The 57,671-nt window shown below is 44.9% G+C and carries 45 protein-coding genes, 2 pseudogenes and 1 riboswitch (1 of these 48 running past the window's edge); of the genes and pseudogenes, 21 read left to right on the plus strand and 26 right to left on the minus strand.

All coding sequences use genetic code 11. The features are described 5' to 3' along the window. The 3 genes from KKZ03_RS05865 to KKZ03_RS05875 form a co-directional block, all read left to right on the plus strand. Positions 1-964: the 3' portion of a hypothetical protein gene (locus tag KKZ03_RS05865; RefSeq protein WP_243220590.1), read on the plus strand. The gene continues 713 nt to the left of window position 1, outside the view; only the last 964 of its 1,677 coding nucleotides appear in the window; its start codon lies beyond the left edge, outside the window; it ends in the stop codon at positions 962-964. Between the two features lie 107 nt (positions 965-1,071). After that, positions 1,072-1,650 carry a DOMON-like domain-containing protein gene (locus KKZ03_RS05870; protein WP_243220591.1) on the plus strand — a complete coding sequence of 193 codons (579 nt, stop codon included), beginning with the start codon at positions 1,072-1,074 and terminating at the stop codon, positions 1,648-1,650. Continuing rightward, complete coding sequence (locus KKZ03_RS05875) at positions 1,647-2,855, plus strand: exo-beta-N-acetylmuramidase NamZ domain-containing protein (RefSeq protein WP_243220592.1); 1,209 nt, start codon at positions 1,647-1,649, stop codon at positions 2,853-2,855. The genes KKZ03_RS05870 and KKZ03_RS05875 overlap by 4 nt, the downstream gene beginning before the upstream one ends. Positions 2,856-3,138: 283 nt before the next feature. Here the strand turns inward: KKZ03_RS05875 and KKZ03_RS05880 are convergent, their stop codons facing one another. The 4 genes and pseudogenes from KKZ03_RS05880 to KKZ03_RS05895 form a co-directional block, all read right to left on the minus strand. Further along, a complete protein-coding gene (locus KKZ03_RS05880) occupies positions 3,139-3,630 on the minus strand; it encodes a spore coat U domain-containing protein (protein ID WP_243220593.1) in 492 nt (163 codons plus the stop codon). 65 nt (positions 3,631-3,695) lie between these two features. Next, the gene (locus KKZ03_RS05885) at positions 3,696-5,990 is read right to left on the minus strand and encodes a fimbria/pilus outer membrane usher protein (protein ID WP_243220594.1); all 2,295 of its coding nucleotides are present in this window, start codon (positions 5,988-5,990) and stop codon (positions 3,696-3,698) included. Positions 5,991-6,332: 342 nt separating this feature from the next. Beyond that, positions 6,333-6,776 (minus strand): annotated as a pseudogene (locus KKZ03_RS21980) (molecular chaperone); the annotation flags it as partial. Next, positions 6,776-7,276, minus strand: coding sequence for a spore coat U domain-containing protein (locus KKZ03_RS05895; RefSeq protein WP_243220596.1), 501 nt, complete (start codon positions 7,274-7,276; stop codon positions 6,776-6,778). The gene KKZ03_RS05895 and the pseudogene KKZ03_RS21980, both read right to left, overlap by 1 nt. A 1,431-nt stretch (positions 7,277-8,707) precedes the next feature. Here KKZ03_RS05895 and KKZ03_RS05900 point away from each other — a divergent pair. The 13 genes and pseudogenes from KKZ03_RS05900 (at position 8,708) to KKZ03_RS05965 (ending at position 25,380) form a co-directional block, all read left to right on the plus strand. Then, positions 8,708-10,183 (plus strand): methyl-accepting chemotaxis protein, encoded by a 1,476-nt coding sequence (locus KKZ03_RS05900; protein WP_243220597.1) that lies wholly within the window; start codon positions 8,708-8,710, stop codon positions 10,181-10,183. Positions 10,184-10,192: 9 nt separating this feature from the next. After that, positions 10,193-10,561: a response regulator gene (locus KKZ03_RS05905; RefSeq protein WP_243220598.1), complete on the plus strand. Its 369-nt coding sequence runs from the start codon at positions 10,193-10,195 to the stop codon at positions 10,559-10,561. 16 nt (positions 10,562-10,577) lie between these two features. Then, entirely contained in the window at positions 10,578-10,919 is a 342-nt protein-coding gene (locus tag KKZ03_RS05910; RefSeq protein WP_243220599.1) for a lipid asymmetry maintenance protein MlaB, read from the plus strand. Further along, the gene (locus KKZ03_RS05915) at positions 10,916-13,099 is read left to right on the plus strand and encodes a chemotaxis protein CheA (RefSeq protein WP_243220600.1); all 2,184 of its coding nucleotides are present in this window, start codon (positions 10,916-10,918) and stop codon (positions 13,097-13,099) included. The genes KKZ03_RS05910 and KKZ03_RS05915 overlap by 4 nt, the downstream gene beginning before the upstream one ends. 96 nt (positions 13,100-13,195) lie before the next feature. After that, complete coding sequence (locus KKZ03_RS21985; RefSeq protein WP_371744865.1) at positions 13,196-16,666, plus strand: methyl-accepting chemotaxis protein; 3,471 nt, start codon at positions 13,196-13,198, stop codon at positions 16,664-16,666. Between the two features lie 9 nt (positions 16,667-16,675). Beyond that, a complete protein-coding gene (locus KKZ03_RS05930) occupies positions 16,676-17,227 on the plus strand; it encodes a chemotaxis protein CheW (RefSeq protein ID WP_243220601.1) in 552 nt (183 codons plus the stop codon). A gap of 115 nt (positions 17,228-17,342) precedes the next feature. Then, on the plus strand, positions 17,343-20,036 hold the full coding sequence (locus KKZ03_RS05935; RefSeq protein WP_243220602.1) for a methyl-accepting chemotaxis protein: 2,694 nt from the start codon (positions 17,343-17,345) through the stop codon (positions 20,034-20,036). A gap of 9 nt (positions 20,037-20,045) precedes the next feature. Then, positions 20,046-20,603 (plus strand): chemotaxis protein CheW, encoded by a 558-nt coding sequence (locus tag KKZ03_RS05940; RefSeq protein WP_243220603.1) that lies wholly within the window; start codon positions 20,046-20,048, stop codon positions 20,601-20,603. Between the two features lie 211 nt (positions 20,604-20,814). Continuing rightward, positions 20,815-21,651 (plus strand): protein-glutamate O-methyltransferase CheR, encoded by an 837-nt coding sequence (locus KKZ03_RS05945; protein ID WP_243220604.1) that lies wholly within the window; start codon positions 20,815-20,817, stop codon positions 21,649-21,651. A gap of 223 nt (positions 21,652-21,874) precedes the next feature. Continuing rightward, positions 21,875-23,400 (plus strand): annotated as a pseudogene (locus KKZ03_RS05950) (IS3 family transposase). Between the two features lie 127 nt (positions 23,401-23,527). Next, positions 23,528-23,872 (plus strand): hypothetical protein, encoded by a 345-nt coding sequence (locus tag KKZ03_RS05955; protein ID WP_243220605.1) that lies wholly within the window; start codon positions 23,528-23,530, stop codon positions 23,870-23,872. Beyond that, positions 23,869-24,939 carry a chemotaxis response regulator protein-glutamate methylesterase gene (locus KKZ03_RS05960; protein ID WP_243220606.1) on the plus strand — a complete coding sequence of 357 codons (1,071 nt, stop codon included), beginning with the start codon at positions 23,869-23,871 and terminating at the stop codon, positions 24,937-24,939. The genes KKZ03_RS05955 and KKZ03_RS05960 overlap by 4 nt, the downstream gene beginning before the upstream one ends. 165 nt (positions 24,940-25,104) lie before the next feature. Then, positions 25,105-25,380 (plus strand): hypothetical protein, encoded by a 276-nt coding sequence (locus KKZ03_RS05965; protein WP_243220607.1) that lies wholly within the window; start codon positions 25,105-25,107, stop codon positions 25,378-25,380. A 133-nt stretch (positions 25,381-25,513) separates the two neighbouring features. Here KKZ03_RS05965 and KKZ03_RS05970 read toward each other — a convergent pair whose 3' ends face one another. The 6 genes from KKZ03_RS05970 to KKZ03_RS05990 all read right to left on the minus strand — a co-directional run bounded on the left by KKZ03_RS05970 (position 25,514) and on the right by KKZ03_RS05990 (position 29,929). Continuing rightward, positions 25,514-26,827: a YihY/virulence factor BrkB family protein gene (locus KKZ03_RS05970; RefSeq protein WP_243220608.1), complete on the minus strand. Its 1,314-nt coding sequence runs from the start codon at positions 26,825-26,827 to the stop codon at positions 25,514-25,516. A 242-nt stretch (positions 26,828-27,069) separates the two neighbouring features. Then, positions 27,070-27,702 (minus strand): PEP-CTERM sorting domain-containing protein, encoded by a 633-nt coding sequence (locus KKZ03_RS05975; protein WP_243220609.1) that lies wholly within the window; start codon positions 27,700-27,702, stop codon positions 27,070-27,072. 303 nt (positions 27,703-28,005) lie between these two features. Beyond that, entirely contained in the window at positions 28,006-28,386 is a 381-nt protein-coding gene (locus KKZ03_RS05980) for a transposase family protein (protein ID WP_243217090.1), read from the minus strand. Further along, positions 28,340-28,843 carry a transposase family protein gene (locus KKZ03_RS05985; protein WP_243217091.1) on the minus strand — a complete coding sequence of 168 codons (504 nt, stop codon included), beginning with the start codon at positions 28,841-28,843 and terminating at the stop codon, positions 28,340-28,342. Before KKZ03_RS05985 ends, KKZ03_RS05980 begins: the two co-directional genes overlap by 47 nt. Positions 28,844-29,044: 201 nt before the next feature. Beyond that, positions 29,045-29,398, minus strand: coding sequence for a transposase (locus KKZ03_RS21990; protein WP_371744886.1), 354 nt, complete (start codon positions 29,396-29,398; stop codon positions 29,045-29,047). 135 nt (positions 29,399-29,533) lie between these two features. Further along, positions 29,534-29,929 carry a winged helix-turn-helix domain-containing protein gene (locus tag KKZ03_RS05990; protein ID WP_243220610.1) on the minus strand — a complete coding sequence of 132 codons (396 nt, stop codon included), beginning with the start codon at positions 29,927-29,929 and terminating at the stop codon, positions 29,534-29,536. A gap of 450 nt (positions 29,930-30,379) precedes the next feature. Here KKZ03_RS05990 and KKZ03_RS05995 point away from each other — a divergent pair, with 450 nt between their 5' ends. Continuing rightward, positions 30,380-31,096 (plus strand): response regulator, encoded by a 717-nt coding sequence (locus KKZ03_RS05995; protein ID WP_243220611.1) that lies wholly within the window; start codon positions 30,380-30,382, stop codon positions 31,094-31,096. 101 nt (positions 31,097-31,197) lie between these two features. Here the strand turns inward: KKZ03_RS05995 and KKZ03_RS06000 are convergent, their stop codons facing one another. The 15 genes from KKZ03_RS06000 to KKZ03_RS06070 all read right to left on the minus strand — a co-directional run bounded on the left by KKZ03_RS06000 (position 31,198) and on the right by KKZ03_RS06070 (position 51,280). Next, a complete protein-coding gene (locus KKZ03_RS06000) occupies positions 31,198-32,787 on the minus strand; it encodes a glucose-6-phosphate isomerase (protein ID WP_243220612.1) in 1,590 nt (529 codons plus the stop codon). A 225-nt stretch (positions 32,788-33,012) separates the two neighbouring features. Continuing rightward, the gene (locus tag KKZ03_RS06005) at positions 33,013-34,215 is read right to left on the minus strand and encodes an acetate/propionate family kinase (protein WP_243220613.1); all 1,203 of its coding nucleotides are present in this window, start codon (positions 34,213-34,215) and stop codon (positions 33,013-33,015) included. Between the two features lie 75 nt (positions 34,216-34,290). Continuing rightward, on the minus strand, positions 34,291-34,929 hold the full coding sequence (locus tag KKZ03_RS06010; RefSeq protein ID WP_243220614.1) for a histidine phosphatase family protein: 639 nt from the start codon (positions 34,927-34,929) through the stop codon (positions 34,291-34,293). Further along, a complete protein-coding gene (locus tag KKZ03_RS06015; protein ID WP_243220615.1) occupies positions 34,926-37,469 on the minus strand; it encodes a glycogen/starch/alpha-glucan phosphorylase in 2,544 nt (847 codons plus the stop codon). The genes KKZ03_RS06010 and KKZ03_RS06015 overlap by 4 nt, the downstream gene beginning before the upstream one ends. A 264-nt stretch (positions 37,470-37,733) precedes the next feature. After that, positions 37,734-40,133 carry a phosphoketolase gene (locus KKZ03_RS06020; protein ID WP_243220616.1) on the minus strand — a complete coding sequence of 800 codons (2,400 nt, stop codon included), beginning with the start codon at positions 40,131-40,133 and terminating at the stop codon, positions 37,734-37,736. A gap of 218 nt (positions 40,134-40,351) precedes the next feature. Beyond that, positions 40,352-42,043, minus strand: a complete 1,692-nt coding sequence (locus tag KKZ03_RS06025; RefSeq protein ID WP_243220617.1) for a SulP family inorganic anion transporter — start codon at positions 42,041-42,043, stop codon at positions 40,352-40,354. A gap of 50 nt (positions 42,044-42,093) precedes the next feature. Then, positions 42,094-42,987 (minus strand): polyphosphate kinase 2 family protein, encoded by an 894-nt coding sequence (locus KKZ03_RS06030; RefSeq protein WP_243220618.1) that lies wholly within the window; start codon positions 42,985-42,987, stop codon positions 42,094-42,096. 105 nt (positions 42,988-43,092) lie between these two features. Next, positions 43,093-44,907, minus strand: coding sequence for a V-type ATP synthase subunit A (locus KKZ03_RS06035; RefSeq protein WP_243220619.1), 1,815 nt, complete (start codon positions 44,905-44,907; stop codon positions 43,093-43,095). Continuing rightward, positions 44,897-45,562 carry a DUF2764 family protein gene (locus tag KKZ03_RS06040; RefSeq protein WP_243220620.1) on the minus strand — a complete coding sequence of 222 codons (666 nt, stop codon included), beginning with the start codon at positions 45,560-45,562 and terminating at the stop codon, positions 44,897-44,899. The genes KKZ03_RS06035 and KKZ03_RS06040 overlap by 11 nt, the downstream gene beginning before the upstream one ends. Before the next feature lie 5 nt (positions 45,563-45,567). Continuing rightward, positions 45,568-46,233: a hypothetical protein gene (locus KKZ03_RS06045; protein ID WP_243220621.1), complete on the minus strand. Its 666-nt coding sequence runs from the start codon at positions 46,231-46,233 to the stop codon at positions 45,568-45,570. A gap of 19 nt (positions 46,234-46,252) precedes the next feature. Further along, positions 46,253-46,699, minus strand: a complete 447-nt coding sequence (locus KKZ03_RS06050) for an ATP synthase subunit C (RefSeq protein WP_243220622.1) — start codon at positions 46,697-46,699, stop codon at positions 46,253-46,255. Then, positions 46,687-48,471, minus strand: coding sequence for a V-type ATP synthase subunit I (locus KKZ03_RS06055; RefSeq protein ID WP_243220623.1), 1,785 nt, complete (start codon positions 48,469-48,471; stop codon positions 46,687-46,689). Before KKZ03_RS06055 ends, KKZ03_RS06050 begins: the two co-directional genes overlap by 13 nt. After that, entirely contained in the window at positions 48,468-49,097 is a 630-nt protein-coding gene (locus KKZ03_RS06060; RefSeq protein WP_243220624.1) for a V-type ATP synthase subunit D, read from the minus strand. Before KKZ03_RS06060 ends, KKZ03_RS06055 begins: the two co-directional genes overlap by 4 nt. A gap of 6 nt (positions 49,098-49,103) precedes the next feature. Further along, positions 49,104-50,471 (minus strand): V-type ATP synthase subunit B, encoded by a 1,368-nt coding sequence (locus KKZ03_RS06065; RefSeq protein ID WP_243220625.1) that lies wholly within the window; start codon positions 50,469-50,471, stop codon positions 49,104-49,106. A 668-nt stretch (positions 50,472-51,139) separates the two neighbouring features. Continuing rightward, the gene (locus KKZ03_RS06070; RefSeq protein WP_243220626.1) at positions 51,140-51,280 is read right to left on the minus strand and encodes a hypothetical protein; all 141 of its coding nucleotides are present in this window, start codon (positions 51,278-51,280) and stop codon (positions 51,140-51,142) included. A gap of 387 nt (positions 51,281-51,667) precedes the next feature. On the opposite strand from KKZ03_RS06070, the gene KKZ03_RS06075 reads away from it, so the two are divergent. From KKZ03_RS06075 to KKZ03_RS06090, 4 genes are all read left to right on the plus strand, one after another. Next, entirely contained in the window at positions 51,668-52,459 is a 792-nt protein-coding gene (locus KKZ03_RS06075; protein WP_243220627.1) for a transposase, read from the plus strand. Between the two features lie 96 nt (positions 52,460-52,555). Further along, a complete protein-coding gene (locus tag KKZ03_RS06080; protein ID WP_243220628.1) occupies positions 52,556-53,089 on the plus strand; it encodes a hypothetical protein in 534 nt (177 codons plus the stop codon). A gap of 260 nt (positions 53,090-53,349) precedes the next feature. Next, complete coding sequence (locus KKZ03_RS06085; RefSeq protein ID WP_243220629.1) at positions 53,350-53,856, plus strand: VPLPA-CTERM sorting domain-containing protein; 507 nt, start codon at positions 53,350-53,352, stop codon at positions 53,854-53,856. A gap of 600 nt (positions 53,857-54,456) precedes the next feature. Then, a complete protein-coding gene (locus KKZ03_RS06090) occupies positions 54,457-56,361 on the plus strand; it encodes a transketolase C-terminal domain-containing protein (protein ID WP_243220630.1) in 1,905 nt (634 codons plus the stop codon). A 230-nt stretch (positions 56,362-56,591) separates the two neighbouring features. Here KKZ03_RS06090 and KKZ03_RS06095 read toward each other — a convergent pair whose 3' ends face one another. Then, entirely contained in the window at positions 56,592-57,293 is a 702-nt protein-coding gene (locus tag KKZ03_RS06095; protein WP_243220631.1) for a DUF1566 domain-containing protein, read from the minus strand. Positions 57,294-57,324: 31 nt separating this feature from the next. Further along, positions 57,325-57,400: riboswitch (cyclic di-GMP riboswitch) on the minus strand. Positions 57,401-57,671: the final 271 nt, after the last annotated feature.

Below are 57,671 nucleotides of genomic sequence, written 5' to 3' on the forward strand. Positions count from 1 at the left end.
ATTTATTTCAGTTTTTGGGGTTTTTTTGTCTTCCTGGCAACGCTCTCAACAGGAATGGAAGCTTGCCGCTAAAGGCTATGAGTTTACAGACATTGAACGCATGTTGGGGCGGTCGTCAACGGAACTACCGGAGATTAATTGGTGGCTATTAGGCGGAGGGCTCGGTTTTACCTTGTTTGCGGCTGTTATGGGTCTGGCCGATGTGCAAAATAATGAGGAGATAGTGTTTGCCGGATCTTTGTCCATCGTCTTATTCTTGATGTGGCAGTTGACGAAAGAGCTTGGCGTCCGTGAAAGAAAGCAGTTGTTTGGTACGGCATTTGTCATTTTTGCCTTTCGTGCAGTACCAACTTCAGGGGCAGGCGAGACTTGGTGGATGATTGACGTGCTTGATTTTGATCAGCAGTTTTTGTCGCAATTATCCTTGATCAGCAGTGCGCTGACTCTGTTTGGGATGTTCCTGTTTCGGCGCTTTATGGCCGAGCGTTCGATAACCACTATTATTGCCGTTCTTACCGTTGCCTTGGCAGTACTTTATGTGCCAAATATTGCCCTGTTTTATGGTGTCCATGAATGGACGCAGGCACATACCGGCGGGGTTGTCGATGCCCGATTTATTGCTCTGATCGATACCGCACTGGAATCGCCTTTGGGGCAAATTGCCATGATTCCCATGCTGGCCTGGATTGCCAATTCAGCGCCAGAACGACTTAAAGCAACTTATTTTGCGGTGATGGCCGCGTTTGTCAATTTGGCTTTATCGCTTTCACAGCTATTAACGAAAGCGCTTAATCAATATTTTTTAATTACCAGAGAAGTGAAGGCAGCATCCGGCGAGGTAACGGTATCAGCAGATTACAGCCAATTAGGCGAACTATTTATCACGGTTATGTTGCTAAGTCTGGCTTTGCCAATGCTGGCTATCTTTATTGTCAAGCGGAGCTTTCTGGCCAAACAGTCGTAGACAAGTTTCAGCCTGGTAAGGACCTGCCATGCTTACCTTTTTTGCAGATCAGGATATAATTGATGCTGATACATTGAATCATTAACAGAGAAATTGACTGGTTTGCGATGCAATCGAAAAAAGTAACGGGTAACAATAAGCTTATTTGCCATGGTGGCGCAGTATCCAATGTCGTGCAGAGTCTGCATGTTAACGTTGAGCCAGAGCCCCAGGGCGCTTTACATTTACGCTTTCAATTGACCGGTGATTTGCCGCAAATAGACATTCCGGCACCGCGACTCTCTTTGGCGGTTGATGGCTTATGGGAACATACCTGTTTTGAGGTGTTTGTTGCCGTAGAGGGTGACGCAAACTATCATGAGTTTAATTTTTCACCATCCGGGCAGTGGGCAGCGTATGCCTTTAGCGGCTATCGGATACGTAGTGCATGGCTGATTAGTCAGGCACCGATTATTCATTTTATTAAGACGAGTGAGCAGTTGTTACTGGAAGCCGTTATCGCTGCGGTCGACTTGCCCGAAAATATTACCGGCAAGCCGTTTCAGCTAGGTTTGACCGCAGTGATCAAGGTGAGCGACGGTAGTCGTTCTTATTGGGCATTACGCCACCCGGAAACTCACCCTGATTTTCATCATCGCGCGGGATTTATTGCGTTATTTAACCAGAGTTTACCCACAAAAATATGAAATTTGGTATTGACCGTTTACTTGAAGATTCAGCATTGCGCAAACCTCTGGCGGGAAAACGCGTGGCGTTATTGGCGCATCCGGCCTCGGTTACGCAGGATTTGACGCATACACTGGATGCGCTGGCCGCTCTACCCGACATTAAACTGAGTGCGGCGTTCGGCCCTCAGCATGGACTGCGCGGTGACAAGCAAGATAATATGATGGAATCCCCTGATTTTATTGACCCGGTGCTGGGTATTCCGGTATTTAGTCTCTATGGCGAAGTTCGTCGTCCGACCGATGTAATGATGGATACCTTTGATGTGTTGTTGGTTGATTTACAAGATCTCGGTTGCCGCATTTATACTTTTATCACGACCTTGCGTTATGTCCTGGAAGCGGCTGCAGCGCACCAAAAAACGGTGTGGATACTGGATCGGCCTAATCCGGCCGGACGGCCTGTAGAAGGATTACTATTACGGAAAGGTTGGGAAAGCTTTGTCGGTGCAGGCCCGATGCCGATGCGCCATGGGTTGACGATGGGTGAGTTGGCACACTGGTTTATTGCTATCTTGGCGCTGGATGTCGATTGTCAGGTTATCAGAATGCAAGACTGGCAACCGGAATCAGGGCCTGGTTATGGCTGGCCGCTGGGTGAGCGTAGTTGGATCAACCCTAGCCCCAATGCACCGAATCTGTCGATGACTCGCTGTTACGCGGGAACTGTAATGCTTGAAGGTACAACGCTCTCCGAAGGTCGTGGCACGACTAGACCACTGGAATTATTTGGCGCACCGGACATCGATGCCAAAGCGCTTATTAAAATTATGCACGATATTGCTCCACAATGGTTGGCGGGTTGTCGTCTGCGTGAATGCTGGTTTGAACCGACTTTTCATAAGTACGCAGGTAAATTGTGTGCCGGTGTGCAAATCCATGTGGAAGATGGCGCTTACGATCATGCAGCTTTTCGTCCTTGGCGCTTGCAAGCCTTGGCGTTTAAAGCGCTACGTCGCCAGCAACCGGATTACCGGTTGTGGCGGGATTTTCCCTACGAGTATGAGCTTGATCGATTGGCCATCGACGTTATTAACGGTTCACCGCTGTTGCGCGAATGGGTCGATGATGCTGCTGCCATGCCGGAAGATTTGGAGATGATTACCAGAATGGATGAGCTGGCTTGGGAACAAGCACGCCTGCCGTTTTTGTTGTATCAAGAATAACTTAGGTGATTTCCCGAGAATAATATACCCAGCTTGCTGGTTTTTTTATTCATTTATTGCGTTGTCAAAATAGTTACGTAGCCAGCTACGCGCCTATTTTTTCGCCTCGGCAACTGCTTCTGCATCTTTGCGGTCGTTGTAAATAAACAAAAATCCTGTGCCACTTGGGCATATTAATTTTCGGATATTTGCTTAGGCATTTTGTTCCCTCCGGTTATAGTTTTTATAACATGAGTGACGGAGGTACAGCCTCAGTCACGCTTCAGGCCGTTTTATGATATGGCTATAGTCCTTCGTGAAATTCTACTGTTACTGTGATGGTATCCGAGTAATTGCCCGCTGCTACATACTGACCTGCAGGAATGCTGCCATAGATAGTGTGATTAATGTTGGTCCCCAATATTTGGATTAGTAAAGAATCCGTCCAGATACTCGTACCACCTGTTCCGTCTCCCCAAACTGTGGTGTGACTGACCTCTTTATATAAATTGTAATTGAGTCGATTGGCACCGTTGGACATTTTTCGAAGAGCGAAAGAACCGTTACCTCCAGTGTTGAGGCTGATATTGGTTGTAGATAAAATACTGATCAGAAGCGCTGTGCAGGCAACATGGACATTCCCTGTGACGTCAGTTGGTAAGCTGCTGGTAGGATTATAATTACCAAAGTTCACACCTGTTGCAGATACAGTGCAATTAAGTCCGAGTGCGATCGCTGCCATTGGCATCAATGACAAAGCAATGCCAAGCAGAATGGCTGTTAAATTGAATAACATGTTGAATCTTCTTGGTTGTGAATAATTCAAACGAATCCATTTAAACTGATAATAGCGACATTTTATCATTGTGTGACTCCATGACAGATAAAGCTACCAAGATCAGGCAGCGGTTCTTCCGTGTCAGCAAAATGAACCTCAATTTCGCAGCTTTTCTCATGCCAGAGTACGTGTAAATAATTATTAGGTGCAAGTCCTGTGATATAAACTTTTCCTTGTAAAGCCGTCGGAAATCTTTCTTGCTGTCCGATGATTTCCACTGTAGCTCCGGCCGGTAGAGGTTGACCATTGTCCATCACTATTGTTATGGTCGCCCCGCGCGAACGCCGAACCGGAAATTTTAGTAGAAAGCCGCTGCGAAAATAAGGCGAGGCATTGAGTGACAAGGTATCGATTTTTGCATCCAAAGGCAGGTCAGATTGTTCAATGCTAATGTGGTTTTCCTGATAGGGCCTAAGTGCAGGCACCATTGCATTCCCCCAAGCGTTGGTAGTTCCGACGAGTTGATTTTCTGCATAAACATCTACATTGGGATAATCAGGAACCTGTACGACAGCGAAACTGCTGTTGATACGGCGAGAAAAAAATGCATCGCCTGCCATGATAGCCAAACCTCCGCTGGCACCACCACGAACATTGTTTTGCCCCTGAAACCGGGAGGCGTCCAAATGGTAAGTCCCAATATCATTTTGCAGGCTAACCCCGGATTCGATACGTTCTGATTCGTTATATCCGGCTAACACTCGATAGCCAAGTCCACTGCCAGGCGGTAAATTTTGTTGTACCTGCATTAGCGTATTAGGCGTGTTATTTTGTAGTCCTGTCGTGAGGTTTGCGGTGGTGCGCTCTCCGAGGGTATGGCTAAGTACCAGTGTCATACCTTTATTATTATCATCATACAGGCTATTGAATATGGAAAGATTTAAAAACCATCCTTCACCGATAGTGGTATTGTAGCTTGCATTGATCAGGTTGATGTTGCCCTGATCACGATATTGCTGATAGATATGGTTTAGGTTAAAGCTTCCGTAACCGTGGGTTGAAACACCCATATATAGTGAGCCTAAAAGTTTTGGTGCCGGCCGATTCTGAGCGAAACCGAGTTGTGCAAATGGGCTGTCGGAAAATTGCGCATGGCCGCCAAAATTTAGCCATGAGGCTTGTCTTTGAAAGCCCATTGATAGCAAAGCCCCAAACCCTTTCTGACTATGACTGCCGGCTATGGCGACGTCAAAAACACCTATTATTGGTGATAAAAAAACGCTGCCTAGGCCAAGAGTTTGTTGGTTCTGCAACAGTTCGCTATGCAATTCACCGGTAAGTTGATCGCTAAGGCCGCGACGATGTGTACCTACAGCAAACCAGCGACCGTAATCGTTACTGCTTAGTCCAAAGTTTTCACGGATCGGGCCGATCTCGTACGAAAATTCCTGTAAATTTCGCTGTAGCAAGTTGGGACTTGCATAATAGGGTTGAGTAATTGTTTGTTCGCGGCCCAGTATGTCGCGTACAACCATTCGTATATCGCGCAAACCGGTAATCATTGGCACATTGTTAACGGTAAACGGTCCTGGCTGCACTTGGCGATTTAATAACAGGTTATTATCGACATAGACATCTACCGTGGAAGGCAGCGCCGCTTCGCCTGCCATGCTCGGTAGTGGAAATGTAATAAACCCGGGGCGAGTCTTAAAGTCGGTAGCCCACTGCAAGCCGCCGAAGCGAACAGGCCTCCCCCAAGCACCGGCGCTACTGATTGCGTCACCTATACGGACACTGGTTAATTGATCAGGCTTATCAATAGTCCATGTGCTATCGAGACGGATAAGTCGGGTTTTATCGCTAATATCCTGGCCTAAAAAATTACTCACACCTACGCCCCAGCCGTTGAAAGCCCCCAATTCCACCAAGCTATTAAGTTGAAATCGTTGCTGCATGTATTGCGTAAAAATATCGTAATTGATAAATCCGCCCATAGGAGAGGGATTCGGCTCTGATAATTGTAATGCAGAGCCGTTGAGCGAAGTAGATGATAAAGCTGCCGTTTTGACGTCGATCAACAGCGCTTGCCTGGCCTCATCTATATGGTAGGTAATACCTGTAAGTGCTGTTAACGAGTAGTAATGATGTTCCTGATAAGGAAACGCCGGTTCCGATGGCAGTGACAAACGCCATCGCTTTAAATCATTGGCGTCAGCTAATAAGTCACCATTTTTTTTTAGTAACAGTGCTGTTTCGTGCAAATCCTCTTGATTGACATAAATCGCCATTAACAACTCCTGTTCGCTTGGCTGATTGGGGATGACTGAAAATGGCAGCGGATTAACCGTTTCAGCAACGACCGGTTTTATCAAAAACAATAGGCAAAAAAAAACCGCCTCATTAGTTGATATCTAGGGTTTGTCCATAACGATATCAGCGTTGACTTCGCCCATCTCGGTAGTCGCCAAAATACGTAGGTGTTCGCCGGGATTAGGCATGCTATTGGTTGTAAACGACCAATAATGAGGTTTGTCGGATAGCAGGTAAGTGAAAAGTTGCTTTGTAATTATAGGGTTGGCGTTGCCTGTCCGATAAATCCTATAAGCTGAAAGATGATCATGGCTATCACCGGTATTGGTTACAGTGACTTTAAGTGTGTGCTCATCAAAACGTACAGCTTGCCAGCTTAAAACAGGTTTGACGGGATTAGGGGGGGTTACATATACCGGAATGCTAATACGTAGGGCAACTTGTAAACCTGCAGCGTCAGATTTTACAGGCGGAGGTACTTCTTGTAAAAACATCCGGTAGGCGAGCTCTCGTTGTACGTCTGGAAGGCGACGCAGGCCGACCCGAATAATTTGCGAGGCCCCGACCGGTAAAGTAAAGATAGGTGGAGTCGCCAATAACTCTCGTGTTGGCAAGTGACTATCCTGGCCATTTACTTGCGACCAAGCAGCTAATTCTACTTGTATCACAGTAGCTTCTGCTCCATCGTTACGTACCGTAATGATCTGCGTGGGAGTTTGTGCGGAAAGCATCAATTTGACCGGATTAACACCATAGGAACCAGCATAAACAAATTCTATGTTACTCAGGAATATCAGCAAAAAGTACGCCCAATTTTTTGGCGAACGGCTGGTGTGAATACTAGGCATTGTCATTAATAGGTAACGGTGACAGTAATGGTATCGGCATAAGATCCTGCGGTTACATACTGATTGGAAGCTATCCTGCCGTAAACGGTATAGAGTTCAGCTGCGCCGCTAGCACTGGCGACATGAACTGTGTCTGTACTGACTGTATTTCCCCAATTGGTAGTGTAACCGGCATTGCTGTAAAGGCTGTAATTGATCAGGTCAGTTAATGTCGCATGCTTCATCTGTCGGGACGTTACCGTTGCACCACTGGCTATTCCTGCGTTTAAACCTATGTCATAAGCGGTAGCCTTGGTACAGGTCATCGTAATCGTACTGGTATTATCATTAGCTGCCGCAGAAGCATTATAGATACCAAAGGCTAGATTCGTTGCTGAAACACTGCAGGCTGCGTTGACTGTTGCGGTAACTTGAAAAGTGCTGGTTGTAGTAGCTGCTTGTATAGCTTGTCCACTAAGCATCAATAAGACCACGGCAAGGTTAATTTCTTTTTGAAAAAAATTCATTGAACTCTTCTACTAAGTAGTTATGGGCAAGTTATATCAATACTTCGGACAGTTTTAAATTATTAAATTGATATGTTATTTGGCGAGTCATCTAAGAATTTAACAATTATGGTAACTGTTATTGATTACTCTGAAGTTTTGAAAAGTACTTTATTTTAAAGGCTTGTAAAAACAAGTGCGCAGGACGACAAGATCTTTTTTGTGTTCTATCAAATGGATGCCACTGATTAATTGTGCAGGTATTTGTGCAATTTATTTATTTTCAATTATACATTAAATGCACTACATATGTATTCTATTTTAAATATACATTTTTTGTGCTCACAATATTTGCAAATATAAAATATCCATTATTTTGTCTCATTAGGGTTCAGACTTTAATTTTAGCATCGCTCAAAAATCTAATTAAATCCTATTGGGACAAAAAAGTGTCTCATTATCACGGTTTATTTGGGTACACCAGCTTGGTATAAATTAGCCAATTTTGATTTGCATTTATTCAATACTTCGGACAATTTTTATCAAACGACAGTCCGTAGAAAGATAACTATTTGAAAAGTAGCAGCTTTAATTTTTTGAATGGCGTTTTTGAAATCTTTTAAAATCAGATAATTACAAAAACTGTCCGAAGTATTGGTTTTATAAACAATGTGTTAAGTGTGGTTCTGGCAACTTGAACACCGATTCTGGAAAAACCCAGAAAAGTGTTCAGATTGAGCCAGAATATGCACAACATCATTCGCGGGAATTTGGCACAGACGGCCAGTCTGCATGAGAAGATACCTCCCCAACTGAGTTTCATATCAGCAGTGCAGTTCATCATTTAAGCCTCCAAGCAGATTATAGGCTTGAATGGGAATCGACTGATAAGCGCCTTGCAGAAATTATTAAGGGCGATAGTATCAACGGCCATTGGAAAACAAAAACGAAAGAGCGAACCAAGAGCTGTCAAACATCGACCAAAACCCTTTCCTTTGCCGACCGTGCCAAGAAACAAGGCATGTTTAAAGCTCTGATATTTATTTTTTTATATTTTCGGTAGCAGTATTGGCCAATAGGCTGTTATTAAATTTTCAATAGCTTGATTTATCGCAACTTATTGTTTTACATCAAATAATTTATTACCATTGAAGCGCTAATCAGATTAATGATCGGCAAGTCGTTAAAAATAATTGAAATAAGTAAAAATATCATCTTTATTTGATGTAATGAAATAGTCTGCATCTGATAAGGTATCTTATAAAAATGTATTATTATTTTTTATTAAAAATAAAATAATATTATTATTCTTTTATTAAAAATAAAATAATTGCATTTTAGCTAGCAGCTATATTGATGGAAATTGAAATATATAAAAACCCTGGGTAGCCCGTTGTATTTTATATAGGGCCATGAATATTAATAATCAAGGATTACTTAGGAAGCTGTAATATGAAAGAAGCGATAAAAATGTATCAAAATGATTGTTGGCAAACACTTCCCTTGTTGTCAGTAAGCGGCTTTGGTTTATTAGGACTTATTGTATCCAACCGTTTTGTGATTAGTGAGTGGGCAATGTCTGCAGTATTAATCGGCCTGACTGCCGCCTTGTATTTCTGGAGTAAAAAATGCTATCGACTGTCGCTGCAAACTATCGAGCAGAATCTGTCTGTAAAATTGCAGAAAGAAAATGATGAAATAATCGACAGTTTGCGGAATTCACATAAGCAAGCAATTTTGCAAGCTGGCACCAATCGAGTCAAGGTAGAGCGACAGCATATAGAAAACCTGCTGGCTGGCTTAGCTGAAGGTTTTGACACATTATCAAAGCTTATTGGCGGCAAGTATGAAGAAAAAACAGAGATCTTACCGATTTCTGTTGAAACACAGATTGCTGGTTTGGCAGAGCGTTGTAAAGCTTTAACCATGCATCTTGATGAGTTGTCGACAGACACTGAAAATCAAGACTCAGGTATAGGTGGACTGGATTCATTATGTCAAAAAGTATTACCTATCTGGGCAAGTCAGGTTGATATGGCCAAGGTGCATAGTGAAGAATCCATAGCCGATTTGGCAGAACGCTTTGGTGTCCTGACAAATCGTTTGGATGCCTCTTCCCTGGCATCTCAAAATGCCGTCAGTGGTGATCACGATTTACAAGGTGGGATCGTTGATCTCTTACAGGATAGTCAATTGGAATTGGGAACTATAACCACGGCTTTGGGTGCTTCGTTGGAAGATAAGGGGAAACTGCTGCGTTCAATCGAGGAATTGTCAGGTTTTACTGAAAAATTAAGCAATATGGCATCGGAAATCAGCAGTATTGCCAGACATACCAACATACTGGCAATTAATGCTGCCATTCAGGCAGCACAGGCTGGTAATGCCGGTCGCGGCTTTTCAGTGGTTGCCTCTGAAGTACGAAAATTGTCACAGTCATCAGGTGATTATGGCAAGCAAATTATCGATACTATTGCCGCTGTCAATAAGGCGATTAATGGTACGTTAAAAATTTCCCGGAAATTTGCCAAACAAGACGAAGAGACGCTAGATAATGCCGAGCAAATTATTGCTGTGGTTTTGAAGCGCTTCAGACTGGCAGCTGTTGAGTTAACCGATTCTGAGAAACTGCTACGTGTTGAAAATAATGCGATTAATCATGAAATATCTGATGTTTGCGTGGCTTTGCAGTTTCAGGACCGAGTTAGCCAGATTCTAACGCATGTTGGTAATGATTTGAACAAACTCGAACAGCATTTGAATGTGCTGAATAATACAGAAACCAGTGCGGGGTTGCCTCGTTCGGTGAATGCCGAGCAATGGCTGCAAGAACTGGTCAAGACTTACACAATGGAAGAGCAGGTTGCGGTGCATGATGGGGCGAAGATTGAGATCAAGCCTTATGAAAACAATATTACTTTTTTTTGAGATACCAATATGGCAAAAACAATACTGTTTGTAGAAGATTCAGCATCGGTCAGGCAGGTGATGAATAGCACCCTTACCCGCGAAGGATATGATGTGATTTTAGCCTGTGATGGCCAGGATGCCTTAACCAAACTGGACGGTAGTAAAATCCATCTTATCATCAGTGACGTGAATATGCCCAATATGGATGGGCTCACCTTTGTTAAAGCAGCCAAGCAACTGCCTGCCTATAAATTTACGCCCATTATCATGCTAACCACTGAAACTCAAGCCGCGAAAATGAATGAAGGCAAGGCTGCAGGGGTAAAAGCCTGGATAGTTAAACCTTTTCAACCTGCACAATTATTGGCAGCAGTTGCGCAGCTTATTCAGGCATAAATCATTGGAGTAATTGATGGCGAACGTGAAAAATAAAAACCGGCAGAGTCAAGGCATTGTTATAGACGGTGAATTAACTATTTATACTGCGATGGAATTGAAAAATAAATTACTGGTGGATTTATCAGTGACTGAAGAACTGGAGCTTGATTTATCCGAAGTCGGTGAAATTGACGCTGCCGGATTACAGTTGCTGGTGATGATAAAGCAGGAAGCAACCGCGTTAGGCAAAGTAGTGAGCTTTACAGGCCATAGTCCGGTCGTATTGACGCTGCTTGAATTGTCCGGTTTAGCCGGTTTTTTTGGTGATCCTTTGCTGATAGTTTATCCATCGACAGTTGAAGGTAAATCGATATGATTCCAGACGAATATCTACAAACCTTTGTTATCGAATGCAGAGAATTGCTCGAAGAAATGGAAGAAGCCCTGCTGATTGTCGAGCAATCAGCAGATGATGCTGAAATCATTAATGCGATTTTTCGGGCAGCGCATACCATTAAAGGCTCGGCTGGCATGTTTGGCCTGGATCCTATTGTGTTATTTACCCATGCCTCGGAAAGTGTCTTGGATCGGGTACGTAGCGGTGATATCGCCATGAATTCTATATTGGCCTCATTATTTCTTGAAGCTCATGATCATTTGAGTGTATTAATCAATCATGTTGCTGAAGGCAGTTATCCAACGGATGATACCGACAGTCGTGGTAAACGTTTAATAATACAACTTGAGACTTATCTTGGCGATACGGTGTTGGATCAAGCCGTAGCTTTAACAGAAGTACCGATGGTTAGCGAGTCTGAGGTGGAGCGAGAAGAAAGTGATGCAGTCGGTACTGATCATTGGCATTTGTCCTTACGCTTTGGAACTGAAGTGTTCAGAAACGGCATGGATCCTTTTTCTTTTGTGCGCTGTCTGTCTTCTGTAGGCAACATTGTGCAACTGGTCACCATCATTGATGCCATTCCTGCTGCTGAGAATATGGATCCTGAATCGTGTTATTTGGGCTTTGAAATTAGTTTTGATAGTGATGCGGATAAGCTTGCCATTGAGAGCATTTTCAATTTTGTTCTTAGTGACTGTTCAATTCATATATTGCCGCCACGCAGTAAAGTCTCGGAATACAAACGCCTGATTATGGAATTGCCGGAACAGGAAATGCGTCTGGGCGAAATTCTGGTCAAATGCGGCACTTTAACCCCGCAAGAACTGAGCAACATCCTGCTTCTTCAATCAGGGCAGGGCAATGAGCCGCAACAGCCCATAGGCGAAGTGCTGGTTGAACAACAGTTGGTTAGTCCCCCGGTAGTCGTTGCTGCATTGGAAAAGCAAAGACAGGTTAAAGACAACAAAAAAAATGAAGCCAACCTGATTCGTGTCGATGCCGAAAAACTCGATGAACTAATCAATTTGGTAGGCGAGCTTATTATTGCTGGCGCGGGTACCAATTTAATCGCCAGGAGTGCCAAAATGACAGAACTTATCGAGTCTACTGAGACTTTGTCACGGTTGGTCGAAGAAGTTCGTGATTCAGCGTTGGCATTACGTATGGTACAAATCGGTGGTACATTCAATCGCTTCCAGCGTGTGGTACGTGATGTCAGTAAAGAACTGGGCAAAGACATTGATCTGGTTATCAGTGGCGCAGAGACGGAACTCGACAAAACTGTCGTGGATAAAATCGGAGACCCGCTCACTCATTTGGTACGTAACTCTATGGATCACGGTATAGAGTCTGCAGAACTGCGCATTGCTCGGGGGAAGCCGGCCAAAGGCACACTCAAGCTTAATGCCTATCATGATGCCGGCAGTATTGTTATCGAAGTTATCGATGATGGTGGTGGCTTGAATAAAGAAAAAATTCTTAAAAAAGCCATTGAACGTGGCCTGGTTACCGAGGGTATAAATCTGACTGATAAGGAAATCTACAACCTTATCTTTGAAGCCGGTTTCTCTACTGCCGATGTGGTCAGTAATCTCTCTGGTCGTGGTGTGGGTATGGATGTTGTAAGACGTAATATTCAGGCCTTACGGGGCACCGTTGATCTGGATAGTATAGAAGGTCAAGGTAGCACTGTGCGTATCCGACTGCCGCTCACCTTGGCTATTATTGATGGTTTCATGGTTGGCGTCGGCAATGCCGCTTACGTTATTCCACTGGATATGGTGGTTGAGTGTATAGAATTAAAGGCTTGGGCAAGCGACGAGGGTGATGGCAAATATCTCAACCTACGCGGTGAAGTGCTGCCGTATCGACGGTTGAGTGATCACTTTGCCATGAAAGGTGCCATGGTACAACGCGATTATGTCGTTGTGGTGCGCTACGGAGAGCATAAGGCTGGATTAGTTGTGGATAAATTGATGGGTGAGTTCCAGACCGTAATCAAACCGTTGGGCAAGCTGTTTAAAGGCGAAAAAAGTATTGGTGGCTTTACCATTTTAGGTAGCGGCGAGGTTGCCTTAATCATTGATGTGCCCGGACTGATGGGACAGATAAAACATGAAGCCGAGGTGAGTCAGACGTTGGTTTCGGCAGTATAAAAATAGTGAAGCAGGCAAGATAAGGGAGCATCCCGAAATAGTAAATGCCAGTTTTTAACACACCCTAATAAAATAACTTGTATCAGGAAACACGCCATGAAAGTCATTGATTATTTATTCAACCGCAATCAGCAACACGAGAACACCCAATTTCAATTGTTTTTTGAAAAAACCAGTAATGGACTCATATTCTTTAATGCCAATTTGGTGATTTCTAAAGTCAGTTTGTCGGCAGCCAAACTATTCCAACAACATCAACAGGTTTTTGAAAAATTGATGCCGGATTTTAATATTCAGCATCTTGTCGATACGCGTATTGACAGTTTTACAACTATTCCTGCCCAAGTCTTTTTGGAACTATATAAGGAACATAAAAGCTGGGCCAAGATGATGTCGTTGGGAGAGGAGACTTTTCATGTTTCGCTGTTACCGTTCGTTAATGAGTACGGTATTTTTAAAGGCGGAGTACTCGAATTTTGGTATGCAACGGAATATTTGAAGTTGGAAGTTGAGGCCGACAGATCAAAATCGGTACTCCACAATATGGTGACGCCGGTTATGACTTGCGATTTAGAACGACGAATTACCTCAACCAATCCGTCGCTAATAAAACTATTAAACCAATATAAAACAGAGCTGCAAAAAGTTTTTCCCGGTTTTGATCCTGAGCGGCTAATAGGCGTTTGTATAGATAGTTTTCATCGTAACCCGGAGATGCAAAAACGTATTTTTGCCGATCCAGGTAAAATGCCGCATAAAGCAACCATCCAGGTTTTGGATATGTCGTTTAATTTAACTGTTTTTCCCGTGCTGGATAAACAAAACAATATTAATGGCTATGCGGTGGAATGGGTTGACTGCACTACAGAAGCAAAAGCCAATGTTGAAATTAAACGTGTAACCAGTGCTGCTATCGTCGGAGAACTCAGTGAACGTATCAATACTACTGAACTGAGTGGAGCGGTCAAAGATTTTGGGGATTCGGTTAATCAGATGTTGGATGCCATTCTCCTACCAATTGGTGAAGGTAATCGTATTTTGCGTATGATTAGGGGTGGTGATTTAAGTCAGCGAGTAGAAATAGAGTGCAAAGGCGACCATGACAAGATGAAACAGGCTGTTAATGGTGTGCATAGTTGGCTATCCGATTTGATTGCTTATGTCACCCAGCTTGCCAATGGCGATATGACTGCAGAAATGGGGAAAGCGTCTAACGACGACCAAATACACGAATGGCTGATATTGCTTAAGCTCAATATTCAGGCTTTGGTGGCAGATGCTGCCATACTTTCCATGGCTGCCGTTGAGGGGCGGCTGGAAACCCGTGCCGATGCGGGCAAACATCAGGGTGATTTCCGCAAGATTGTCGAAGGTGTCAATAACACGCTGGATGCCGTGATTGGTCCGTTGAATGTTGCTGCGAATTATGTTGATAATATTGCCAACGGCAATATCCCGGCCAAGATCACCGATACTTATAATGGTGATTTTAATATTATTAAAAACAACCTCAATACCTGTATCGATGCAGTTAATGCTCTGGTTGCTGATGCTAATTTATTATCGATAGCCGCTGTTGAAGGCCGTTTGGCCACCCGTGCCGATGCGGGCAAACATCAGGGTGATTTCCGCAAGATTGTCGAAGGTGTCAATAACACGCTGGATGCCGTGATTGATCCGCTGAATGTTGCTGCAAATTATGTTGATAATATTGCCAACGGCAATATCCCGGCCAAGATCACCGATACTTATAATGGTGATTTTAATATTATTAAAAACAACCTCAATACCTGTATCGATGCAGTTAATGCTCTGGTTGCTGATGCTAATTTATTATCGATAGCCGCTGTTGAAGGCCGTTTGGCCACCCGTGCCGATGCGGGCAAACATCAGGGTGATTTCCGCAAGATTGTCGAAGGTGTCAATAACACGCTGGATGCCGTGATTGATCCGCTGAATGTTGCTGCAAATTATGTTGATAATATTGCCAACGGTAATATCCCGGCCAAGATCACCGATACTTATAATGGTGATTTTAATATTATTAAAAATAACCTCAATACCTGTATCGATGCAGTTAATGCTCTGGTTGCTGATGCTAATTTATTATCCATAGCCGCTGTTGAAGGCCGGTTGGCTACCCGTGCCGATGCCAGTAAACATCAAGGTGATTACCGCAAGATTGTCGAAGGTGTTAATGGCACGCTGGATGCCGTGATTGGACCGTTGAATATTGCTGCCAACTATGTGGAGCGTATATCCAAAGGGGATACACCGCCTAAAATTACCGATTCTTATAACGGTGATTTCAACAACATAAAGAACAACCTCAATCAGGCTATCGATGCCATCAATGAGCAGGCAACTGCAGCCCAAGGCATTGCAGGAGGTGACTTGTCAGTCAAGGTCAATGTCCGTTCGGAAAATGATGTTGTGGCCAAGAGTTTGGAACTGGTACGTGATAATCTAAAAGCCGTTATAGACGACACGGATAGTCTGATCAAAGCGGCTGCCGAAGGCCTGCTGGATATTCGTGCCGATGCCTCCAAACATCAGGGCGATTTCAGTAAATTGGTCGCAGGTATTAATAAAACCCTTGATGGAATCATTCTTCCGGTTAATGAAACCGTAGCAGTACTTTCTGCGCTGGAGACCGGCGATCTTACTAAATCTGTTATTGGTGATTACAAGGGGCAGCTTAAAGATTTTAAAGATACCGTCAACAACACGATTGCCAAACTTGCGCAAGTGATTGCCCAAGTCAATAGTGCTGCGTACAGTATAGCCTCGGCTAGTGAAGAGGTCTCTGCTACCGCACAAAATATGTCACAAGCGACCAGTGAACAAGCCGCCTCGGTGGAGGAAACCAGCTCTTCCATTGAAGAAATGTCTGCTTCCATCAACCAGAATACTGAAAATGCCAAAGTTACCGAAGGTATGGCTACCCAAGCTAGTAGCGATGCAGTACAAGGCGGTACAGCCGTTAAAGATACCGTAAGTGCAATGAAAAGTATCGCCGGAAAAATTGGCATCATCGATGATATCGCTTATCAGACCAATTTATTGGCTTTGAACGCGGCGATTGAAGCCGCACGTGCCGGTGAGCACGGCCGCGGGTTTGCGGTTGTCGCTGCCGAAGTGCGTAAACTTGCCGAACGTAGCCAGGTTGCCGCACAGGAAATTGGCGAACTTGCTTCCAGCAGTGTCGAGATGGCGGAAAGCGCCGGTAAGCTTTTGGATACCATCGTACCCGCTATCAAGAAAACGTCCGATCTGGTACAGGAAATCGCGGCTGCTTCTGAAGAGCAATCGTCAGGCGCCGCCCAAATTAACACAGCTATGAATCAGCTCAACCAGATTACCCAGCAGAATGCCAGTTCCTCGGAAGAGTTGGCCGCTACTTCGGAAGAGATGAGCGGACAGGCCATGCAATTGCAAGAAATTATGGCATTTTTTACCGTGGCCGGTAGCGAAGGCGAGGTATTGTCTAAGGCCTCTAAACCTGCGGTAAAAAAAATGAAGATTATAAAAGAGACACCTAATGAAGCTCAATTCGTCAGGTTTTAGGAGCGATGCATGAATACGATGATACCCGCAACAAAGTCACTGTTAACTATAGCTGGCAGCCAAAATAAAGAAGAACGGCAGCAATATCTGACCTTTATGCTAAGTGGAGAACCTTATGCCATCAGCATATTGAGTATCAAGGAGATTTTGCAATATAGCCAACTGACGGAGGTGCCGCGAATGCCGGATTTTATTCGGGGTGTCATTAATCTGAGAGGGGTTGTGGTTCCTGTGATTGATCTGAGTGCCCGATTTGGTAAACAGCTCACTCATGTAGGCCGACGCAACTGTATTATTATCGTTGAAGTAGCTGTAGGCGAGGAAATTCAGAATGTTGGCGTTATGGTTGATGTTGTAAACGCTGTGCTGGAAATTCCCGCTCATGAGATCGAACCGGCGCCCTCGTTTGGTAGCAATATTCGAGCTGACTTTATCGCCGGTATGGGCAAGATTAATGACAAGTTAGTCATTATCTTGAATATTCAGCATGTACTGTCGATGGATGATATAGAGGTACTGGCTGGGGTGGCGTCAACTAGCGAATTGGTGACAGTGATATGACCTGTCATTTTTGGTATGAGATTATCTTGGAAAGATAGTGTCGGCTGATACGGAATCTGTCACGGCATAAAAAGCAAACAGTTGTTATTTTTTAATTTATCCGAGAGTAAGTGAAATGAAGGTTACCGTTGCTAGAAAGATGATTTTGCTGGTATTTACTGGCATTTTGGGCCTGGTGATACTGTCTTTGTTTGGACAGAACAAGATGGATGTCGTTTATGAAAAAACCAATTATGCCAACGTCAACAGCATTCCCAGTATCGTGATGCTGGCCAAGGGTGTAGAGTCATTTGGCCGTTTGCGTGTCCGTGTATACCGTCATGTTTTGAATACTGATCCAAGCAAAATGATGGATATAGAAACACAGGTTAAAGAGGCACAGAATGGTGTCTTAAGCGCTCTTAAAGACTATGAAGGCGTAGTCTCAGACGATAAGGACAAACAGTTACTGGCTGATGATCTGGCTGATTTAAAAAAATACATCAGTGGCGTAGACAATACACTCAACTTGTCCCGCGATAACAAGAACGATCTGGCTCGTGATGCGCTGACACAAAATGCTGACCAGGCCGAAAGGACCAATGCTACGCTTAATGCTCACATGACATACAACGTTGATCTGGCAATGAAGGCATCCAATATCGCCGCCGCAACCAAAGTTGATGCGACACGAATGTCTACGATTATTGCGGCTTTTATTTTGCTGGCGACTGTGTTGATGGGTTGGTTTATTACTCGTGGTATTAGTCGGCCATTGAACGTAGCTTTGGATGTCGCCAATAACATTGCCAAAGGTGACCTGACCACTGATATTCAAGTCACCAGCACCGATGAAACCGGGCAGTTGCTTGGTGCCATGAAGCATATGTGTGACAGTATCAAAGCGATGGTAGCCGATGCCAACATGCTGGCTGTTGCTGCTTCCGAAGGCCGATTACAAACACGTGCCGATGCCGGTAAACATCAGGGTGATTACCGCATGATTGTCGAAGGTGTGAATAGCACGCTGGATGCCGTGATTGGGCCGTTGAACGTTGCCGCCGATTACGTCGAGAATATTGCCAACGGTAATATCCCCGTCAAGATCACCGATACTTATAACGGTGATTTTAATATTATTAAAAATAACCTGAATACCTGTATCGACGCTATTAGCGCTTTGGTGAGTGATGCTAATTTATTATCCTTAGCGGCTGTCGAAGGCCGATTGGCAACCCGTGCCGATGCAAGCAAACATCAGGGCGATTACCGCAAGATTGTCGAAGGCGTGAATAGCACGCTGGATGCCGTGATTGGGCCGTTGAACGTTGCCGCCGATTACGTCGAGAATATTGCCAACGGTAATATCCCGGTCAAGATCACCGATGCTTATAACGGTGATTTTAATATTATTAAAAATAACCTGAATACCTGTATCGACGCTATTAGCGCTTTGGTGAGTGATGCTAATTTATTATTCTTAGCGGCTGTCGAAGGCCGATTGGCTACCCGTGCCGATGCAAGCAAACATCAGGGCGATTACCGCAAGATTGTCGAAGGCGTGAATAGCACGCTGGATGCCGTGATTGGGCCGTTGAACGTTGCCGCCGATTACGTCGAGAATATTGCCAACGGTAATATCCCGGTCAAGATCACCGATACTTATAACGGTGATTTTAATATTATTAAAAATAACCTGAATACCTGTATCGACGCTATTAGCGCTTTGGTGAGTGATGCTGATTTATTATCCTTAGCGGCTGTCGAAGGCCGATTGGCTACCCGTGCCGATGCAAGCAAACATCAGGGCGATTACCGCAAGATTGTTGAAGGCGTGAATAGCACGCTGGATGCTGTGATTGGACCATTAAACGAAGCAGTAAAGGTTTTTGTTGCTATGGAGGCTGGTGATCTTACTAAAACTGTGAATGGAGATTACAACGGCCAGCTTAAAGATTTTAAAGAAACTATCAACAATACTATCACCAAACTTTCAGAAGTTATTAGTCAGGTTAATGGTGCTGCATACAATATAGCCTCTGCCAGTGAAGAGGTATCTGCTACCGCACAAAGCATGTCACAAGCGACCAGTGAACAAGCATCGTCCGTTGAAGAAACCAGTGCTTCCATTGAAGAAATGTCGGCTTCTATCGATCAAAATACTGAAAATGCCAAAGTTACCGAAGGTATGGCTACCCAAGCCAGTAGCGATGCCGTACAAGGGGGGAGTGCCGTTAAAGAGACTGTGAGCGCGATGAAGAGTATTGCCGGAAAAATTGGCATTATCGACGATATCGCTTATCAGACCAATTTATTGGCTTTGAACGCGGCGATTGAAGCTGCACGCGCCGGGGAGCATGGTCGCGGGTTTGCGGTCGTCGCTGCCGAAGTGCGTAAACTGGCCGAACGTAGCCAAGTTGCCGCACAGGAAATTGGCGAACTTGCCTCCAGCAGTGTCGAGATGGCGGAAAGCGCCGGCAAGCTTCTGGATACCATTGTGCCTTCAATTAAGAAAACTTCCGATTTAGTACAGGAAATCGCTGCCGCTTCTGAAGAGCAATCATCCGGTGCCGCCCAAATCAATACAGCAATGGATCAGCTTAATAAAATCACCCAGCAGAATGCCAGTGCATCGGAAGAATTGGCTGCTACTTCGGAAGAAATGAGCGGACAGGCCATGCAATTGCAAGAGTTGATGGCATTTTTTACCGTGGCTGATAGTGGAGGCACAATGTCAGTGACTTCCAATACAATGCCATTTAAACCGGCCGTAAAAAAAATGGGCGAGGAAAATCAAGCACCAAACGAAGCTGAATTTGTCAGGTTTTAGGAGTCGCGCATGAAAGCAATGACACCCATAGCAAAGTCACTATTGACTGTTGCTGGCAGTCAAAATCAAGAGGAGCAGCAGCAATATTTGACTTTTATGCTGCGCAGTGAGACTTATGCCATCAGCATATTGAGTATCAAGGAGATTATTCAACATAGTCAACTGACTGAGGTGCCGCGAATGCCCGATTTTATTTTGGGCGTTATTAATCTTCGGGGGGCTGTGGTGCCGGTGATTGATCTGAGTGCCCGTTTTGGCAAGCGGGCTATTCAGGTAGGTCGACGCAACTGTATTATTATTGTCGAAGTAAATACCGGTGAGGAGTCCCAGAATGTTGGTGTGATGGTCGATGCGGTAAATGCTGTGTTGGAAATTCCAGCCCACGAAATCGAGCCGGCACCCTCATTTGGTAGCAATATTCGAGCTGACTTTATCGCCGGTATGGGCAAGATCAATGGCAAGTTTGTAATTATCCTGAATATTCAGTATGTGTTGTCGATGGATGATATGGCAGCACTGGTTGGGGCGGGATATACTTCGGCAGTTGAATTGAAGCCAGTGGAATAACTACATCGATTTTATTAATTAATAAGGCTGTTAGGTGATTTTCTGCGAATAATATATCCGGCTACGCGCTTATTTTTGCATTGTGTAAAAAAACAAGAATTCTGAGCCACTTGGGACTATTAATTTCTGTATATCACCTTAAGTCGAAAATAATCGTGCGTGAAAAATCTTCCTGAACAATGATATCTAATACCAATATATAAAATTAAAAATGACTGAATACAAGTTCCTCAAGCCTAATCAAGCTTCTGTGGCGGTCCAGGAAAAGGAACTGGCACAGTTTCGTGATCTGATCTACCGTATTGCCGGCATCAGTATGTCGCCAGCTAAAAACTCTTTGGTAGTTAGTCGGCTGGCGAAGCGACTTACGCATTATGGGCTGACGAGTTACGGTGAATATTTTCAACTGATTACCGCCGCCAACAAAGAATTAGAGCTACAAATGGCAGTAGACTTACTAACCACTAACGAAACGCATTTTTTTCGTGAACCCAAACATTTCGATTTTCTGCAGCACCATATTCTGCCGATACGAAAGCCCGGAAAAACCTTACGCATTTGGAGTGCAGCCTGTTCTAGTGGCGAGGAAGCTTACAGTATTGCCATGCTACTGGATGCAGTATTGGGTAGCGTGCCGTGGGAAATTGTAGCATCCGATCTTAGTACTCAAGTACTGGAAAAGGCACGTAACGGTCTTTACCCTATAGATTGTATGCTGAAAATCCCTCCCCTGTATTTGTCAAAATATTGTCTTAAGGGCACAGGTAGTCAGGAGGGGGCTTTGTTGATTGAGCGAAAACTGCGTGAGCGCGTGCAATTTAAGCAACATAATCTTACTGATAAGCCGCCGAAAATCGGTGAATTTGATGTGATATTCTTGCGTAACGTCATGATTTACTTTAATCAGGATACTAAACGGCAGGTCGTGTCCCGCTTGGTGTCGTTATTACGCCCAGGCGGGCATTTTTTTGTGGGTCATTCCGAAACGCTGAACGGCATAACCAAAGACTTGCGATTAGTGCAGCCAGCCGTTTATCTAAAGCCTTGAAATATGTATTCTTTTGCTCCTTTAAAGATATTTCTTGCTCCTGGCGAATATTATTTCGGTAATCGGAATACCCGTATCAGTACCGTCCTGGGTTCTTGTGTCTCAATAACCTTTTGGCATCCTAAACTGCTGGTAGGAGGAATGTGTCACTACATGCTCCCCCCCCTGCGTCAGAATAGTTGTCGCCTCAACTTTTAAGAAAAAATAAAATTTGAGAGTAGAAATGAAAAAATATAAAAGGTATTCAGTAGGCTTCAGAGAGCAGGCCCTGGTAAAAGTATACAATCGTAGTAATGACCAATCAGTTCAGTCCGTCGCAAACGAATTGAATATCCATTTAACAACCTTGAAGGCTTGGATGAAACAGAAGGAACAGGACGTCAAACTTGCACCGCTAAAATCAAAGCGTCCCGAAGATTGGAGCTCTGAAGAACGCTTTACTGCTTTACAAAAAACCTATAATTTGATCGGTGAAGACTTAAATGCCTGGTGTCGTGAACGCGGCGTTTTTATTCATCAGTTGGAACAATGGAAAGCTGATTTCTGCCGCCAGGATGACTTAGTAGACAAGCGTGAAGAAGCGCGGGTCCTGCGTATATTGAAAGAAGAAGTCCAAAGCCTTGAGCGCAATTTATTGCGTAAAGACAAAGCCTTAGCAGAAGCCGCAGCGCTGTTGGTACTGCAAAAAAAGTTCCGGGCGCTCTTGGGGGGAGAGGTCGAATGACTGGCCACGAAGAGCGCGAACAAGTGATTGCTTTACTTAATGAATCAGTAACTGCGGGAGCACGTCAAGCTAAAGCCTGTGAAGTATTAGGACTTAGTGAGCGTACCTTACAACGCTGGCAGACAGGTGAGACGATTCACTGCGATCAACGCCCCTTGCGTGACTATCAACCGCCACACAAACTAACAGCAATCGAGCGTGCCGAGGTGCTGATCGTCGCTAATTCAGATGAATTTGGTCATCTGCCACCGAGTCAGATCGTGCCACGACTGGCCGACCAAGGTAGCTATCTGGCGTCTGAGTCGACCTTCTATCGCATCCTGCGCGAGGAAAAACAGCTTACCCATCGGCGTAGCGAACGTCCGGCTCAAACACGAACAAAGCCACGCGCGGCATGTGCTACAGCACCTAATCAACTGTACAGTTGGGACATTACTTATCTGCCATCACTGATCCGTGGACAGTTTTTCTATCTGTATCTATTTGTTGATATTTTCAGCCGAAAGATCGTCGGTTGGCAGGTGTATGAAGAAGAAAACAGCGCCTTGGCTGGCGAATTGTTACGTGATCTCTGTCATCGTGAAGGGATACAGGCAGAACAGCTTATCCTGCATTCTGACAACGGCAGTCCGATGAAGGGATCGACTATGCTGGCGACCTTGCAACAACTGGGTGTCATGCCTTCGTTTAGTCGGCCATCGGTTAGCAACGATAATCCGTACTCAGAATCGTTGTTTAAGACCTTGAAATATCGTCCTAACTATCCGCTAAAGCCGTTCGCCGATGTTACGGAAGCGCGTCAGTGGGTCACAAGCTTAGTGGAATGGTACAACCATGAGCATCGTCACAGCGCTATTCGGTTTATTACTCCAGCGCAACGCCATGAAGGCTTGGACGACAAGCTTCTGGATAACCGTAAAGTCGTCTACGAAGCAGCACGTGCTAAACATCCGCAACGCTGGACTGGAAGTTCCCGTAATTGGGAAAAAATCCAGACAGCCCACCTTAACCCAGACAAGGTCTAAACAAAAAAATGCTACCAAGGAAGTGATTATTTAGAAAACAAACCAGAGTAAGATTTAACCGTCGAGGCGACAACTACATTGACAATTACCGCGGCCAAGACATGGCATTGATCACAGGATAGACGATTTGCCTGTCCCGAGTGGTCGTTATGCCGATGAGGCAATTGCCTTGCTGTTAAAGAAAATCGATGCCATTGGCACACCCTATAAGGAATATCAGGTCAAATTATTTGGGGGAGGGAATATGTTTCCTGGAAGTTTTGAAAACAGGATGTCCCATATCGGCTTTCAGAATGTGCAAGCTGCGCAGCAACTGGTAAATCAATATGGTTTTACTTGCGTGGCCGAACATCTGGGAGATGTCGGACATCGTAATGTGATTTTTGAAGTGTGGAGCGGAGAGGTTTGGGTTAAACACAGTCCCATATTGTATCTCACCGAATATGAGCTTATAGACAGGAGCCTAAAATGACTCAGATAAAGGTATTAATAGTAGATGATTCTGCCGTGGTACGGCAGGTTTTGACTGCAACTCTATCACAAGATCCCGGTATTAATGTGATAGGTGCCGTTGCTGATCCGTTGTTCGCCATGGCGCGAATGCAGGCGCAATGGCCCGATGTGATAGTGTTGGATGTGGAAATGCCACGCATGGATGGTATTACATTTTTAAAAAAGCTGATGACCGAACGCCCTACGCCAGTAGTTATTTGCTCCACGCTGACCGAAAAAGGTGCAGAAACTACTATGCAGGCCTTGGCTGCAGGAGCAGTGAGTATTGTTACCAAGCCTAAAGTAGGGCTTAAACAGTTTTTGCAGGATGACTCGGAAAATCTGCTGGCTGCAGTCAAAGCGGCTGCGCGTGCCAATTTGCGCCGACTGGCCAAATCCCCTGTGGTAACGGTATCAGCTAAATTAACGGCAGATGCCATTCTTCCTGCTGCCATTAATGCTATGGCCGAAACTACCGACCGGATTGTTGCCATCGGAACTTCTACTGGTGGTACCCAAGCATTGGAATATATACTAACGGCCTTGCCTCGAGTCTGTCCAGGTATTGTGATCGTGCAACATATGCCGGAAAAATTTACCGGTGCTTTTGCTACCCGTTTAAATAGTTTGTGTAAGATTGAGGTACGCGAAGCGGCCAATGGTGACCGAGTGATCCCAGGGCGCGCGTTGATTGCACAAGGTGGGCGACATATGTTGCTCAAGCGTAGCGGCGCGCAGTACTATGTTGAAATTGTCGAAGGGCCGCCCGTCAGTCGTCATTGTCCATCTGTTGATGTGCTGTTTCGCTCGGTAGCAAAATGCGCAGGCAAAAATGCACTGGGTATCATCATGACGGGTATGGGTGATGATGGTGCCAAAGGTCTAAAAGAAATGTTTGATATGGGAGCCAGTACCTTGGGTCAGGATGAAGATAGTTGCGTAGTCTATGGCATGCCTAAAGAAGCGTTAAAATTGGGTGCTGTTAATCGAGAACTACCACTAAGCCAGATTGCCCACGAAATTGTTGCATATGCTGGCAGGCGGTAGCTCAAGGATTATCTTCGCCTCCTGATATGGCTTGTTAATCAGCGATAAAGATTTAAACCTTAAAAAAATAAAACCGTTAAAATAAATTGGTATGTTGCAAAAAGCTGTTCGTTTAAATAATAATAATGTAAATCCAACTAAATGAATATTAACAGGTAAATATAAATGGTAAATTACGCCTTCGACTTGGCATTATGGACAATCCTTTTTTTCATCACCGGAATGTATAAGCCTCAGTGGCCCCTGTTCTTTTTGAAAAAACCTGACAGATTCATGATTATTGTGATCACAACTGTATTTGTTATGGCCACTTTTACGCTTTATGGTGAAGGCGAGCGACTTGAAAAAGTAGCTAAACAACCCGTTTCTGAAACTCTTACACCACCACATGTCGCTGTTCCGGTTCCCGTGCCTGCCCCTGAAAAGCCGGCGATTAAATAAAGTCTTCTTGCATCGTCTATTGGAAAGTAAGTTTCATACTACAACAGTCAAGCTATCGATTATAGGTGAGACGTGACGGTATTATAAAATCTGTCAGGTCTTACCCAAGCAGTAAGTAGCTTGTCACCAGAATCTAAATATCTTTTAATAAACGGTTTTGTTCAGAGGTTTGCATCAGTTTATTGAAGGTATTGACGGCATTCATAAATAATCTCTCCTGATTCATATCCGGCAGGTGATTTTGTCCACACTGCTCCAACGCATCGATAATATAACTAATAGTGAGAATATTGATATCGACTGCGGGCTGGTAAACTTCATCATCTTCGTTTAAATTTTTATACTCGACAATAATATGACTGCTGATTAAATTTAATAATACCGGTTGAATAATTGCTATAGGGATAACCAGTTTTGTTGCTATTTCAGTAGCGGTTAAGGGCTTGTTTAATTGCGTAAAATTTTTGATAATTAAATGCGTAATTTGTAGGGCAATAACTTTTTTCAGGGAGAAACTTAAATCAGAGAATCGGTTGTTATTTCGATAAATTTCATAATTCTGTAGAAAAAAAGCGACTTCACAACCAAATAAAACAATCATCCAGCCTGTTTGTAACCAGACAACAAATAAAGGCAAGGCAGCAAAACTACCGTAAATTGCATTATAACTGGATGCGCCAATTTGCAGGCTTAGATAAGCCCATTGCGACAGATGATATAAAATACCGGTAACAATACCGGCAATTATCCCTGCCCGATAATGTATTTTATGATTAGGCATAAAAATAAAAGTAAAGCCAAATAACGCTATCATAAGTACTAAAGGCGACAAAGCCAGCCCTCTTAAAACCAGCCAGGTACCAAACTCCGGTAAACCAATAACAGTAATCAACCAGGTTATTTTTGTTTTCAGGAATACTGTAATGCTACTGGATGCGATTAATAAAACGGGAGCGAATAGCATGAGCGATAAATAATCGCTAAATTTACGACTGATGGAGCGTCCTTTACCTATTTTCCAGATAAAGTTAAAAGACTCTTCGATGTTGCCTATCACATTGATAATGGTCCAAAACAGCACAACAATACCAATTCCTGCAACAACTTCGCCTTTAGTGCTCTCCAGCAGATTTTGTGCAAAACTTATTAGATCCAGCACCATGGTATTTTGATCAGGCGAGTGCCTAAGTAATTGTTGTTCGAGCATTTTTTCAAAACCAAAACCTTTGGCGATGCCAAAGAGCATGGCAATAACAGGCACTATCGACAGTATGCTATAAAGCGTTAATGCTGATGCCCTGAGTGGACACAGATCGCGGGAGAAGCCCTGAACAGATAAGATAATAATTTTTAACGACTTGATGACGGCTGCTTTAAATAGTGGCAGCTTTTGCTCATGTAACAGCCATATATCTTCTTTAATAAAATTAAACAGATTAATTTTCATTGGCTGATAGTATGCATTTTAAGGGAAGGTAATTTTTATTAACCAGGTATGTAAGTGAGATACCTGGAATAATGCAATCAATTTAACCGTTAATGCCTTAGAGATAAAGTATTTTTACTTGAATTGAATAAAGGCAAATATTGCCTTACGAAAGCCTTGAAAGCTATTGAGGTGTAAAACCTTTTTGGGTACAGTTGAAAACTTAGATCGCTATCCGAATTTAAGCTACTGAGAAATTCAGATTACAGCGGAGTTTGACGTTTCCGACGGCTAATTATACCAAAAACCGCCAGTCCGCTACCAAACAACCAGATAGCTCCGGGTACCGGTACGGAAGGAACAACTACAGAAAAATCAACAGGATTCGAAGTCAGGTTGGTATAAGGATTGCCGCCGCCACTGCCACCAACACCACTATTATTACCGCCGCCCCCACTTTTTTTGGTAACGGCTTGATTTAATGTGGGTTTATTGGCTAAAGAGGTGGGGAGAGGTGGCAGGATTTCGTTTGCCTGGCTAAGAGTAGGGCGGCCGGTAATAATATTTGATGAGTAACTAAGGCCGGTGAACAGGCTTTCAAAAAAATTGGTTGTCGATTTGGAAATACCGCTACTCTGTTTAAGAGCAGTATATATGTCAAAAGCAGGATTTTTAGGATTAGAACTTAGTTCGGACGATTCAATACTTGCTTCGCCTTTATTAGATATTATCAAACTATCATATGAAAAAAGACGAGAGAATTCTTCACCTGCCAGTTCACTACTATTAGTGACGCCAAAAAATGTGTAATTAATTGTTGATGCTTCGGATATTGGTGAAATGATCATTAATACCCAGCAAAAACTAGAGGCAGCAGCTCTTGAAAACCTGTTCATATTTTTGTCCTGTAAAAGGGTTGCAAACCCCCAAGCGCAGACGTAACTTCATTATTGTGAGCAGTTACGGCTGTAAAAGTAATTATTAGATTACAATTATAGTGATTTTTTTTTGAATATTAACAGGATTTGCAGTTATTTGCTTACTTTTTAAATGTCATTGAAATTTTTAAGTGTGCCGATCAGAGTTACAAGCCTCGACTGACAGCGAAACTAAAGCTGATGGAAATTGAGATTACAGTGCAAGTTGACGTTTCCGACGGCTGATCATGCCAAGCCACTGCCAAACAATAGACATCTTTCCTAAATACAGCCATAGCGTAAGTTAACAAGAGCAGCCACTAAATTCCATGTCAAGGAGTAATGCTTGTGTTTGCCCCGATAAACATCTTTGGCAATCCTGAAAATTTTGCATCGGCGATTAACATGCTCAATAAAAATACGCTGTTTTGATAGTGCCTTATTATCGGCTTTGTCTTCTGCCGAAAGCGGTTGGCCTTTTTTCTTTTTAACCGGTAGAGTCGAGTTCTGATGGTGTTTCTTTATCCCTTGGTATCCGGAATCCGCCAACAACAGGGCATCAGGATGTAACAATAGACGGCTATCTTTGAAGATCGAAAAATCATGCTGTTGACCTTTACCTATCACTACGGAGAGTATAGTCATCGTCAATAGGCAGATCACGAGTTGGACTTTGATCGTGTGGCGTTTTTTTTCCTGAAAAGTACGCTTTCTGGTTTTTAACAGGGCGCTCGATAGGCTGCTCCGAAACATCAATGACCACGGTAGCTGCGGGATCTTCCAACAGTGCTTTGCGGTTGGGCAGTTTTTCGATTTTGATCAATAGTCTTACAGTGCGAGTATAGATTTTATGGCAATACGATTCGCTGATGTCGAAGACCGCAGCCAGATTTATCAACGTCGGATAGTGACGAAGATAATAGAGTGTCAGTAACAAGCGGTCTTCCAAAGCCATCTTGGAGTCTTTTCGTCCCCGTCTAGTCAGTGGATTAAGGACTTTTTGTTCGTCCAGGTAAGTCACCAGCTTACCGTGAAGATGCAGAAAATCTTCTGGTGACAGGCCGACAGTCCTTAAAAATTCTTCAGGCTTGTGTCTTGGCAATTGGGCATAAGGAGTCATGGCTATCCGTGTTTTCAGAGGTAGATCGCTATTTTAACCCTATCAAAGCCAAATTCTATGTCAATTATTTAGGAAAGATGTCTAATAAGTATAGCTGCAGGTACCGGTATGGAACTGGGAGTAGGGGGAGTGATGTTCACATAACTAATATCACCATAGCGGCTTGTGCCAGTTACCGTTTGTATAGAAGTATTATCCTATTTATAATAGGAAAGATAAAGAGCATAGCCACCAGATGCATCTATAGTTTCTCAGATAAATAATTTCCAGCCCACCACGGTAGGTATTACCAAGTAATCGCAAAATCCTCGCGCATTTTTTCATCACGCACAACACTTTACTGGCATCTTGCAGATACGTTTTGAAGGTCGTTATAACGGAATCATATAGATCTTCAACGGTTTTAAAATACTTCATGTGGGTCGAAACACGTTTGGTATTTTTCCATAATTTTTCAATGGGATTATAGTCAGGAGAAAATGCAGGTAGCCTTTCAATCGTCAAGCGACCCAAATTCGCTGACTTAAAGTCCTTGACGCCAGTGATTGTTGGTATTGAAAGTTGCCGCTTTTGAGCTCAATCGTACCAAACATTTTCAGGCCTTTGCTTATACCCGTTGTTTTGACTGTCGGTTACTGACCTATCGGTGCCCATGTTCGAGCTAATGATCCCCTCATGGCAAATGATACTTCATCGCCAAATAAAAACGACGCAGCCATCTTCTTTAGTTTTTTTAATAATGGCCGGTAACGTTGCTTCCAGCCACTTTTTTCTCGCTATCTGGTACGCTTCTTCCTCTTGGTGGTCACTGATAAAGCGAGCCTTCTGGCAGTTTAAGCCCAACTTTTTCAACAAGCTGGATAGGTAGTTCACGTTATAACGAACCTCAAATTTTAACCAAATGACTTCGGCAATCATCGCACTGTTCCATATTCCGCAATGAAAGCCGCTGGCTTCAGATCCGTCTTTTATCAATTGAACCGATTGGATTTGCTGGGCTTTAGTCAACTTTTCTTTGCGTCCACGCTCTTGATAGTGCTGACCGGTAACCACTTCATACCTTTGTACATAAAGGTTGTCAGCCAATTGATAATGGCCTTTATGTGCACCCCCATCCGCTTTGCTATTTCTTTGATTCCTACATCTTCAGTGTACCAGATTAGCGCACTTGCTAATCGGTAAAAACCAATATTACTCAACCTCAGGGTGATTAATAGGTTGTTTTGCAGTTTTTCCAGAATTGATTTTGAAAAGCTAAGTCTTATCATCCATGTACTCCTTTGATGACTTTTTCTTGGCAGAAATAAGTATATCTTCAAGGGAGTTTTTACTGGTTAGGAAATTATTTTTCTGAAAGTCTATAGTAAAAATTAACACATAAGCTTTTTTGAACTGTAACGAAATGTAACAGGATGCAGTATTTAAGAGTTAATGAATTGTATCGACAAACAGCAATTTGCTATAAATGATATTAATAAATAGGGAAAATAAAAAATAAAGTTATAATCACTTAAATCAAATGTGTGGATGCACTCAATGTTACAACTTAAAATACTGATTGTGGACGATGACGAGCACCTAAGCTATTTGCTCAAGTACTATCTCTGTGACCAAGGTTTTGGTGTCGATATTGCGGGTGATGGTCAGCAGATGTTCAAAAAAATGGATAGAAATCCATTCGATTTGATCATCCTGGATTGGATGTTGCCTGGTGAGGATGGTCTGTCTATTTGTCGTCGGTTGAGTCAAGATGAAAATAGCCCCCCCGTCATTATGGTGACCGGCAGTGGTGGTGAAGCCGATCGTATTTTGGGCCTGGATTGCGGTGCCGATGATTATCTGTCCAAGCCGTTTAATCCGCGCGAACTGCTGGCTCGTATTCATGCGGTTCTGCGGCGTAATCCAAGACTGGTTGCAGCCATTCCTGAAGCAAATCATGCCCCGTTTTATTTTGGGCCGTATCTGTTGGATTTTTCTCAACGTTGCTTATTCCGGGATGATTTCAAGATTGATTTGACCAATAGTGAATTTGGTTTACTTAAAGTGCTGGCGCAACAAGGCGGTGTACCGTTAACGCGTGAGCGTCTGGGTCACCTTGTCGACGGACGCAATCATAAGCCGTCAAGCCGTTCCATTGATATTCAGATATCGAGATTACGACGTTTACTTGAAGACGATCCAACTCATCCGTCCTATTTGCAAACGGTACGAGGGCTTGGTTATGTGCTGGTTAAGAAAAGTGCCGATGAATAAGCTTTTATCAAAAAATACTGCTTGGGCAAGTGCAGGCATCAGACACAATGAAACGTCTTTTACAGGACGCTTCATTGTGTGGCCTGATTTTTATCTGAATATTAACGCGCTTGGTAGCTAACCATTAGCTGATCAGGTTTGGCGAGATCACCGTGTAAAATCACTCCACGATTATTGGCTGCCAGATGACGAACAATTTTGTAAACATGTTCAATTTGATCGTCAGCTTCTGCTTTTTCTGCCAATGCTGCCAGTTCTTGTGGTTGATCAGCACTTTTTAAAACGGCCAGTATTTTTCGTTGCAGGTTCAATAATGTTTCTGCGGCTTTTTTCCCTGCTTCTACGCCCGGTTGATTATAAGCATTGATGTTTACCAGCGAAGCATAAAAACCAACCGCTCGCTCAAACAGGGCGATTAGTGCGCCAACTGTTTCAGGGTTAACCTGGGTAATTGTCAGTGTAATCGAATCCCGATGATTGTCATATAACGCCTGCCGGGTACCTTGTAAAAACCCGGACAGAAAATCACCTGATGTCGCTTCGGGTTCTACTTCAATTGATGCGCCATTTCGGTCTTTCAGCACTTCTACAAAAATAGCGAAGAAGTTCGCTACCCCCTCCCGCAATTGTTGCACAAAGGCATGCTGATCCGTAGAGCCCTTGTTACCATAAACAGCAATGCCCTGGTGCACTGTATTGCCGTCCAAATCCTTTTCTTTGCCCAAGGATTCCATGACCAATTGTTGCAAATAACGCGAGAACAGCAGCAGGCTATCTTTGTAAGGCAGAACCACCATACCTTTCTCACCCTTGCCGTTGCCCGCACAATACCAGGAAAGTGCCAATAAAGCGGCTGGATTTTTTCTGATTTCCGGCACACGGGTAGCGATATCCATGGTCTTGGCACCAGCCAATAAAGCTCTAACATTAATTCCCAGTAATGAAGCCGACAATAGTCCTACTGATGACATTTCTGAAGTGCGACCGCCCACCCAATCAAACATGGGAAATTCGGCCAGCCAACCTTCAATGCGCTCAAGTTCATCCATTTTACTGCCCAACATGGTCACAGCAACGGCATGGGCAGCGAAGTTTAAACCCTGTAGTTCGTAGGCATGCTTCACTTCCAGCATTCCGTTACGCGTTTCAGGCGTGCCGCCTGATTTACTGGTAATAATAACCAGGGTGCTTTTAAGACGGCCTTTTAGATGGTTTAGGATGTGATCGATGCCAGCCGGATCGGTATTATCAATAAAATGGATGGACAAAGGTGGGGAATCAGGTGTTAATGCTTCGCCCACGAATTGTGGACCCAGAGCCGAGCCGCCAATACCGATAGAAAGAACGTTCGTAAATTTGGGGGCCAGCGGTGGATGAATGGCGCCTTTATGTACCTTTTCGACAAAGGCTTCAATCTGATCAAGATTATTTATGATCTCGTTTTTAAGCTCCGCTGGAGCCAATTCAGGATTACGCAACCAGTAATGCCCAACCATTCGATTTTCATCCGGGTTGGCAATTGCACCTTGTTCCAAAGCTGCCATGTCGGTAAACGCCTGGGCAAATTTTGGCTCCAGTAATTTTATAAGGCAATCATCAATGCGTATCCGGCTAACATCCAAATACAGTCCCAAGTCTTCGTTAAAATAAAGCCAATCCTGATAGCGTTGCCAGAGTTCTTGAGTAGTCATAATGTCTGTATTGTGAGCTTATAATGTTTAATGAAAAAATTAGTGCCACTAATTTACGTTTATAGCCGATTTTATAGTGTGATGTTACTCAAAAAGTGACTTCATTACCATGAAGAGGGTTAATTTTCAGGTTTTTATGGGTGACTTTTTTTAAGAGTAATAGGATAACTACCAGCCAAGTTAAGTCAATTTTTAAAAATGAAGGTAACAAATGCATCGTAATGATCATTGTTTATCGCCATTAGAGTTTACTTGCTCCAGTGTGTGGTGGGCGATCATTAGGTTTTCCTCGGTAGCTATTACCCATGCTGATATTTTTGATGATAAGGTTGATATGCGCACAGTCCCGGCTTCATTGGCTGCATCGTCAAGTTGAAGCCCTAACCACAACGCCTGATAGCAGATTTTTGCACGAATTACGGCACAATGTTCACCGATACCGCCGGTAAATACCAGTGCGTCAAGCCCGCCCAGAGCCGCAGTCAGAGAGCCTATTTCACGTCCTATACGATAGACGAATAACTCGATGGCCTCCTCTGCGTGTGGGTGGTTACTGGCAAGCAATAGGCGCATATCGTTGGAAATTCCGGAAACGCCCAGCAAGCCGGATTGATGATAGAGCAGTTGTTCCAGGGCACGCGCATCCATGTTGTGGTGATCCATCAGATAAAGCAAAACGCCGGGGTCGATACTGCCGCAACGAGTGCCCATGACCAACCCGTCAAGGGGGGAAAAACTCATGGTAGTGGCAATGCTATTGCCTTTGTAAAGCCCGCACAGGCTGGCACCACTCCCCAAATGAGCGACAATAACACGCGCATTGGTAAGCGCAGGCTCAACTGTGGGTAATATGGAAGCTATATATTCATAGGAGAGACCGTGGAATCCGTAATGACGTATGCCTTCATCAGTCAAGTGTCGCGGTATCGCAAAATGCTGCGCTACGGGGGGTTGAGTGCGGTGAAATGCCGTATCAAAGCACGCGACTTGCGGCATCGATGGCATGGTCTTGAGTAGTGCGCGGATAGCCGCGAGGTTATGAGGTTGATGAAGCGGGGCCAAAGGAATGAGGGATTCCAGTTCGGTAAGAACACCCGGATTAATGAGGACAGGCGCTGAATAGTATTGTCCGCCGTGGACGACGCGATGCCCCACTGCCAGTAATGTTCCATTCGCCAAATACGCGCGTAGCCAGCTGAGCAAGATAGTGATGGCTCCCGAGTGATCCCCCGCTTCGTCGACAGTGAGCGCCCGATCAATCAAAATTAAATCATCGGGGGTCTTCACCATGAAGTGTGGCTGGCTACCGATACCTTCAATTTGTCCGGCAGCATCGGTAATAAGTTTTACTGATGGGGTATCCTTCCGGTAAATGGCAAACTTGATGCTTGATGAGCCGGCGTTAATGACCAGTAAGTATTTATGCATAATGCTTGATTAATTTAATAAAAAGCCGGAACGGTAATGCATATTTCAGCGACATGGGTGTTACAAAGCTGGTCATCAGGTTCCCACACGGTTACGCAAGTGTTCAGGCATATAATTGCGGTCACCCAAGACTTCCAGCATCGGCCCGTGAACATCAAACTTAACAATACTTAATGAGGCTGCCGGAGTATCAATGCGATCCCGGTAGCGACCGGTATCAATTCCCATCAGACTACAAAGAATAATGCGTATCGTGGCTTTATGTGAGACGACCAATACGTTGCCATTCTTGTAGTTGGATTCAATTTCAGAGATGATAGGGAGTGCCCGACTGGCAACCTGAACCGCTGTTTCACCGTCGGTTGGCGGATTCCAGGCGGGTTCGGTCAGCCAGCGGATATAATCCTGTTCGTAGCGTACTCGAACATCGTCCTGTTCTTTATCTTCCCAGGCACCGTAACCAATTTCCTTAAGCCCGTCCCTGGTTTGCATGGGCAGACCTACCGCTTCACATAAAGGTTGTGCCGTTGCAACCGTTCTTTTCATGGGGCTGGCGTAAATGGCCGACCAGGATACAGAACGGTAAGCATCCGCAAAAGCTTGCGCCATTTGGCTTCCTTCCGGTGTCAATTCCGGATCGAGTGCGCCACAATAGGCTCCCCGCCGGCTATATTCTGTTTCTCCATGGCGTAGCAAATAAATTTTCAGGCTCATATTAAAAATCCGGGTTCATTGATGGGTAACTTGATAGAGACTTTCCGGACATTCCAAATTTCATCGCAATATTCACGAATTGCCCTATCAGAGGAAAATTTGCCGGCTCTGGCCGTATTCAGGATAGACATGCGCGTCCATCGTTCCGGGTCTTGCCATGCTTCGGTGACTTTATCCTGACAGGCAATGTAGTCGGCGTAATCAGCCAACACCAGAAAAGGGTCATTTTGGCATAGATTATCTATCAAAGGCCGGAATATTTCGGTGTCACCATGCGAAAAATGACCTGAAGCGATTAGATGAATGACTTCGGCCAATTGCGGATTTTTTTCGATAGTGGTCGCTGGATGATAACCTGCGCACTGAAGTTTAACGGCCTCCTTTTCGGTTAACCCAAACAAAAAGAAATTTTCGGCACCGACTTCTTCACGAATCTCTATGTTGGCACCATCCAGGGTGCCGATAGTCAAGGCACCGTTTAGCGTGAATTTCATATTACCGGTGCCTGATGCTTCTTTGCCCGCCGTAGAAATCTGCTCTGATAAATCGGCTGCCGGATAAATTAGCTGGCCGTTCTGGACGTTAAAGTTAGGGATAAAAGCGACACGTAGATATTTATTAACATCCGAGTCGTTATTGATTACCTCGGCCACAGCGTTGATCAATTTAATGATGCGTTTGGCCAGAAAATAACCGGGTGCTGCTTTGCCACCGAAGATAAATGCTTGTGGCGAAATGCTAAGTGATGGATTGCGTTTAAGACGACAGTATAAAGTGATAATGTGCAGCACATTGAGATGCTGACGCTTATATTCGTGGATGCGCTTGACCTGAATGTCGAATAACCAGGTCGGATTCAGTTCAATGCCGGTCTGTTTATGCAAATAAGTAGCGAGTTTTTCCTTGTTCGCTTGCTTAACGGCTCGCCACTCTTGGCGAAATACCGCATCTTCGGCAAAGGCTTCAAGTTTTTTGAGCTCATTAGTCTGTGTAATCCACCCATCGCCAATCGAGCGTGTGATTAAATCACTCAGTTTGGGATTGGCCAGTACCATGAAGCGGCGCGGAGTTACTCCATTGGTTTTGTTACTGAAACGTTCCGGCCACAGTTCGTAAAAATCTTTTAGCAAACTGGTGGTTAGCAGTTCGCTATGTAAAGCAGCTACGCCATTAATGGCATGACTGCCGACACAGGCAAGATGTGCCATGCGTATACGCTTTTTGCCGCCTTCATCGATTAGCGACAGTCTGGCTACGCGCTGATCGTCGCCCGGATAACGACGCCGTACTTCATCAAGAAAACGGCTGTTTATTTCGTAAATTATTTCCAGATGTCGTGGCAGGAGTTCACCAAACAAGGGTAGCGACCAGGTTTCAAGTGCTTCCGGTAGCAAGGTGTGATTAGTGTAGCCAAAAGTGCGAAAAGTAATGCTCCATGCCGAGTCCCAGGCAAGTTGACGTTCGTCGACCAATATCCTCATTAGCTCGGCAATAGCGACCGAGGGATGGGTATCGTTAAGCTGGGCGGCAAATCGGTCGGGGAAATGTTCAAGAGGCAGACCGGCAAGTTCAAGCATATTAAGCATGTCCTGTAGTGAGCAGGAAACGAAAAAATATTGTTGTGCCAGACGAAGTTTTTTCCCGTCTTCAGGTTCGTCATTAGGATACAGTACCTTTGTGAGTGTCTCGGAAATAACTTTATCGTCCACCGCCTGGTAATAATCGCCGGTATTAAAGGCCTGAAAGTCAAAGGATTCACAGGCTTCGGCACTCCAAAGACGTAGGGTATTGCAGGTATTAACGCGATAACCTGGAACCGGGGTATCGAAAGCCACGCCTTTGACGACATGGTGTGGTATCCATCGTTTTCGAAGAGAACCCTGATGATCATGGTAGCTTTCCGATTGCCCGCCCAAGTTGACGTAATACGCTACATCGGGTTTGGCTATTTCCCACGGATTACCCCAGCGTAACCATTTGTCGGTGATCTCCACCTGCCAGCCATCATGAATCTCCTGATCGAAGATACCGAATTCGTAACGGATGCCGTAACCAATTGCCGGGCGCTCCAGAGTTGCCAGTGAGTCAAGATAGCAGGCGGCAAGACGGCCAAGGCCGCCATTACCCAAGCCCGGCTCTTCTTCCAGAGCCATCAGGTCGTCAAGATCCTTGCCAAGTTCAGCAACTGCTTGCCGAATTTCAAACTCAATGCCGAGATTAACCAGGCTGCTACCGAGCTGAGGACCCATGAGAAATTCGGCTGAAAAATAGCAAGCAACTTTTTCAGTACTGGCGCCTGTGAAATAGGTTTGTACGGAGTGACCCCACAGGTGTTGTAGTCTGTCACGCACGGTCAGTGCCAAGGCTTTATAGTAGGAGTGTTCAGTGGCTATTTCAGGCAACTTGCCCAAGCTATAGATTAAATGATCCAGAATAGCCTTTTTTAGAGCAGCAGTACTCAAGCTGGTACGAATGTCTTCATCTACCGGTATGGCTTTATCATTTAAAGTATGACCAGTTTTCTTGTTGTTTGTCGTCATGTTCGTATCCTTGGCAACATTGTTATTAAGTTAAGTCGTTCTATAAACTTAAAGTAGCTTTTTTAAATCAGGAACGGCTAGGAGACTGTATTTAATTAATTGGGATAAAGTCGGGTTTTGTAGAAGCAGCTTTTAGCTGCTTCTACAAAAATGTTTATACGCTGTTAACTATTTTTATATTGTAACAATTGGTTCTGCTTAACTTTTGATAAAGCCCTGCTAGGCGTAGCCAAAAGGTTTGCTGTAAACAGAACCTGTTTTACCTCAGTAAGGCCACTGCCATTGGTCGTCTTCCGGTCTGTCTATACCATGTTCATAAGCGTAGCTTCGGCATTCAATTTGCTGGTCACGCAGCTTTTGTTTAACGTGCGCGCCGGATACCCGTAAAGTAGGAATACGATCAATAGCATCGATAGCCAGGCTGAAGCGGTCAGTTTCATTTTGAATAGCCAGTTCCAACGGCGTGTTGATGCTGCCTTTTTCCTTATAGCCACGCACATGCAGGTTCTTGTGGTTGTTACGGCGATAAGCGAGTCGATGAATTAACCAGGGATAGCCATGAAAATTAAAAATGACGGGTTTATCCACGGTAAACAGGCTGTCGAAATCGCGATTTGAAAGGCCATGTGGATGCTCACTACTGGGCACTAATTTGTAAAGATCCACTACATTGATAAAGCGAATTTTAATGGTTGGAAAGTTTTCGCGCAGTAATACGGTTGCGGCCAGAGCTTCTTTGGTGGGAATATCACCTGCGCTGGCCATAACCAGATCCGGTTCACAACCATCGTCGTTACTCGCCCATTCCCAAATACTAATACCTTTGGTGCAGTGTTTAATCGCCGCATCCATATCCAGATATTGCAGATGCTTCTGCTTGTCGCAGACAATGACGTTAATGTAGTCAGTGGTTTGTAAGCAATGGTTGGCTACAGAAAGCAGACAGTTGACATCTGGCGGCAGGTAGATACGGGTTACTGATGGACTTTTGTTAACGACCAGGTCGAGAAAGCCGGGATCCTGATGAGTAAAACCATTATGATCCTGACGCCAGACGGTAGAAGTAATCAGCAGGTTGAGTGATGATACCGCTGCACGCCATGGCACAGCCTTGGACATGGCTAACCACTTGGCGTGTTGGTTAAACATCGAGTCAATGACATGCACAAACGCTTCGTAGGTAGAAAAAAAGCCGTGTCGACCCGTCAGTAAATAGCCTTCCAACCAACCTTCCAGCGTGTGTTCGGAGAGCATTTCCATAACCCGACCGTCTGGTGATAGTTGGCCATCGTCAGCATCTTCCGGCATAATATCCGCCATCCAGGTTTTTTTGCTGGCCTCATAAATGTCATCAAGCTTGTTGGAGCTATTTTCATCCGGGCCGAACACGCGGAAATTATTCATGTTGCCACTCATAATATCACGCAGAAATTTGCCCAATGGGCGGGTATTTTCTGCCGATATTTTACCTGGACTGGTGAGCGCAAGGGCATAATCCCGAAAATCCGGCATTCGTAAGGCTTTTCTTAACAGGCCACCGTTAGCATGCGGATTTGCGCTCATGCGGAGTGTACCTTTAGGCGCCAGTACTTTAAGTTCGGGGATTAATTTGCCCGTCGAATCAAATAATTCTTCAGGTTTATAACTACGCAGCCAGTCTTCCAGTTGCTTTAAATGTGCAGGATTTTCTTTCATTCCGGCAAGAGGTACCTGATGTGAGCGCCAAAAACCTTCGACCTTGTGCCCATCCACTTCCTTTGGACCCGTCCATCCTTTTGGGCTACGCAAGATGATCATCGGCCAGCGTGGTCGGTTCGGGATGCCTGTGCGGCGTGCTTCATCCTGGATACGTTTGATTTCCAACACACACTCTTCAATAACGCTCGCCATCAGTTGGTGCATCGTTTCGGGATCACTGCCCTCCACGAAGTAAGGCGTATAGCCGTAGCCTTGAAACAGGCGCTCCAGTTCTTCATGGGAGATGCGTGACAAGAGCGTCGGATTGTTTATTTTGTAACCGTTAAGATGCAATATCGGTAATACTGCGCCATCACGGATGGGATTAAGGAATTTATTGGAATGCCACGAAGTCGCCAATGGTCCGGTTTCCGATTCACCATCACCGACGACAACAGCTACCAGTAAATCGGGATTATCATAGGCAGCGCCGTAAGCATGAGAAACACTGTAGCCCAGTTCGCCACCTTCATGAATCGAACCCGGTGTTTCCGGTGTACAGTGACTGCCTATACCGCCTGGAAAAGAAAATTCCTTGAAAAATTGCAATAAACCTTCTTCATCTTCACCTTTATTAGGGTAAATTTCTGCATAAGTACTTTCCAGATAAACGGGGGCCAACACGCCTGGAGCACCGTGGCCTGGTCCGGCCAGGAATATGGCATTAAGACCATACTTGTTAATGAGCCTGTTTAAATGTATGTAGGTAAAGCTTAGACCAGGACTTGAGCCCCAATGCCCTAACAGCCGGTTTTTAATATGCTCAGGCTTTAGTGGTTCTTTCAATAGGGGATTATCCCGCAAATAAATCATACCGGCAGCCAGATAAGTACAGGCACGCCAGTAGGCGTTAATCCTGACTAGCTCATCCGGACTTAACGTATCAGCAACAGGGAATTGGATTATCGATTTATCAGCTGTAGTCATATAGTTATATCTCTTGAGGGTTAGATAAAATTAAAATTTAACAGACAAAATATAAGGGAAATACAGTCCAATTTTCCCTAAGTATTATGACATTTGTATTAATCTAAACGGGTTCTGTTTATTACACTACGCAGAGTGCACGATAGATGTTTACCGATTTTTGATTAACGATAACAGCGCTGCGGTTTATCTGTTTGCCTGCGCGGTAAGACTTTTGGTTAAGACGCTGGAGGCTGGGAATTACCACCAATGGCTTGCAACGCTTGGTAACGCTCGATTGCAGTTCGTGCGTTGAAGAGCATGCGCTCGCGGCCAAGACGGTCGGCCAGACCGGCATGACGTACTATCTCAAGCACGCCGGGATTAAGTCCGACCAGCCATAGTGTAGCACCGGCTTCAGTCGCGCCCTTTTCACGCTCCATTAGCATCTGCAGAGCCGAGTATTCTATATCCGTTACCCGACTCATGTCTAATGCAAGTACCCGAGGTTTGTGCTGTTCGATCAATATGCCGATTTGCTCGGCCACGTACTGCACGTTGACAAAGAACAGGCGTCCCTCCGGGCGCACGATCAGCAGGCCATCAAGGGTTTCGTCATCGGGATGTTCGGATGACAGGGGACGCAGCACGTCTTTGCCGCGCTTACGGCCAATAATATATACAGGTGGGTGGGCGGCCTGGCTGGATAGGCTGACAAGTGACATGATGATTGCTATTACGATACCTTGCAGTGTGCCAAATATGAGTACTCCCAAGCAGGCCACAATAGCCCAGCGAAACTCCATCTTCCTTACTTTGAGGATGGTGATGAATTCGGCGGGTTTTATCAGCCCTGCCGAGTAGACGATAACCACTGCTGCAAGCGTGGCATAGGGCAGCAAGCTCAGTAACGGCGAAAGTAGCAGCATGATCGCGGCCGCAGTACTAGCAGTCACCAGCGATGCTTTTTGCGACCGGCCTCCGGCAGCACGCACGACTGCAGTCTGCGTGGTGCCTCCTCCCGCAGGCATCGCGCCGGTCATTGCGCCACCCAGATTGGCAGCTCCCAGGGCAATCAGTTCACGGTTTGCATTGATCGGCGGCTCTGCACATCCGGCAAAGGCGCGCCCGGCAGCGATTGACTCGGTAAAACTCATTAATGCGATTCCGAGTGCACCCGGTACCAACTGTTCGATCAGGGCCAGATCAGGTATCGTCAGTGACGGCAATCCTTGTGGAATCAGGCCGACTGTCGAGACTCCCTGGGCATGCAGACTAAACAACCACGATGCAGCAATGCCGCCGCCAACGGCAACCAGAGGTGCCGGTGAATGTGGCCATAGACGTTCCATGCTGATCAGTACGAGCAGTGTCGCAGCAGCTACTGTCAGCGTGATTAGCGAGGTTTCGGGCAACTGATTGGCTACGCTGAGAAGGTCGCGAAAGAAGCCTTGCTTGGTAATATGAATACCCAAGAGTTTAGGTGCTTGGTCGAGTACAATCACAAGACCTATTCCTGCTTTGAAGCCGGTCAGAACGGGTGTGGAAATAAAGTTGGCAACAAATCCCAGACGGAGCAACCCGGCCAGAATTAGCAACACACCCACCAACGCAGTTAGTGTGGCAACGGCGGTGATCAGTTTCGTGGGGTCGCCATCCGGCACCACCAATCCGAGCTGTGTACTGGCGAGGATACCCAAGGTCGTGGTGGAGCTGACACTGAGTACTTTCGATGAACCCAGCAGGGCGTAAACAAGCATCGGTATAAAGGCAGTATAGAGGCCCACTGCAACAGGCAAACCGGCCACCGTTGCGTATGCCATTGCTTTGGGCAGAACTACCGCTGCGGCCGTGAGACCGGCGACCACGTCGAAGCGTAGCGCTATGTTGCCGGACTGCTTTGCTTCTGTACTGGCTGGATTGGTTTTCATTTTGATCACGTTGAGCAGAATGACGATTAATTTAAAATAGGCTCTTAATTCTATTCATCTTCCAGAATTTTCCGTGCTGTTTCCAAATATTTGAGTTGTTCATCATTTAGTTTGGGAAATTTTAAATCAAGATCTTGCAGGGTCGAGGTAATAATGTCTGCAACCAAGGCGCGTGTCGCCCACTTGTTGTCGGCCGGAATAATGTACCAAGGTGCCCATTTTGTACTGGTGGCGTTAAGCGCATCGTTATAAGCTGCCATGTAATCATCCCAGTGTCCCCGTTCAGCAAGGTCTGAACCTGAAAATTTCCAATTTTTCTCAGGTCGATCCAGTCGTTCCATAAAGCGTTCTTTTTGCTCTTTCTTGGAAACGTTCAGAAAAAATTTGAGAATGACGGTGCCGGTGCGTTCCAAGTGATGCTCGAATGCGTTGATGTCATCATAGCGCTCTTCCCAAAACGATTTGCCCTTTTTTCCATCCGGCAAGTTCTGGAGCAGTTCAGGATGGACTTTAACCACGAGAACGTCTTCGTAATAAGAACGGTTGAAGATGCCGATTCGGCCTCTTTCCGGCAGGCTTTTCATGTAGCGCCAGAGAAAGTTGTGATCCAAATCCTCGCTTGAAGGCTTCTTGAAGCTGAAAACCTGGCAGCCTTGCGGATTGACGCCAGACATGACATGTTTGATAGTGCCGTCTTTACCGGCGGCATCCATTGCCTGAAAAATAATTAACAATGAGTAACGGTTATCTGCGTACAGTAGTTGTTGAACCTGAGTTAAATCCGTCAGATTTTGTTGCAGGACCTCATTGGCACGTGCCTTTAATTTATCCTTGCCAAGTTCTTTAAATTCCTCGGTTTGAGTCCAGCCGGTATCATAGTCTTTGAGATGGATTTTTTTTCCGGGTTCTATACGTAAAAGATCAATGTATTTTTTCTTTATCATAATGGCTTCCGTTAAAGGATGAAGGGCCGTCTGTTATTATTCGTTATTATTTACAGAGACGTAAGCTGATGCCTAAAAATAAAAATATTTTTCGCGGGAAATCATCTACGTTGCCAAACTTGCGATATAGCCATATTGGGCGGCCAGATCGACAATTTCCTTGCGGTATCGATCAAATTCAGTCGAGCCAGGTGCGCTATAGTTCCAGTTTCGGTAATGACTGGTTAGTTCGGTAAAGAAGCTTCTGCCTTCATCTTTATCCTTAAAACGATACCCGGTATCAATGAGGCTCTTTAATAGTCGAAAACTCTCAAGCTGGCGTTCTCGGGACATACAAGCATCAATTGAATCGAAAGCATCTTGCTGGAGATAAACCATGTCCAGCAACAAGGATTTTTGCCAAACGATAAAATCCTCTTCGGTGATACCTTCCTCTCCGGTAACCTGCATCATTTGATAGATACCGTCGCCTTGAACCAGTAATTCCTGCATGGACTTGACATCGCGGACCCAGTTGACATCAATATTTTCAGTGAACCAGGCAGCAAGTTGGTCAAGATAGCGTGACCACGATATAAGTGGATCAATGGCGGGATAAAAGCGTCGATAAGCGCGGTCTGCTGATAACCCGAGAAAAGTTTTAACAGTACCCAGCGTGGCTTGGGTGACCGGTTCTTCAAAGTTACCGCCGGCAGGTGAGACAGTACCGATCATGGTCAGGCTGCCCGTGGAGCCGTCAGGACAGCGGAGCACACCGGCACGTTCGTAGACATTTTTAACCGATGAATCAAGATAGGCGGGAAACGCTTCTTCACCGGGAATTTCTTCCATGCGGCCCGAGGTTTCGCGCATGGCTTGTGCCCAGCGTGAGGTAGAGTCGGCAATAAGCAGTACGTGATAGCCCATTTGTCGAAAATATTCGCCCAAAGTAATACCGGTATAAATAGAGGCTTCGCGTGCAGCAACCGGCATGGATGAAGTATTGCAAATAATGATGGTTCTATCCATCAAAGTCCCTCCCGTGCGAGGGTCAGTAGTTTCGGGATATTCGGTAAGCGTTTCAACCACTTCACCGGCTCTTTCCCCACAGGCAACGATAACGACAATATCAACCGTCGAAAAACGGGCGATAAGACTTTGTAAGACGGTTTTTCCTGCACCAAATGGACCGGGAATACAGCCCGTGCCGCCTTGGGCAATGGGGAAAAAAGTATCAATAATACGGGTTGCTGTGGTAATTGGCTCAGTGGGATAAAGGCGTTCAGCATAGTGACGGCGGATAAGGCTTTCCGGCATCGGTTTACGCACGGCCCAGCGCTGGGACATGGTCATTTCCAGCTCGGTTCCTTTGCTGGTTTTATAACGGGCGATGACGTCTTCAACCTGTAAATTACCGCCTCTAATCCAGGTAATCTCGACAGGTTCCGGCTCATTAAAGGGTACCATGATTTTGTGCTTGAATTGGCCTTCAGGAACGGTTCCGATGGCACCACCTGGAGACACTCTTGCACCCACTGCGACTCCGGGTTCAAAATGCCATTTTTTTTCCGGATCAAGCGGCGGCATGGTAATACCACGGGGAAGAAAAAAACCATATTTGTCGGCCAGTGTATGCAACGGATTAAGCAAGCCGTCAAAAACCTGCCCCAGTAAACCGGGACCCAATACCGCAGACAGCATTTCTCCCGTTAGTTCTACCGTGTCACCAACCTTAACACCTCGTGTATCTTCAAATACCTGCATATCGGCAGTTCGCCTTCGCACGCGGAGAACCTCGGCTTTAAGGCGTTCATTACCGACGCAGACATAGCCCAGTTCATTTTTCATGAGTGAGGTATTCTCATCGACCTCAATAAGTACAAGGCTTTCCAGAACGCCAATGATTTTTGCAGTTCTGGATATTGGTTGTTCAGCTGTCATTTTTTACCTCGTTAATCAATTCTTGAAATCGGCTCTTCGCTTGTCTCGCATCTCGTGCCAGCCAAGCTTGAAGAATGTCCCATTTAAAAACGAAAGCGAATATCGCCTCAAATCCAAAACTGTTACTTTCTGCGATTCGGCTGAGTTTTTGCCAGATACTATCCATTAGCAGGCTATCAAGACCGGCTGCATCGTTAGCTTCAAGATAGCGTCGGGCTTCAGGAATCCAGGGATACACCGCTGCCAGTCCAAAGTCCTGAGTATCCCAATGCGCCGCGATAAAACCGGCCCAGCGACTGGCTCCGGAAACCTGCTCTAAAAAGGCCGACTCAAAGATCGTATTATTTTGCCGTAAGCCCGCCAGGATTGTTTGTTGATCCATTCTAAACTCAATAAATTCGCGCAGGGCAGGCTGAGTAATTTCTTGTAACGCAGCACGGCAACGCACGACCATTTCTTTATCGGTTTTCGGTTTGGCCAGGGACATTCGCCAGCTTACCAGTGCTTCGGCTAGAGCCAGTTGCCGAGCATCCTGAGAATCCAGGACATGCAGACGCTGCTCCAGTCGCAGACGCGTGATGGGCGATCGCTCGGCTTTTTTAAACGGCGGTAAATAAGGCAAGCTGGCGACCAGGGTAATATAGGATGTCGCCATAATATTTATTCGCTACCTTCAAGTATCGCCTGAAAACGCGGGATCATGCGCTGGTAGAGTAGTCTGGAAATGGCTTTGTCGGACAGATCAATTTCCAGTTTTTCCTTAACCAGGCGTACATATGCGCCACCTTCGATGTCGCTGGACGGGATAAGCTCAACTCCTTCACGCAACATCTCGCTGGATAGCGTAAGAATTGTTTGCTTGGCGCGTTCACCGAGTTTTTCGTTCGGGAGTCCCGTGAGTATCGACTCGGAGATGAGAATCTGGATTTCCTTGTCACCGATCAATTCTTTTTCGACATGGCTTGCCAATACCAGCACAATCGCTTTAATAAATTGCTCGTCGTGGGTAGCCGATGTTACCAATCGTTGTACGAATACTTCAAATTCGGATGATACTTTGGCCTTAAGTTGCAGCATCGAGTCGCGGGCCGAAAGCTTAAGTGCTTCCAAAGCCGCGACATTGTTGGACTCTATTTCAATGCGTGAACTTTCACGCATTCGATCAACTTCCAGTTTGGCATCTGCCAGCATTTTTGCAGACTTTACTTCTGCATCCCGTAAAATTTTATTCGCTTTTTCAGTTGCGGCCAGTACGCCTTGGTCACGGATACGGTCAACGAGGTTCTGAACGCCGGCGCCGGATTTGTTTTTTTCTTGTTCTGTCATGTCATTAGTCTCGTTCAGGTTATTTGGGGATTCCCGCAGCCAGCACGAGAGCGAAGACAAAAGCGAAGACCGAGAAACCCTCAACTAAAGCTGCCGGTGCCAGAGAGATACCGAAAATTTCCAGCTTGCTTTTTGATACATTGATTGATGCCGCACAGGTATCACCCTGAGCGATAGCGCCAAATAACATCGCAAATCCCGCCAGGATACCCAAACCAAAAATACCCGGAGAATTTTCGATCGTCAATTCACGGCGCAAGGCCATGGTAACGACGATCCCGTAAATAGTTTGCGAGGAGGGCATTGCTGCTATACCAATATAGCGTCCATAGCCGCCTTCGACTTCCAGTAAAGCTCCACATGCCGCGCTGCCGGCACGAGCGCAACCCATCATACTACCTACTGCACCTAGTGCCAAAGGGGCATATAACCCTACCCAACCCAGTGCCAAAATTAACGGTTCCATAAATTATCCTCCGATTGTTTAAATGGTTTATACAGGTTTCCCTCTTCTTTGAGTCCCCAATTGAAAAATTCAATAACGTTTAACCTCAGTCCGTGAATGACACCACTGGCAATGCCAAGAAACAGGTTAACCCCGTGTCCCAGAATCAGTATCAACAAGGCGAAGAACAAGCCAACTCCCGGGTATCCTTCATAGACTCCTACCGCCATACGGTTAAATTCTATAGCCAGTGATGCTGATCCAAGACCCAGGGCGAACAGCCGGAGATAACTCAAGACATCGCCTAACGCTCCCGATAGCTTGGTCAGTCCTAACATACCCTGAACAAAACGGTTAAGAGGTTTTTCTCTGGGAGCGGTAAAACACACGATTAACAGGCCACCCATTGCCATCAAGGCAATACCAACATTTTGCAGGGTAGTCTGTGACAGTAAATTGCTAATGGCCAGTGTAAACCCTCCGCATATCATGCTGATCCATCCGACTGAAGACATCCGCTCTTGCCAATGCTCGTAACGGTAAGCATTCATTACATTGGCAAGCACAATATGAAAAACACCGATTACCACAGAAATCATCATCATTCGATTAGTGTCGGTCATTTGAAGAATATGAAGCTTTCCAGGCAAGGATGTATCGTCAGGGGTAACGCCGAAATAACTGCCAACCAGTGCGCCAAAAACCAGGGAAGCTGTGACCACCGACACCAGTAAAGGACGAAAACGGCGACCTGACGAGGAGCGCCCCATTTTTGTCCACCTGAACATTAAAAATAGCCCCATGATAGCTGCGTAACCGGCATCAGCGAGGATCATTGCAAAAAAAATGACAAAGGAAACGAAAGTGATGGCTGAGGGATCCCAAGTTCGATAACCCGGAGTCATATAAAAGGTTACCAGGTCTTCTCCAGCACTCAGCCATGACGAATTGCGCATCAGTGTTGGCGGGTTATCTTCCGGTTGGGATACTTCCGAGACAAAGTAAAAATTCTGTTGTTTTGAATAATCTTCCAGTGCTGATAAGCCTTCAGTAGGCGTCCAGGCCTGTAAGGCAAAAGTTGAATCGTTACTATAGATCTGCGCCAATGCGTTCTGACAAACAGCAAGATCTTCAAGATGATTAATATTTTGACTGAACAAATCATGCCAGCGGGTTAAATAAGCCCGTTCTGCCTGAGCGTCTTCAATAGCCAGTTCTACGTCATCAAGTCGGGCTTCCAGTTGATGGCGTGATTTGTAGCCCAGATGAACGCGGGGAGCCGGTATATCGACAGGTTCTTCTTCGTTGATGACGATAACATAGCAAAACTGGTTATCGCGTCGGATAATTTCCCAAATAAGCGCAGATGCCTTGATTTTCGACAACTCTTTATTGGGTAATACGTAAAACCACAGTCTAAGGTTGCCCATATCTTCCAGCGAAGGCAAGACAAAGTCTCCCCAGGGACGCATGTCCTGGATACGCTTGATTAAAAAGTCACGCTCATCCGTTAAGTCATTTAAGCGATTTCTCACTTCCAGCGTTCGTTGCTGAACATCAACGGCATCGAAGCGTTGTATATCCAGAACCTGCCGTCTGCGTCGTGGATGAGTTTGCAGAAATTTCAGTGCTTCGCGTGCCCCTGCGATAGGTGCTGTATTAGCCAATGCTTCGCGCCCGGATACCAAGGGAATAATCTGCACACAACCCATACTTTGAAGATCAGTTAATAAACGGCTTTGGTCGGTACTCATACCAATAAAAGTGACTTTATGCATATTAACAATACTCATAAGGCTTCCTCTAACGCTGCTTCGGCATCCCGTCTTTGTTGCTGTTTTTTCTTGGCAAGCTTGGAAGTAATCACGCTGGCTCGTTCTGCATCGCCAAGAAAAATACGTATTTTTTGAATATTTTGCTTGGCGGTAGGGATCAGTATTTTATCGAACAGATTGACTCTTTGCTTGATTCGTCGAACGGCAAGAGACAAAATGCTTAGCCGTTGTCCGGCAATTTCGGCACGTATCCGCTGTTCTGCTGCATCTTTCAATCGTTGCACAAGATTATCAACCCACGGTGGCGTGGCAAGTCGTGAATAGTCGGCAACGATACAGTCGATACTATCCAGAAAAGGCAGTTTTACACCGACGATATTCTGTTCAATAACTTTATAGCTTTTTAATTGTACCAGCCCCTCAAGACGAAATTCTTCATCGGCCAGCATCGGCAGCTCTTCGCCGATTCGGGTTTCCAAATCATCTACCGCAGCTTGGGCAGCGCTATAATCATCCTGCGCTTTTTGTACTTCCAGCATCAACTGTCGACGTTTTAAATCCAACGAGGGCAATAGCTTTTGGTACAGCTTTAGCTGTTCTTGCTGCTCATGTAGCTCGTGCTTGCTAAGTTTAAGCTTGGCCATGGTGATTTACGCAACTTTATATGCGGTGTCTTTTTCTTCAGACACCACCGAAGCAGGTTTTGGGTAGTATTTATCAATCAGGTTTTGTTTCATTAGCAGTTCCTTTGGCTCAAAACATTCAGATAGTGTTAACCAGCAAAGATCCAGTGCTTCGATAACGGGAAGTGAAACGCGTGTATCCATAAACCGGTCGCGAAACAAGCCACCAAACTTGAGCAACTTGTCGTCGAAAGCTGACAGATCAAAAGCCATGGTCTGTTTTTTTTGTGCTTCCACCGCACCTGAATAAAGTCGTATCATGGTATTCATAATTTGGCCGTGATCCTCGCGCGTCGCTTTACCAACGACATGCTGTTTTAGTCTTGATAGCGAGCCGAACGGATCTATAACCCCATTATGCAGATAGAACTGCCCCTCGGTAATGTAACCGGTATTATCAGGCACCGGATGTGTTACATCATCACCGGGCATGGTGGTTACGCTGAGTATTGTCACCGAACCTGCGCCCTTAAAATCACAGGCTTTCTCATAGCGCGAGGCAAGTTGGGTATAGAGATCTCCCATGTACCCACGCACCGCCGGGATGCGTTCCTGGGCAACTCCCAGTTCTTTCATGGCATCAGCGTAGGCGGTCATATCGGTCAGTAATACCAGCACCTTCTTTTTACCCTCAACAGCCATTTTTTCTGCTACGGCTAAAGCCATATCAGGAACCAGTAAGCGTTCAACCAAGGGATCAGATGCCTGATTGACGAACATCACGGTACGATGAAAAACACCATGATTTTCAAAAGCAGTACGAAAAAAATGATAGTCATCAAAAATCAAACCCATGCCGCCAAATACCACGACATCAGCATTAGCCTGAAAACCGATACGAGCGAGTAGTTCGTTAAAGGGTTCGCCGGCAACTGAAAAGATAGGTATTTTTTGGCTTTCCACGAGGCAGTTGAATAAATCGATCATGGGCACTTTGGTTTCGATCATCCGCGATGGCATGACACGCATAACCGGGTTAACCGTAGGGCCACCCACTGGAATGCGTGGATCGGTCGGTAGCTCCGGGCCACCGTCAATAGGGTCGCCGGAGCCCCTGAATATTCTGCCGAGAATATTATCCGAATAGATAACATCAAGTGGACGACCGAGGAAATTTACTTTGGCATCGGTAGAAAGTCCTTTACCACCGGCAAATACTTGCAGGCTGACTATGTCGCGGTCAAGATCCACAACTTTGGCCAGAGACCTTTCACCATCAATGTTTTCAATCACGGCCAGATCGCCAAAAGCAACGTCTTGTGCCCGTACACGAATGATATCACCGACTATTTCCAGCAGGCGTGTGTGAAGTATCAAATTTTTAATAATAGACATTAATTAGCTCACTTTTTTCATGGCAAGAACAAAGATTCCAGTTAAATTATTATCTGTTTTGCATAAAGTTATCATCATTACACGATCACTTACAAGAATAATATTGACCAGCTTAAGGTCACGAACACACGGTATATTTTTATATACCAATATAAACCATTTCGGTTAACAGGTTGATATCTTCGGTAGTTGCTAATAAATAAAATGCCCAAATAACGGATTCTTTTTTTGAAAAATAGGGAGTAGGGTCAAGCCCCTCAGAAAGTGTGTTGATTTTTAGTTGGAATTGACCGCCAGCTCACGACCTAAACCCGGCATACGAATATGGATTTAAGCCTTTCGATACCGGTCATTGGTAAAGTGACAATATTGAGAAAAACTGAGTCAGCCGATGCGGAACATTTCAAAATTGCACCTACAATTGATGCAGTCGATTGACCTGCTCAGGAAGGACGTTGCTATGCTCCTCAAGCGAGCGTCTCGTCGTCCCCGTATTTAATGACGATTATCAGTGCGGCATTTGTCCCGCCTGCAGGGTCGCTGATGAAAATATGCTTGTGCCGACTATCGACGGCAAAATCGTTAACAAAAGCGTCCTTGGGCGCTACTGGCATCGGCAACTAAATGACCTGATGAAGCTGTAGGATTTGGTGTTCCAGCCTATTAACTTAAGGGGTTACACCGCTACGCATGCCATTATCCAGCATCCAGACGATGCCATTGGCATCACTGCGGTTGCCCAGTACGGAATCAAGTTTCAGCTTTGACATGGAATCGGCATCTGCCAATTCTTTATTAGGAAACGGCACCAGCACTTTATTTTTTATACTCGACCACCGTGTATTTCGGCAGATAAAACTGATGCATTCATCATGATGATTCGACCTTGGTTGGTAACAGTGACATTGCCCTGTCCGGTATCGAGATTGGCTAGGATGGCGAACTTTGATTCGTTAGCAGATTCCGCATTCGAATGCGAATATGAATAAAATGGTTGCGAGTTTAACGAGGGTATTCATAAATAACTCCAAATTGAAAAAATCAGTTGAAACCTTACTTCATCAAAGCAGGGCTGTTAAATGATCTTTATTCATGGTGATACTTCGGACAGTTTTGAATTGATTAAAAATAGTCTGGAAGCCTCCATCGTGGTATGTAGTCAACGACGATAACAGCCCAACACGCCAAAGGCTTCCATGTACTTAATAGAACCCATTCTGCAGCAAATGTCCAGTGTAGTAAAACCGCAACGTAAGTTTATGTTCATCTTGCTAACAACCCTGACGTATCTGCCGGGACGGTTGAATTTCCGAAACCTTGGCCGTTATAGTGCTCTGAATGAAAAAACCTTTTCGAGATGGTTTCGTCGCTCGTTCGATTTTGTTACCTTCAATTTGCTGAGCTTGAAAGATTTAACGGATAAGGGTGAATGGGTAGCAGCAATTGATGCCAGCTTTTTACCCAAAAGCGGGCGCAATAGTTACGGCCTGGACTGGTTTTGGAACGGTTCACAGGGACAGGCTGAACGCGGACTGGAAATTTCACTGCTGGCCTTGGTGGATGTAACACACAACACAGCCTATACACTGTCGGCTTATCAAACGCCCGCTTTGCCCAAAGCACCGAAGGTACCTGAAGTCGTCAAAGAGTCGACCGTAAATAGCGAAACCAAGGTGGCTCAAGATGTCGAGAAGACACCGAAGAGCAAAGCCGAGAAAACGCCCAAAGAAACCCGGATCACCCGGGTAGATAGCTACCTTGATCATGTCAAACGCGAGACCAAGGGACTGTTAGGGAAAATCCGTTATCTGGTCGCGGACAGCTTTTACGCGAAGACCAAGTTTATTAATGGCGTGGTGGAACATGGCCTGTACGTGGCCAGTAAGTTACGGCATGATGCCGATCTGCGCTGGCTATATATCGGTGAACAAAAAGCCAAAGGTCGACTGCGCAATTACGCAGGCAAGGGTTGTTTCGATGATTTGTGACGCTTTGATCTGGCAGGAGAAATCGATGGCCAGCGCGTCTATACCGCTGTCGTCAATGCGCTGACGTTCAAACGTAATCTGCGGATTGTCTATATCGTGCGGGAAGAAAAAGGCAAAACCTATACGGCATTATTACTCTGCACCGACATTGACTGTGCCGCCATGGACATTCTGCGCTATTACAAGGCAAGATTTCAGATTGAATTCGTGTTCCGCGATGCCAAGCAATACACTGGACTATGCGATTGCCAAACGACTTCGGAAGCAAAGTTGGGCTTCCATTTCAATGCTTCACTGGCCGCACTGAATTTTCTGTGTCTGGAAGACCGGCAACAGGCCGTGGAAGGTGGAAGGTGGAAGGTGGAAGGTGGAAGGTGGAAGGTGGAAGGTGCAGGCCGCAACGTCATTTCCATCGCCAGTTGGAAGACTCGTAAATTCAATGCCCATTTATTGGAAAGGTTTTCTTGCCACTTAGGGATCGACTTTACTGCCATAAAATCTAGCCAAGGCTTTGCAGCCCTCTGTAACTATCGCCGCGAAAACTGCCCGAAGTATTGTGATAATGTATCTCGTAACTTGCTCATGCCATTGATAAAGTTGATTTTTTTAAACTTCTATTCTATCGTTTGAGCCGGTTGTTTTTCTTTTTTGGCTGTTCTGGCTACTAATTCCGCTCGCTTTAACGGTTTTTGCAAGTTCCCCTATTAATTTGGATTAGTAAACTACACTATAAGTACTATGCTTACAAGTAAGTCATATCTTCTTACAAGGTACTATTAGTTTGAAGCATAGACATTTTATCGTTAAGAAAATACGGAATACTCAGCTCCATATATATAGCAAATTATACTTAACCCTACTATTTTATCTTTTTTATACAGGACTTTTTTATGTCGATTTTAAAATTAATCGTTGCTGCCGGATTACTGACTGCATCCATGGCCAGTATGGCTTCTACCAACTTGGGTACTTTGGATACTATCAATGAAGGAACGGACTTTGGCGCCAGTAATTTAACGGGGGCTTTTTCTGAGGAATTTGTTTTTAACCTTGTCGGTGGTGATTACCTTTTTGGCCTGACAGCTACCAACACTTTTAGTAAAACTAAAGTCGGCATCACTGATTTTACCGCGACATTGGATGGTAACGCTTTTAGTAATAGTTTGTACAATATTGCTTTAACTGCTAATACTAAATTCAACTTTTTGTTTGGCGAAGTGTCAAGTTTGGCTTCCGGTGACCACAAACTGATAATCAGCGGTACTGGCAATAAAAGTAGTTTCGGTGGTTCTATTGAAGTTAGTGCCATTAGTGCCGTACCTGTTCCAGCAGCAGTATGGTTAATGGGTTCAGCATTGATTGGCTTGGTATCATTCGGTAAACGTAAAAACGCTTAATGATTAAACAAATACCATAGATTTACTACTTACATTAAAGGGCCTTTTAAAGGCCCTTTTTTATGGCTGGCATTTATTTAAAATTATTGAAAACCTCTCTTTTATGAAATCAATATTAATTTAATGCAGCTATTGGCTTATCAGTAACAACTTAACGCTGTTAACATGCACAAAATTAACCTGCCTGATTTTTCAAATTGGCCAGTTTTGAAAGCGCGTCAGCCAATTTTTCGGCTTATTTTCCAGCCATAAACCTTAACTCTGCCCATCTTCGTTAAAATGTCTTGCAGACTGCGAATAACAAGGTGTACCCTGCACCGCGATAACGTAAAATAAATAATAAAAAAATTTCTATCTATACTTAAATACATTATCAGTTAGGCCCTTGCCAAGAAAGTGAGAGAGTAATCCTATATAATGGATTGATAGTGGACGTTATCAATAAAAATAAAAAGCCCCCGGCACATTAAAAGCATTAATGAATATAACTTGAGAAATGATCCGGGAGGATAGGTAAGCAAGTCGCATTTTTATGGTATATTTGTTTAAATTGATAAAACTGTAAACTTTAAATAATCCTTAACCACGAGAAATAAAACCATGTCTAAATTTCCAATTGATCTTGGCGCCTATCAGCGCATTAGCCTTGATCCAAGTATTGACACACTGACTACCGAGCAAAGAGACAGTCTTAAAGCCAACATTCAGCTTTGTCGCGATGCCATTGTTTTCTTTACTGCTACCGGTGCTGCAAGAGGCGTCGGCGGTCATACCGGCGGCCCATACGATACTGTGCCTGAAGTCATGATTATGGACGCCTTGTTTCGCGGTTCAGAAGAAGCCTTCGTACCGATCTTTTTTGATGAAGCCGGACACCGTGTAGCGACTCAATATCTGATGTCCACACTAAATGGCGATCTCCCTGCTGAACGCCTGATGGAATACCGTGCGGCTCACTCTCATTTACCGGGCCATCCTGAACTGGGCTTTACGCCTGGCGTAAAATTTAGCTCCGGACGTTTGGGACACATGTGGCCTTACGTTAATGGTGTAGCGATTGCCAATCCAACCAAAACCCTATTTTGTTTGGGCTCTGACGGCTCACAACAAGAAGGTAACGACGCCGAAGCGGCACGTCTGGCCGTAGCACAACAACTGAACGTCAAGTTGATTATCGATGATAACAACGTCACCATCGCCGGTCATCCATCACATTATTTACCGGGTTGTACAACGGCTAAAACCTTGGCAGGCCAAGGCGTCACCGTATTGGAAGGCGACGGCGAAGATCTGGATGATTTGTATAAACGTATCTGTATCGCCGTCAACACGGATGGCCCGGTTGCTGTTATCAATCATCGCCCAATGTGCCCCGGTATTGTCGGGCTGGAAGGTTCAACCCATGGCCATGACGTTATTTCTGTAAAAGTAGCCGTTGAATATTTAGAATCTCGCGGTCAACAAGCGGCTGCCGATCACCTTAAAGAAATCAAGGCACCTAAAAATGATGCCGTATTCTTGGGTTCCAGCGATCGTTGGGATGCCAACCGTAACGTTTTCGGTGATGCTGCCGTTGAAATTATGGGTCGCCTGAGCGAAGCCGATCGTATTGAAAAAATTCGCGTTGTCGACAGCGATCTTGAAGGTTCTTGTGGTTTGTTCAAAATCCATGCAGCTTTCCCGGAAACCTTTATCTCTTCCGGTATCATGGAACGCGGTAACTTTTCTGCGGCGGCAGGTTTTGGCATGGAAGCAGGCAAACAAGGTATTTTTGGTACGTTTAGTGCGTTCCTGGAAATGCTGCTGTCTGAAATCACCATGGCACGTTTGAACAACTCCAACGTACTGAGTCATTTCTCTCATGCCGGTATCGACGACATGGCCGACAATACTTGCCATTTTGGTCTGAACAATATGTTCGCCGACAATGGCTTGAGTGACGGTTATCCGACCAACCTTTACTTTCCGGCTGATCCGCTGCAAATGAAAGCTTGTCTGGAAACTATTTTCTTTAATCCCGGCCTGCGTTTTGTTTTCTCAACCCGTTCAAAAGTACCGACTATTTTAAATACTGACGGCGAAGACTACTTTGGTGGTGACTATAAATTTGTCTCCGGCAAAGATGAAGTGATTCGTGAAGGAACGCATGGTTACATTGTCAGCTTTGGTGAGTCATTGTATCGGGCATTGGATGCTGTAGAACGTCTGAAACTGGAAGGTATTGATGTTGGTTTGATCAACAAAGCCACCCTGAATGTTATCGATGAAGACATGATGGCCAAAATTGGTAATTCACCAATGGTCTTGGTTGTTGAATCTTTCAACCGTAAGTCTGGTTTGGGTAGTCGTTTTGGTTCATGGTTGCTGGAACGTGGCCTGACTCCAAAATACGCACATCTTGCCACTTATAAAGAAGGTTGTGGCGGTCTGTGGGAACAATTTCCGCATCAAGGTATTGATCCAGCCGGTATCATTGCCAAGACCAAAGAACTGTTAAAGCTTTAATTTAACCAGGCATTACCAATGCCTGACTCCGCATTATTCATCTAAAATAGAGCGGAGCGAAAAATAAAAAGCCCTTATCTTACGATAAGGGCTTTTTTTATTGCCAAAAATTACCGGTTGGAGTTTGGAAACCGGTAAAGCCAGGTTTATGGTAAATGGAGTGCGATACAACGGGTCGTAGCCTTATTGGAGAAGTAAGACTAACAAGCAAAAGCCAATGCCCATGAAAATTAACTGATGTTTTTACGACGTTTTAAACCCATTACGCCGATTATGCCGGTCAAAAATAGCCAAATTGCACCGGGTAATGGTACAGCGGCAACATCGCCCGCGCGAACAGCTAATCCGTAAAACATTTCAGACATAGGATTGTGATACTGCTCGCCAATGCCAATATCGAATTTCCACGCGTAGTTTACATAACCCGTGTACTCAGTACCCGACCAATATGAAGCTCTATTGACGTTAGTGAACAAACTATAGTTGCCATTATTGGTCGTTGCAATGTCTTTATAATCTTTACCGCCTAATTGATTGTAATACAAATCACCCATTTGGCTACTGGTAAGGTTACCCCCATAAGCGACTACTGGTGTTCCAGGTAAGCTCCAATCAGTAAAGCCACCCAGCGTCAAGTTGTTAACCCAAGCTTGTGCACCCCACCAAGTCATTTTGCCTGTATTGGCATTAAAGTCATTGTTGGTGAGGGTATGGGTGCCGATACTCATGATATTATGTATTATTTGACTAACCAGATTGGTATTACCTGCCGCCTGGGTTTTAAACAAATTGGCATCAGCTGCCCAGGTGATTTTGTTGACATCGTCATAGACCATACCGCCGGTACGTGCCACTAACGCTGCTTGGGCAGTCCCGGTTGCTGCTGTACTGACCAGCAAAGCCAATACCAAGCCGTTTTTTTTATGTTGCATATTACTACCTACGAAAAATTATCATTACATTTAACGTAACCCGGCTGACCTGTAACGGCTCCGTGGCTTTCCGTCCTTATCTTGCAATAAGTTTGGCTTGTTCATCCATAAATCATGCACACCTAAATAAGTGAGACACGAGCATACAATTTTATTAAGCAGGTAACTTTGCTTGACCATAAATACCTATAGTATTTATGTAATTTTTAAACTACAGGCTGAAGATAACAGATAAAAATAGCGAGTCAAGCTTTGAATTGTAACAAAATGTAACAAGCAATCTAAATATACTAAAGCAATGAACCATGCTAAAGCGTGATTCGTGACCTGCAGTGTGTTTTGATAGTACTATTGGCTGGAATTAAGCTGGATAAACTG

Source organism: Methylobacter sp. S3L5C (assembly GCF_022788635.1).
Lineage (GTDB): Bacteria > Pseudomonadota > Gammaproteobacteria > Methylococcales > Methylomonadaceae > Methylobacter_C.

What these genes read in the sequence shown, in the direction of transcription:
- KKZ03_RS05870 (WP_243220591.1), top strand. Translation starts at nt 1,072, where the DNA reads ATGCAATCGAAAAAAGTAACGGGTAACAATAAGCTTATTTGCCATGGT.
- KKZ03_RS05875 (WP_243220592.1), top strand. Translation starts at nt 1,647, where the DNA reads ATGAAATTTGGTATTGACCGTTTACTTGAAGATTCAGCATTGCGCAAA.
- KKZ03_RS05880 (WP_243220593.1), bottom strand. Translation starts at nt 3,630, where the DNA reads ATGTTATTCAATTTAACAGCCATTCTGCTTGGCATTGCTTTGTCATTG.
- KKZ03_RS05895 (WP_243220596.1), bottom strand. Translation starts at nt 7,276, where the DNA reads ATGAATTTTTTTCAAAAAGAAATTAACCTTGCCGTGGTCTTATTGATG.
- KKZ03_RS05900 (WP_243220597.1), top strand. Translation starts at nt 8,708, where the DNA reads ATGAAAGAAGCGATAAAAATGTATCAAAATGATTGTTGGCAAACACTT.
- KKZ03_RS05905 (WP_243220598.1), top strand. Translation starts at nt 10,193, where the DNA reads ATGGCAAAAACAATACTGTTTGTAGAAGATTCAGCATCGGTCAGGCAG.
- KKZ03_RS05910 (WP_243220599.1), top strand. Translation starts at nt 10,578, where the DNA reads ATGGCGAACGTGAAAAATAAAAACCGGCAGAGTCAAGGCATTGTTATA.
- KKZ03_RS05915 (WP_243220600.1), top strand. Translation starts at nt 10,916, where the DNA reads ATGATTCCAGACGAATATCTACAAACCTTTGTTATCGAATGCAGAGAA.
- KKZ03_RS21985 (WP_371744865.1), top strand. Translation starts at nt 13,196, where the DNA reads ATGAAAGTCATTGATTATTTATTCAACCGCAATCAGCAACACGAGAAC.
- KKZ03_RS05930 (WP_243220601.1), top strand. Translation starts at nt 16,676, where the DNA reads ATGAATACGATGATACCCGCAACAAAGTCACTGTTAACTATAGCTGGC.
- KKZ03_RS05935 (WP_243220602.1), top strand. Translation starts at nt 17,343, where the DNA reads ATGAAGGTTACCGTTGCTAGAAAGATGATTTTGCTGGTATTTACTGGC.
- KKZ03_RS05940 (WP_243220603.1), top strand. Translation starts at nt 20,046, where the DNA reads ATGAAAGCAATGACACCCATAGCAAAGTCACTATTGACTGTTGCTGGC.
- KKZ03_RS05945 (WP_243220604.1), top strand. Translation starts at nt 20,815, where the DNA reads ATGACTGAATACAAGTTCCTCAAGCCTAATCAAGCTTCTGTGGCGGTC.
- KKZ03_RS05960 (WP_243220606.1), top strand. Translation starts at nt 23,869, where the DNA reads ATGACTCAGATAAAGGTATTAATAGTAGATGATTCTGCCGTGGTACGG.
- KKZ03_RS05965 (WP_243220607.1), top strand. Translation starts at nt 25,105, where the DNA reads ATGGTAAATTACGCCTTCGACTTGGCATTATGGACAATCCTTTTTTTC.
- KKZ03_RS05970 (WP_243220608.1), bottom strand. Translation starts at nt 26,827, where the DNA reads ATGAAAATTAATCTGTTTAATTTTATTAAAGAAGATATATGGCTGTTA.
- KKZ03_RS05975 (WP_243220609.1), bottom strand. Translation starts at nt 27,702, where the DNA reads ATGAACAGGTTTTCAAGAGCTGCTGCCTCTAGTTTTTGCTGGGTATTA.
- KKZ03_RS05985 (WP_243217091.1), bottom strand. Translation starts at nt 28,843, where the DNA reads ATGACTCCTTATGCCCAATTGCCAAGACACAAGCCTGAAGAATTTTTA.
- KKZ03_RS05995 (WP_243220611.1), top strand. Translation starts at nt 30,380, where the DNA reads ATGTTACAACTTAAAATACTGATTGTGGACGATGACGAGCACCTAAGC.
- KKZ03_RS06000 (WP_243220612.1), bottom strand. Translation starts at nt 32,787, where the DNA reads ATGACTACTCAAGAACTCTGGCAACGCTATCAGGATTGGCTTTATTTT.
- KKZ03_RS06005 (WP_243220613.1), bottom strand. Translation starts at nt 34,215, where the DNA reads ATGCATAAATACTTACTGGTCATTAACGCCGGCTCATCAAGCATCAAG.
- KKZ03_RS06010 (WP_243220614.1), bottom strand. Translation starts at nt 34,929, where the DNA reads ATGAGCCTGAAAATTTATTTGCTACGCCATGGAGAAACAGAATATAGC.
- KKZ03_RS06015 (WP_243220615.1), bottom strand. Translation starts at nt 37,469, where the DNA reads ATGACGACAAACAACAAGAAAACTGGTCATACTTTAAATGATAAAGCC.
- KKZ03_RS06020 (WP_243220616.1), bottom strand. Translation starts at nt 40,133, where the DNA reads ATGACTACAGCTGATAAATCGATAATCCAATTCCCTGTTGCTGATACG.
- KKZ03_RS06025 (WP_243220617.1), bottom strand. Translation starts at nt 42,043, where the DNA reads ATGAAAACCAATCCAGCCAGTACAGAAGCAAAGCAGTCCGGCAACATA.
- KKZ03_RS06030 (WP_243220618.1), bottom strand. Translation starts at nt 42,987, where the DNA reads ATGATAAAGAAAAAATACATTGATCTTTTACGTATAGAACCCGGAAAA.
- KKZ03_RS06035 (WP_243220619.1), bottom strand. Translation starts at nt 44,907, where the DNA reads ATGACAGCTGAACAACCAATATCCAGAACTGCAAAAATCATTGGCGTT.
- KKZ03_RS06040 (WP_243220620.1), bottom strand. Translation starts at nt 45,562, where the DNA reads ATGGCGACATCCTATATTACCCTGGTCGCCAGCTTGCCTTATTTACCG.
- KKZ03_RS06045 (WP_243220621.1), bottom strand. Translation starts at nt 46,233, where the DNA reads ATGACAGAACAAGAAAAAAACAAATCCGGCGCCGGCGTTCAGAACCTC.
- KKZ03_RS06050 (WP_243220622.1), bottom strand. Translation starts at nt 46,699, where the DNA reads ATGGAACCGTTAATTTTGGCACTGGGTTGGGTAGGGTTATATGCCCCT.
- KKZ03_RS06055 (WP_243220623.1), bottom strand. Translation starts at nt 48,471, where the DNA reads ATGAGTATTGTTAATATGCATAAAGTCACTTTTATTGGTATGAGTACC.
- KKZ03_RS06060 (WP_243220624.1), bottom strand. Translation starts at nt 49,097, where the DNA reads ATGGCCAAGCTTAAACTTAGCAAGCACGAGCTACATGAGCAGCAAGAA.
- KKZ03_RS06065 (WP_243220625.1), bottom strand. Translation starts at nt 50,471, where the DNA reads ATGTCTATTATTAAAAATTTGATACTTCACACACGCCTGCTGGAAATA.
- KKZ03_RS06075 (WP_243220627.1), top strand. Translation starts at nt 51,668, where the DNA reads ATGTACTTAATAGAACCCATTCTGCAGCAAATGTCCAGTGTAGTAAAA.
- KKZ03_RS06085 (WP_243220629.1), top strand. Translation starts at nt 53,350, where the DNA reads ATGTCGATTTTAAAATTAATCGTTGCTGCCGGATTACTGACTGCATCC.
- KKZ03_RS06090 (WP_243220630.1), top strand. Translation starts at nt 54,457, where the DNA reads ATGTCTAAATTTCCAATTGATCTTGGCGCCTATCAGCGCATTAGCCTT.
- KKZ03_RS06095 (WP_243220631.1), bottom strand. Translation starts at nt 57,293, where the DNA reads ATGCAACATAAAAAAAACGGCTTGGTATTGGCTTTGCTGGTCAGTACA.